57 protein-coding genes, 1 rRNA gene and 2 riboswitches (1 of these 60 running past the window's edge) are annotated in these 57,671 nt (G+C 44.8%); of the genes, 50 read left to right on the top strand and 8 right to left on the bottom strand.

Going from position 1 to position 57,671, the window contains the following annotated elements; genetic code table 11:
• From yidD to rpmH, 3 genes are all read right to left on the bottom strand, one after another.
• On the bottom strand, positions 1 to 59 hold the start of the coding sequence (gene yidD / locus ACWI_RS06660) for a membrane protein insertion efficiency factor YidD (RefSeq protein ID WP_070370651.1). It extends 154 nt beyond the left edge of the window; 59 of the gene's 213 nt are visible here — the first part of the coding sequence; its start codon is at positions 57 to 59; its stop codon lies off the left edge, out of view.
• A gap of 1 nt (position 60) precedes the next feature.
• The gene (gene rnpA / locus ACWI_RS06655) at positions 61 to 402 is read right to left on the bottom strand and encodes a ribonuclease P protein component (RefSeq protein WP_070370650.1); all 342 of its coding nucleotides are present in this window, start codon (positions 400 to 402) and stop codon (positions 61 to 63) included.
• 61 nt (positions 403 to 463) lie between these two features.
• The gene (gene rpmH / locus ACWI_RS18465) at positions 464 to 598 is read right to left on the bottom strand and encodes a 50S ribosomal protein L34 (protein ID WP_041669680.1); all 135 of its coding nucleotides are present in this window, start codon (positions 596 to 598) and stop codon (positions 464 to 466) included.
• A 464-nt stretch (positions 599 to 1,062) separates the two neighbouring features.
• Between rpmH and dnaA the strand changes: the two genes are divergently transcribed.
• The 24 genes from dnaA to ACWI_RS06535 all read left to right on the top strand — a co-directional run bounded on the left by dnaA (position 1,063) and on the right by ACWI_RS06535 (position 28,234).
• Positions 1,063 to 2,418 (top strand): chromosomal replication initiator protein DnaA, encoded by a 1,356-nt coding sequence (gene dnaA / locus ACWI_RS06650; RefSeq protein ID WP_070370649.1) that lies wholly within the window; start codon positions 1,063 to 1,065, stop codon positions 2,416 to 2,418.
• Positions 2,419 to 2,614: 196 nt separating this feature from the next.
• Positions 2,615 to 3,727 (top strand): DNA polymerase III subunit beta, encoded by a 1,113-nt coding sequence (gene dnaN, locus ACWI_RS06645; RefSeq protein WP_070370648.1) that lies wholly within the window; start codon positions 2,615 to 2,617, stop codon positions 3,725 to 3,727.
• Between the two features lie 221 nt (positions 3,728 to 3,948).
• On the top strand, positions 3,949 to 4,188 hold the full coding sequence (locus ACWI_RS06640) for an RNA-binding S4 domain-containing protein (RefSeq protein WP_070370647.1): 240 nt from the start codon (positions 3,949 to 3,951) through the stop codon (positions 4,186 to 4,188).
• Positions 4,170 to 5,285 carry a DNA replication/repair protein RecF gene (gene recF, locus ACWI_RS06635; protein WP_070370646.1) on the top strand — a complete coding sequence of 372 codons (1,116 nt, stop codon included), beginning with the start codon at positions 4,170 to 4,172 and terminating at the stop codon, positions 5,283 to 5,285. The genes ACWI_RS06640 and recF overlap by 19 nt, the downstream gene beginning before the upstream one ends.
• A gap of 16 nt (positions 5,286 to 5,301) precedes the next feature.
• Positions 5,302 to 7,218 carry a DNA topoisomerase (ATP-hydrolyzing) subunit B gene (gyrB, locus tag ACWI_RS06630; protein WP_070370645.1) on the top strand — a complete coding sequence of 639 codons (1,917 nt, stop codon included), beginning with the start codon at positions 5,302 to 5,304 and terminating at the stop codon, positions 7,216 to 7,218.
• Between the two features lie 29 nt (positions 7,219 to 7,247).
• Entirely contained in the window at positions 7,248 to 9,749 is a 2,502-nt protein-coding gene (gyrA, locus tag ACWI_RS06625) for a DNA gyrase subunit A (RefSeq protein ID WP_175440913.1), read from the top strand.
• A 216-nt stretch (positions 9,750 to 9,965) separates the two neighbouring features.
• On the top strand, positions 9,966 to 10,418 hold the full coding sequence (locus tag ACWI_RS06620) for a PTS sugar transporter subunit IIA (RefSeq protein WP_070370643.1): 453 nt from the start codon (positions 9,966 to 9,968) through the stop codon (positions 10,416 to 10,418).
• 55 nt (positions 10,419 to 10,473) lie between these two features.
• Entirely contained in the window at positions 10,474 to 11,124 is a 651-nt protein-coding gene (gene rpe / locus ACWI_RS06615) for a ribulose-phosphate 3-epimerase (protein WP_070370642.1), read from the top strand.
• A 27-nt stretch (positions 11,125 to 11,151) separates the two neighbouring features.
• Complete coding sequence (locus ACWI_RS06610) at positions 11,152 to 11,436, top strand: PTS sugar transporter subunit IIB (protein WP_070370641.1); 285 nt, start codon at positions 11,152 to 11,154, stop codon at positions 11,434 to 11,436.
• A 126-nt stretch (positions 11,437 to 11,562) separates the two neighbouring features.
• Entirely contained in the window at positions 11,563 to 12,978 is a 1,416-nt protein-coding gene (locus tag ACWI_RS06605) for an MATE family efflux transporter (protein WP_070370640.1), read from the top strand.
• Between the two features lie 231 nt (positions 12,979 to 13,209).
• Complete coding sequence (locus ACWI_RS06600) at positions 13,210 to 13,968, top strand: class I SAM-dependent methyltransferase (protein WP_070370639.1); 759 nt, start codon at positions 13,210 to 13,212, stop codon at positions 13,966 to 13,968.
• A 132-nt stretch (positions 13,969 to 14,100) separates the two neighbouring features.
• On the top strand, positions 14,101 to 15,081 hold the full coding sequence (locus ACWI_RS06595) for a M14 family metallopeptidase (protein ID WP_070370638.1): 981 nt from the start codon (positions 14,101 to 14,103) through the stop codon (positions 15,079 to 15,081).
• Between the two features lie 49 nt (positions 15,082 to 15,130).
• On the top strand, positions 15,131 to 16,105 hold the full coding sequence (locus ACWI_RS06590; protein WP_084633542.1) for a LysR family transcriptional regulator: 975 nt from the start codon (positions 15,131 to 15,133) through the stop codon (positions 16,103 to 16,105).
• A gap of 114 nt (positions 16,106 to 16,219) precedes the next feature.
• Positions 16,220 to 17,158, top strand: coding sequence for a nickel ABC transporter permease (gene nikB / locus ACWI_RS06585; protein ID WP_070370637.1), 939 nt, complete (start codon positions 16,220 to 16,222; stop codon positions 17,156 to 17,158).
• Positions 17,158 to 19,590, top strand: a complete 2,433-nt coding sequence (gene nikC / locus ACWI_RS19520; RefSeq protein ID WP_084633541.1) for a nickel transporter permease — start codon at positions 17,158 to 17,160, stop codon at positions 19,588 to 19,590. The genes nikB and nikC overlap by 1 nt, the downstream gene beginning before the upstream one ends.
• Before the next feature lie 26 nt (positions 19,591 to 19,616).
• A complete protein-coding gene (locus ACWI_RS06575) occupies positions 19,617 to 20,399 on the top strand; it encodes an ABC transporter ATP-binding protein (RefSeq protein ID WP_070370636.1) in 783 nt (260 codons plus the stop codon).
• 6 nt (positions 20,400 to 20,405) lie between these two features.
• Positions 20,406 to 21,158, top strand: a complete 753-nt coding sequence (locus tag ACWI_RS06570) for an ABC transporter ATP-binding protein (protein ID WP_070370635.1) — start codon at positions 20,406 to 20,408, stop codon at positions 21,156 to 21,158.
• Between the two features lie 90 nt (positions 21,159 to 21,248).
• Positions 21,249 to 21,584 carry a metal-sensing transcriptional repressor gene (locus ACWI_RS06565; protein WP_070370634.1) on the top strand — a complete coding sequence of 112 codons (336 nt, stop codon included), beginning with the start codon at positions 21,249 to 21,251 and terminating at the stop codon, positions 21,582 to 21,584.
• A gap of 189 nt (positions 21,585 to 21,773) precedes the next feature.
• Positions 21,774 to 21,965, top strand: a riboswitch (cobalamin riboswitch).
• Between the two features lie 212 nt (positions 21,966 to 22,177).
• Positions 22,178 to 23,773: a nickel ABC transporter substrate-binding protein gene (gene nikA / locus ACWI_RS06560; RefSeq protein ID WP_070370633.1), complete on the top strand. Its 1,596-nt coding sequence runs from the start codon at positions 22,178 to 22,180 to the stop codon at positions 23,771 to 23,773.
• 40 nt (positions 23,774 to 23,813) lie between these two features.
• Positions 23,814 to 24,740 carry a nickel/cobalt ABC transporter permease gene (gene opp1B, locus ACWI_RS06555; RefSeq protein ID WP_070370632.1) on the top strand — a complete coding sequence of 309 codons (927 nt, stop codon included), beginning with the start codon at positions 23,814 to 23,816 and terminating at the stop codon, positions 24,738 to 24,740.
• Between the two features lies 1 nt (position 24,741).
• Positions 24,742 to 25,635: a nickel/cobalt ABC transporter permease gene (opp1C, locus tag ACWI_RS06550; RefSeq protein WP_070370631.1), complete on the top strand. Its 894-nt coding sequence runs from the start codon at positions 24,742 to 24,744 to the stop codon at positions 25,633 to 25,635.
• Entirely contained in the window at positions 25,632 to 26,465 is an 834-nt protein-coding gene (locus ACWI_RS06545; RefSeq protein WP_070370630.1) for an ABC transporter ATP-binding protein, read from the top strand. The genes opp1C and ACWI_RS06545 overlap by 4 nt, the downstream gene beginning before the upstream one ends.
• On the top strand, positions 26,458 to 27,222 hold the full coding sequence (locus tag ACWI_RS06540) for an ABC transporter ATP-binding protein (protein WP_070370629.1): 765 nt from the start codon (positions 26,458 to 26,460) through the stop codon (positions 27,220 to 27,222). The genes ACWI_RS06545 and ACWI_RS06540 overlap by 8 nt, the downstream gene beginning before the upstream one ends.
• Positions 27,223 to 27,487: 265 nt before the next feature.
• Positions 27,488 to 28,234, top strand: coding sequence for a TMEM165/GDT1 family protein (locus tag ACWI_RS06535; RefSeq protein ID WP_070370628.1), 747 nt, complete (start codon positions 27,488 to 27,490; stop codon positions 28,232 to 28,234).
• 94 nt (positions 28,235 to 28,328) lie between these two features.
• Here the strand turns inward: ACWI_RS06535 and ACWI_RS06530 are convergent, their stop codons facing one another.
• Positions 28,329 to 29,132, bottom strand: a complete 804-nt coding sequence (locus ACWI_RS06530) for an HAD-IIA family hydrolase (protein ID WP_070370627.1) — start codon at positions 29,130 to 29,132, stop codon at positions 28,329 to 28,331.
• A 230-nt stretch (positions 29,133 to 29,362) separates the two neighbouring features.
• Here ACWI_RS06530 and ACWI_RS06525 point away from each other — a divergent pair, with 230 nt between their 5' ends.
• The 5 genes from ACWI_RS06525 (at position 29,363) to ACWI_RS06505 (ending at position 32,655) form a co-directional block, all read left to right on the top strand.
• Complete coding sequence (locus ACWI_RS06525; protein ID WP_070370626.1) at positions 29,363 to 29,647, top strand: hypothetical protein; 285 nt, start codon at positions 29,363 to 29,365, stop codon at positions 29,645 to 29,647.
• Positions 29,648 to 29,801: 154 nt separating this feature from the next.
• The gene (gene thiS / locus ACWI_RS06520; RefSeq protein ID WP_070370625.1) at positions 29,802 to 29,996 is read left to right on the top strand and encodes a sulfur carrier protein ThiS; all 195 of its coding nucleotides are present in this window, start codon (positions 29,802 to 29,804) and stop codon (positions 29,994 to 29,996) included.
• A gap of 77 nt (positions 29,997 to 30,073) precedes the next feature.
• Positions 30,074 to 30,838 carry a thiazole synthase gene (locus ACWI_RS06515; RefSeq protein ID WP_070370624.1) on the top strand — a complete coding sequence of 255 codons (765 nt, stop codon included), beginning with the start codon at positions 30,074 to 30,076 and terminating at the stop codon, positions 30,836 to 30,838.
• A 1-nt stretch (position 30,839) separates the two neighbouring features.
• Positions 30,840 to 31,994, top strand: coding sequence for a 2-iminoacetate synthase ThiH (gene thiH, locus ACWI_RS06510; RefSeq protein WP_084633540.1), 1,155 nt, complete (start codon positions 30,840 to 30,842; stop codon positions 31,992 to 31,994).
• 76 nt (positions 31,995 to 32,070) lie between these two features.
• Positions 32,071 to 32,655: a thiamine phosphate synthase gene (locus ACWI_RS06505; protein ID WP_070370623.1), complete on the top strand. Its 585-nt coding sequence runs from the start codon at positions 32,071 to 32,073 to the stop codon at positions 32,653 to 32,655.
• A 230-nt stretch (positions 32,656 to 32,885) separates the two neighbouring features.
• Here the strand turns inward: ACWI_RS06505 and ACWI_RS06500 are convergent, their stop codons facing one another.
• A complete protein-coding gene (locus ACWI_RS06500; protein ID WP_070370622.1) occupies positions 32,886 to 35,723 on the bottom strand; it encodes a bifunctional diguanylate cyclase/phosphodiesterase in 2,838 nt (945 codons plus the stop codon).
• 165 nt (positions 35,724 to 35,888) lie between these two features.
• Positions 35,889 to 36,004: riboswitch (FMN riboswitch) on the top strand.
• A 164-nt stretch (positions 36,005 to 36,168) separates the two neighbouring features.
• Here ACWI_RS06500 and ribD point away from each other — a divergent pair.
• Genes ribD through ribH form a run of 4 tightly spaced genes read left to right on the top strand, consistent with a single transcriptional unit; the run spans position 36,169 to position 39,616 of the window.
• Positions 36,169 to 37,236, top strand: coding sequence for a bifunctional diaminohydroxyphosphoribosylaminopyrimidine deaminase/5-amino-6-(5-phosphoribosylamino)uracil reductase RibD (gene ribD / locus ACWI_RS06495; protein WP_070370687.1), 1,068 nt, complete (start codon positions 36,169 to 36,171; stop codon positions 37,234 to 37,236).
• Positions 37,237 to 37,239: 3 nt separating this feature from the next.
• Positions 37,240 to 37,902 carry a riboflavin synthase gene (locus ACWI_RS06490; protein ID WP_070370621.1) on the top strand — a complete coding sequence of 221 codons (663 nt, stop codon included), beginning with the start codon at positions 37,240 to 37,242 and terminating at the stop codon, positions 37,900 to 37,902.
• A 31-nt stretch (positions 37,903 to 37,933) separates the two neighbouring features.
• Positions 37,934 to 39,136, top strand: a complete 1,203-nt coding sequence (locus tag ACWI_RS06485) for a bifunctional 3,4-dihydroxy-2-butanone-4-phosphate synthase/GTP cyclohydrolase II (protein ID WP_070370620.1) — start codon at positions 37,934 to 37,936, stop codon at positions 39,134 to 39,136.
• 12 nt (positions 39,137 to 39,148) lie between these two features.
• Positions 39,149 to 39,616, top strand: a complete 468-nt coding sequence (ribH, locus tag ACWI_RS06480) for a 6,7-dimethyl-8-ribityllumazine synthase (RefSeq protein ID WP_070370619.1) — start codon at positions 39,149 to 39,151, stop codon at positions 39,614 to 39,616.
• A 44-nt stretch (positions 39,617 to 39,660) separates the two neighbouring features.
• Here the strand turns inward: ribH and ACWI_RS06475 are convergent, their stop codons facing one another.
• The gene (locus ACWI_RS06475; RefSeq protein WP_070370618.1) at positions 39,661 to 40,290 is read right to left on the bottom strand and encodes a DUF975 family protein; all 630 of its coding nucleotides are present in this window, start codon (positions 40,288 to 40,290) and stop codon (positions 39,661 to 39,663) included.
• A gap of 111 nt (positions 40,291 to 40,401) precedes the next feature.
• Here ACWI_RS06475 and ACWI_RS06470 point away from each other — a divergent pair, with 111 nt between their 5' ends.
• The 3 genes from ACWI_RS06470 to ACWI_RS06460 all read left to right on the top strand — a co-directional run bounded on the left by ACWI_RS06470 (position 40,402) and on the right by ACWI_RS06460 (position 43,572).
• Entirely contained in the window at positions 40,402 to 41,910 is a 1,509-nt protein-coding gene (locus ACWI_RS06470; protein WP_242871585.1) for a Sapep family Mn(2+)-dependent dipeptidase, read from the top strand.
• Positions 41,911 to 42,009: 99 nt separating this feature from the next.
• Complete coding sequence (locus tag ACWI_RS06465; protein WP_070370617.1) at positions 42,010 to 42,990, top strand: biotin--[acetyl-CoA-carboxylase] ligase; 981 nt, start codon at positions 42,010 to 42,012, stop codon at positions 42,988 to 42,990.
• 12 nt (positions 42,991 to 43,002) lie between these two features.
• Positions 43,003 to 43,572 carry a biotin transporter BioY gene (locus ACWI_RS06460; RefSeq protein WP_070370616.1) on the top strand — a complete coding sequence of 190 codons (570 nt, stop codon included), beginning with the start codon at positions 43,003 to 43,005 and terminating at the stop codon, positions 43,570 to 43,572.
• A gap of 53 nt (positions 43,573 to 43,625) precedes the next feature.
• On the opposite strand, the gene ACWI_RS06455 is transcribed toward ACWI_RS06460, so the two are convergent.
• Positions 43,626 to 44,984, bottom strand: a complete 1,359-nt coding sequence (locus tag ACWI_RS06455; RefSeq protein ID WP_070370615.1) for a sensor histidine kinase — start codon at positions 44,982 to 44,984, stop codon at positions 43,626 to 43,628.
• A complete protein-coding gene (locus ACWI_RS06450) occupies positions 44,981 to 45,700 on the bottom strand; it encodes a response regulator transcription factor (protein WP_070370614.1) in 720 nt (239 codons plus the stop codon). Before ACWI_RS06450 ends, ACWI_RS06455 begins: the two co-directional genes overlap by 4 nt.
• A gap of 146 nt (positions 45,701 to 45,846) precedes the next feature.
• On the opposite strand from ACWI_RS06450, the gene ACWI_RS06445 reads away from it, so the two are divergent.
• The 14 genes from ACWI_RS06445 to ACWI_RS06380 all read left to right on the top strand — a co-directional run bounded on the left by ACWI_RS06445 (position 45,847) and on the right by ACWI_RS06380 (position 57,200).
• A complete protein-coding gene (locus ACWI_RS06445; protein WP_070370613.1) occupies positions 45,847 to 46,761 on the top strand; it encodes an ABC transporter ATP-binding protein in 915 nt (304 codons plus the stop codon).
• Positions 46,758 to 47,510, top strand: coding sequence for an ABC transporter permease (locus ACWI_RS06440; RefSeq protein ID WP_070370612.1), 753 nt, complete (start codon positions 46,758 to 46,760; stop codon positions 47,508 to 47,510). The genes ACWI_RS06445 and ACWI_RS06440 overlap by 4 nt, the downstream gene beginning before the upstream one ends.
• 3 nt (positions 47,511 to 47,513) lie before the next feature.
• Positions 47,514 to 48,248, top strand: coding sequence for an ABC transporter permease (locus ACWI_RS06435; protein WP_070370611.1), 735 nt, complete (start codon positions 47,514 to 47,516; stop codon positions 48,246 to 48,248).
• 424 nt (positions 48,249 to 48,672) lie between these two features.
• Positions 48,673 to 48,912 (top strand): biotin/lipoyl-containing protein, encoded by a 240-nt coding sequence (locus ACWI_RS18770; RefSeq protein WP_070370610.1) that lies wholly within the window; start codon positions 48,673 to 48,675, stop codon positions 48,910 to 48,912.
• A gap of 12 nt (positions 48,913 to 48,924) precedes the next feature.
• Positions 48,925 to 49,791, top strand: coding sequence for a lipoyl synthase (gene lipA / locus ACWI_RS06425; protein WP_070370609.1), 867 nt, complete (start codon positions 48,925 to 48,927; stop codon positions 49,789 to 49,791).
• Complete coding sequence (lplA, locus tag ACWI_RS06420) at positions 49,778 to 50,758, top strand: lipoate--protein ligase (protein WP_070370608.1); 981 nt, start codon at positions 49,778 to 49,780, stop codon at positions 50,756 to 50,758. Before lipA ends, lplA begins: the two co-directional genes overlap by 14 nt.
• Before the next feature lie 269 nt (positions 50,759 to 51,027).
• On the top strand, positions 51,028 to 52,512 hold the full coding sequence (locus ACWI_RS06415) for an arylsulfotransferase family protein (protein ID WP_070370607.1): 1,485 nt from the start codon (positions 51,028 to 51,030) through the stop codon (positions 52,510 to 52,512).
• A gap of 26 nt (positions 52,513 to 52,538) precedes the next feature.
• Positions 52,539 to 52,910 (top strand): arsenate reductase family protein, encoded by a 372-nt coding sequence (locus tag ACWI_RS06410; RefSeq protein ID WP_070370606.1) that lies wholly within the window; start codon positions 52,539 to 52,541, stop codon positions 52,908 to 52,910.
• Positions 52,911 to 53,015: 105 nt separating this feature from the next.
• Positions 53,016 to 53,216 carry a hypothetical protein gene (locus ACWI_RS06405; protein WP_070370605.1) on the top strand — a complete coding sequence of 67 codons (201 nt, stop codon included), beginning with the start codon at positions 53,016 to 53,018 and terminating at the stop codon, positions 53,214 to 53,216.
• A 351-nt stretch (positions 53,217 to 53,567) separates the two neighbouring features.
• Positions 53,568 to 54,161: a TatD family nuclease-associated radical SAM protein gene (locus ACWI_RS06400; RefSeq protein ID WP_070370604.1), complete on the top strand. Its 594-nt coding sequence runs from the start codon at positions 53,568 to 53,570 to the stop codon at positions 54,159 to 54,161.
• Between the two features lie 7 nt (positions 54,162 to 54,168).
• Positions 54,169 to 54,921 carry a peptide arginase family protein gene (locus tag ACWI_RS06395; RefSeq protein ID WP_070370685.1) on the top strand — a complete coding sequence of 251 codons (753 nt, stop codon included), beginning with the start codon at positions 54,169 to 54,171 and terminating at the stop codon, positions 54,919 to 54,921.
• A gap of 58 nt (positions 54,922 to 54,979) precedes the next feature.
• Positions 54,980 to 55,780: a hypothetical protein gene (locus tag ACWI_RS06390; protein ID WP_070370603.1), complete on the top strand. Its 801-nt coding sequence runs from the start codon at positions 54,980 to 54,982 to the stop codon at positions 55,778 to 55,780.
• A gap of 50 nt (positions 55,781 to 55,830) precedes the next feature.
• Positions 55,831 to 55,947: ribosomal RNA gene (rrf, locus tag ACWI_RS06385) — 5S ribosomal RNA — on the top strand.
• 410 nt (positions 55,948 to 56,357) lie between these two features.
• Positions 56,358 to 57,200 carry a pirin family protein gene (locus ACWI_RS06380; protein ID WP_070370602.1) on the top strand — a complete coding sequence of 281 codons (843 nt, stop codon included), beginning with the start codon at positions 56,358 to 56,360 and terminating at the stop codon, positions 57,198 to 57,200.
• The last annotated feature ends 471 nt before the right edge of the window (positions 57,201 to 57,671 follow it).

Raw genomic sequence — 57,671 nt, 5'->3', positions numbered from 1 at the left:
AGAGGTGAAATAAATTTCTGATAACCTCTAATAATTAAAACCAGGAATTTCTTGAACATTCTATGGCCTCATGAGATTCTTCTTATAAAACAAATGGTTTAACGATTTTTCCAAACTACTATACGGCACTTCTTTAATGGATTCCTTAGCAATCAGAATAATATCATAACCTTTTGAAAAAGAATCTTCATTAAGACGATATGCCTCTTTTATTCGTCTTTTTACCTTATTTCTAATCACAGCTTTTTTAGAAACTTTTTTACTGACGATTATCCCCAAACGATTAAAATTCTCTTCATTCTTTAGATAATAGATCACAAAAACTTTGTTTCCGAATACATCCCCAACTTTAAAAACACGTTTGAATTCATTTTCCTTACTTAGGGATTTTATTTTTACCAAAGGAATTCTCCTTAATTTTTATTAAACAAAAGACCGCTTTTGAAAAACGGTCTACAAAGGATTATGCTGATAATTTTTCTCTTCCTTTTTGTCTTCTCTTCTTCAAAATAAGTCGACCGCTTTTTGCAGACATTCTTTTTCTGAAACCATGTTCTTTCTTACGTTGTCTAACTTTTGGTTGATAAGTTCTTTTCACTTCGACACCCCCTGACTAATACTTTATATTCATTTGTTTATAAGCTAATAAGACTTTTACCCTAGAATTATATAATCTCGCTTATTTTATGTCAAGTTATATTATCAAATCTAAAGCGTTTTCGCAAGTATTATGTTTATTTTAATTATATTGAATGCCACATAACAATTTGTTATACTAGGTTTATCAACGGAAATGTGGATAAGTTTTTGAATTTTATCCAAATAATCCACAAATTCCAGGATTGTGTGGATTATTTGGGGATAACTTGTCAGTATTTTTTATTTATCCCTTTCTTTTCGTCTTTTCTTGTTGGGATAATTTTTTTAAAGTTATCAACAATTTTTCGTAGATTTTGCTTGATTTATTTGGCTATTCACATTAAAATGAATTCTCTGTGCATAATTTAAAATTTTATCCACAATGACACGACTTAAATTTATTAGAAATTGGAGGTTCATTTAATGGACACTTCCTTTAAAAAAATATGGGATGCCGCCCTGGAAATTATCAAACCGGATATTAGTCCAACCAGTTTTAACACCTGGTTCTTAAAAATAAAGCCCATAAACTATGTCAATAACACCTATTATTTTTTATCGGAAAATGAATTCGAAAAAGGAATTCTGGAGAGTCGGCATATTCCCTTGATCACCAATGCCCTGGCTGAAGTTACCGGAAAAACCGGTCAGGTTAAAATCGTTTTAAAAGAAGAAGATGCGATGATTCCGCAAAACAATGCTTCCTCCCAGATATCCATCACCACTGTTGAAGATAAAATATCCAATTACCAGAATAACTCGATGAATCCGAAATATACCTTCGACAGTTTTGTTATTGGCGAAAATAACCGTTTTGCTCATGCCGCCTGTGTGGCCGTATCCGAAGCACCTTCTGAACGTTATAATCCACTCTTTATTTATGGTGGTGTTGGTTTGGGAAAAACCCACCTGATGCAGGCGATCGGACATTACATCTTATCCTATGCACCCCATAAAAAGGTTGTTTATGTATCCTGTGAAAAATTTACCAACGACTTTATCGATGCGATTCAGAATAAAACCAATATCTCTTTTCGCAACAAATACCGCAGCGCCGATATTTTGTTAATTGATGATATCCAGTTTTTAGCCAAAAAAGAAGGAACCCAGGAAGAATTTTTCCATACCTTTAATACTCTGCATCAGGAAAATAAACAGATTGTCATCAGCAGTGACCGACCACCAAAGGAAATACCAACCCTAGAAGAACGACTTCGTTCCCGTTTTGAAAGCGGTCTGATAACAGATATTTATGCCCCTAACTTTGAAACCCGGATTGCGATCATCCGAAAAAAAGCTGAATCCTTTAATGATGAGATCCCCAATGAGGTCTTAAGTTTTATTGCCGACAGCATCCATTCCAATATCCGGGAGCTTGAAGGCGCGTTAACAACCGTCTTTGCTTATTCAAAACTGCATAAGGTGCCGATTAATTTAGAATCATCCAAAAATGCCCTCAAAGATATCTTTAGAAAAAAAGAAGACATTGTCATCACTGGTGAGTACATTAAAGAGGTCACCGCTAAATACTTTAATATTACAGTTGAAGACATGAATTCTAAAAAAAGAACCCGCTCGATTGCATTGCCCCGTCAGGTTGCCATGTACATTACCCGGGAAATTACCGATCTTTCACTCCCGCGAATTGGCGAAGAATTCGGCGGACGTGATCATTCCACAGTGATTCATGCCTGTCAGAAAATCGCCGAAGAAATGGATACCAATACCGATTTTAAAAACCTGATTCTGCGAATTGAACGGGAAATAAATGGTAATTAACAACCCACAGGCTCTGTCGGATCAATAACGAGGTTATCCACAAGTTATCCCCTGTTATTTTTGCTGATTTTTTGTACGATCAACCGATTTGCCGAGTTATTAACAAAATCCACACCCCCTACTATTAATACTATTATTTTATTTAATATTATTAATATATAAAAGGGGTTTTTTAAAAAAATAGGAGGGATTATTTATGAAATTCAATTGTTCAAAAGAAAGTTTAATAGCTGCGATATCCATTGCTCAAAAGGCAGTTTCATCAAAAACAACCATGAAAATATTGGAGGGAATTCTTTTTAGTGCCTCTGATAATAAATTATTATTAAGAAGTACCGATATGGAAATTGGTGTTGAAGTTACGATTCCAGCTGAAGTAGAAAGAAGCGGTGAAATTGTTTTAACTGCCAACATCATTAGTGAATTGATTCGTAAAATGTCCGGTTCTGATATTTTCTTTGAAAGTGATGAGCACCATCAGATAAAAATAGAATGCCTGTTATCAAACTTTACCCTTAAAGGATTGTCAGATGAAGAATTCCCGGAATTCCCCGAAGTGATCGATGATCATATTTTTACCATCGAAGCAAGTGTTTTAAAAGAACTGATCAAAGGTACCTTATTTTCGGTGGCTACCAATGAGAATATTCCGGTTTTAACCGGTGTAAAAATAGAACTGCATGATGATGACATTCATTTGATTGCGCTTGATGGCTATCGTCTGGCACTCAGAGCCGGGAAAATAAAAAATCCGGTGGCAGAAGACCTTAGTGTCATTATCCCGTCTAAATCGCTTTCTGAAATCAATAAGGTTCTGGTCAATTATAGTGGCGATGTGGTCGTTAAATTTTCAAAAAATCAGATATTTTTTGAAATGGACAATACTCAATTTACCTCCCGACTGCTGGAAGGGGACTTTATTAATTACAAGCAGATTATACCTGGCGAAAAAACGACTCAAGTTAAAGTCAATCGCCGATTATTACTCGAAAGCAGTGAACGGGCAGCGCTACTCGCTCGGGAAGGTAAAAACAACTTAATCAAAATGGATTTTAATCAAGACCAGCTGATTTTAACATCCAATGCGGAAATCGGGGATGTGTTTGAAGTGATTCCCATCGAAAATCGGGGTGAATCTTTAAAAATTGCCTTTAACTCCAAATTTCTCATTGAAGCTTTGCGGGTGATTGAAGGTGAAGAACTGATGATTGATATGACCACTTCGGTTGGTCCGGGGGTTTTACTGCCGATGACAGGGAATGACTTTATTTATTTGATTCTTCCGGTTCGGATTGCAGAAGAGAATTAAATTATCAATAAGATAAAAATAAATAGTAGTATTAAAAGTAGTTTAAAAAATCAGAATTATGTAAATGATTCATTGAATTTTTAGACTATTTTTTATTTTTATGTTATAATAGCTTGGTTCATAGATAAACATATAAAAATTTAATCAATTTTGGTATAAATAAAGGGGATTCGTGTAATGCTCTTTCATTTTTGTCAAAAATGTAATGGGCGGGGAAAAATATGCAAATAATTGAAATTAACACGGAGTTCATAAAAATTGATCAACTGATCAAATATGCTGGCATTGTCGGTAATGGCAGTGATGTCAAATTGATGATTTTAGACGGCTTGATTCGGGTGAATGGGGAGTTGTGTACCCAGAGAAATAAAAAGATCAGAGATGGTGATCTGGTCGAAATAAAAGATTATGATACCCTGCAGGTAAAAGGGATCGGAAAACCATGTTTATCGAAGAATTAAAACTGATTCATTATCGTAATTATGAAAATGAATTAATTATTCCGAAGCGAGGAATCAATATTATTATGGGCAAAAATGCCCAGGGAAAAACAAATCTTATTGAAGCTATGTTTTTTTTATCCCGGGGTTACAGTCATCGTGCTTCAAATGTGGCAGAACTTGCCCAATGGGATCATGATGATTTTTTTATGAATGCCCGGGTTGTCAGCAAAGAGGTCAAACATACCCTTTCTGCTAAGAGTCACCAGGGAAAACGACAATTTTTACTGGATGGCAAGATCAAGAAAAGAGATAAGATCAATGGGATTTTTAATACCATTCTTTTTGAACCGGATGATTTAAAAATTGTCAAAGAAGGACCGGACAAAAGACGGCGGTTTCTTAATCAGGAAATATCCGGTTTCCGGCCAGAATATCATTATATTTTAAGAGATTATGAAAAAATATTAAATCAGCGTAATTCCCTGTTAAAAAACATTCATTACGAGCCCAGTTTGAGAACAACGCTGGATGTTTGGGATGAACAGCTGGTTCAAACTGGAGTCAGGTTAATGAATCATCGGATTCGCTATCTTCATCGGCTCAATCGGGAAGCAAATAATCTTCATCAAGTACTCAGTCATGGAAAAGAAACGCTTTCATTATCCTATCTGAATAATATTATTGATTCTCTGGAAGAACTGTCTGAAATAAAAAACCTTTATAAAAAAAAATTAGCAGCCAGCCGGGAAGAAGAAATTTCACGGGGGGCTACGATTTTTGGACCTCATGTGGATGACATGCTGATTCAAATTAATGGTAAAGATGCCAGACGCTTTGGATCGCAGGGCCAGCAGCGTTCTGCCGCCATTTCCCTTAAGCTATCTCAAATTGAGATATACTATGACAATACCGGGGAATATCCGGTGATCCTTTTGGATGATATCTTTTCAGAATTGGATGAACATCGTCGCAAAAGCATTCTCTCACTTTTAAATAAAACCCAGGCCTTTATCACCTGTACCGAAGATATTGTCAATGAAGGTGATGTTAGACCAGAAAATCAACACATCATCGAGATTGTAAAGGGCCAAGTAAGAAAAATTAATAAACCATAAAAATCAGGAGGAAAACATGCCAGAAAACAAAGCAGATAACTATACCGCTGATCAGATCCAGGTCCTCGAAGGCTTGGAAGCTGTTCAGAAAAGACCGGGGATGTATATCGGCAGTACCGGATCCCGGGGCTTACACCATTTAGTCTATGAGGTGGTCGATAACAGTATTGACGAAGCCCTGGCCGGTTATTGTAAAAATATCAGTGTCACCATCCATCCGGATGATTCCATCACCGTTGTTGATGATGGTCGGGGGATTCCCACCGGGATGAACCATGCCCAGGGTAAAACGGGGGTCGAGCTGGCCTTAACGGTTCTTCATGCCGGCGGAAAATTTGGCGGTGGCGGCTATAAGGTATCCGGCGGTCTGCATGGGGTCGGGGTCTCAGTCGTTAATGCGCTATCGGAAAAACTGACCATTGAAGTCAAACAAAAAGGTCAGATCTTTTTTCAAAGCTATGAAAAAGGGAAACCAACTTGTGACCTGACCGTGACTGGAACCACCAATCGCACTGGAACCACCGTTTATTTTAAACCGGATAAGGATATCTTTGATGAAACCGTCTATGACTTTGATATTCTGGAGCATCGTTTAAGAGAGCTGGCATTTCTTAATAAAGGGGTATCGATCACTTTAATCAATGAAAAAGAGTCACCCAAACGGAAAGAAAATTATTGTTATACCGGCGGGATATATTCCTATGTCGAATATATGAATCGCAATAAAGATCCGCTGTATGATAAGATCACCTATTTTGAAAAAGAGCAGGACGATTATGCCCTGGAAATAGCCTTTCAATATACCACCGGTTACTCGGAAAATATTTTTTCCTATGCCAATAATATTAATACCCCAGAAGGCGGCACCCATCTCAATGGATTTAAAAGTGCCCTGACCCGGACCGTCAATACCTATGCCCGTAAAAATGGCTTTTTAAAAGGGAATGACAAAAATCTCACCGGTGAAGATGCCAGAGAAGGCTTAACGGCGATTGTCAGCATCAAGCTACTGGATCCGCAATTTGAGGGTCAGACCAAATCAAAATTGGGGAATACCGAAGTGAAGGGAATTGTTGAAACCATTGTTGGCGATCAGTTATCAGCCCTGATGGAAGAAAACCCCGGAATTGCCAAAAGCATCATTGAAAAAACGCTATCGGCCGCCCGAGCTCGGGAAGCCGCTAAAAAAGCCCGGGAATTCACCCGGCGAAAAAGTGCTTTGGATTCCACAGCCCTACCTGGGAAACTGGCTGATTGCCGGGAAAAAGATCCGGCCCTTTCAGAAATTTATATTGTCGAAGGGGACTCGGCCGGTGGTTCGGCTAAATCTGGCCGGGACTCTAAAACTCAGGCGATTCTGCCGCTGCGGGGAAAGATCCTGAATGTGGAAAAAGCCCGATTGGATCGGATTTTAACGACGGATTCCTTAAAATCGATGATCATTGCCTTTGGCACCGGGGTGGGCGATGAATTTAATGTCGAAAAGGCCCGTTATCATAAAATCATCATCATGACCGATGCTGATGTGGATGGGGCCCACATCCGAACCCTGCTGTTAACCTTCTTTTATCGCTACATGCCTGGTCTGATCGAAGCCGGCTATGTCTATATTGCCCAACCACCACTTTATAAGATTACCCGGGGGAAACAGGTTGATTATGCCTATACGGACCGGGATCTGGAGAAGAAACTGGAAGGCGTGGAAGATCGTTCCCGGATCGGTCTGCAACGCTACAAAGGTCTTGGAGAAATGGATGCCCATCAGCTATGGGAAACCACCATGGATCCCAGCGTTCGAACCCTGCTTCAGGTTAATATTGAGGAAGCCTCCTATGCTGATGAAATTTTTACCATTTTAATGGGCGATAAAGTTCAGCCCCGTAAAGAGTTTATCGAACGGAATGCAAAAAAAGTCAAGAATTTGGACATCTAGTCAAGAAGGAGTACTGTTAAATGCAAGAAATAATTGAATTTGATCGGGTAAAATCGATTAATATTGAAGAAGAAATGAAAACTTCCTATATTGACTACGCCATGAGTGTCATCATAGGTCGAGCCTTACCGGATGTTCGGGATGGCTTAAAACCAGTGCATCGCCGGATTATCTTTGCCATGAGTGAGCTGGGTCTGACGCCGGACAAACCCTTTCGAAAATCAGCCCGTATTGTCGGGGATGTTTTAGGTAAGTATCACCCCCATGGTGATTCATCGGTTTATGATGCGATGGTGCGGATGGCCCAGGATTGGTCGACCCGTTATTTGCTGGTCAATGGTCAGGGAAACTTTGGTTCAGTGGATGGTGACAGCCCGGCAGCAATGCGTTATACTGAAGCCAAAATGGGCAAAATTACGGTGGAAATGCTGCGGGATATCAACAAAGAAACGGTGGATTTTGGTCCTAACTTTGATGAATCAGAAAAAGAACCGATGGTTTTACCCTCAAAGTTTCCAAATTTGCTGGTTAATGGTTCCTCCGGGATTGCCGTCGGGATGGCCACCAATATTCCGCCCCATAATCTGGGTGAAATCATCGATGGTACCATGGCCTTTATTGATGACCCGGATATTAGTATTGATGAGCTGATGAAATATGTCAAAGGGCCCGATTTTCCCACTGCCGGAATTGTCCTTGGAAAATCTGGGATTAAAAGCGCTTATCGCACCGGTCGCGGCCGAATCAAAGTACGTGGCAAGGTCGACGTTGTTACCACTAAAAAAGGTAAGAAACAGATTATCATTACCGAAATTCCTTATATGGTCAATAAATCCAAGCTGGTTGAAAAAATTGCCGAGTTGGTTAAAGAGAAAAAAATTGAAGGGATTTCCGATTTAAGAGATGAGTCTGATCTTAAAAAAGGGATGTCGATCATCATTGATTTAAAACGGGATGCCAACGAAACGATCATTTTAAATCAATTATATAAACATACCCAACTCCAGGAAACCTTTGGGGTGATTATGCTGGCGTTGGTCAATAATGAGCCGAAGGTGCTGAATCTAAAAGAGATCCTCTTTCACTATATTGAGCATCAGAAAGAAATCATCACCAGACGAACGATTTTTGAACTTAAAAAAGCCGAAGCCCGAGCTCATATTTTAGAAGGTTTAAAAATTGCGCTCGATCATATTGACGAGGTGATTAAATTAATCCGAGCCGCTGCCGATGGCAAGGCTGCCAAAGAGCAATTGATTGAGCGATTTAAGCTTTCGGAAATTCAGGCTCAGGCGATTCTGGACATGCGTCTCCAGCGTTTAACCGGTCTGGAACGGGAAAAAATTGAAGAAGAATATAAAGAAATCATGTTAACCATTGCCAAATTAAAAGCCATTTTGGCCGATGGTCAACTGGTTCTTAATATTATCAAAGAAGAACTGATTGAAATCAAAGAAAAATATGGCGACAAACGACGCACATCCTTTGATATTGACGTCGAAGATTTTGAAATCGAAGATTTAATCAAAGAAGAAGAAGTGGTCATCACCATGACCCATATCGGTTATGTGAAGCGCATTACGGCTGACAATTACCGGTCACAAAAACGAGGTGGTAAAGGGATCACGGCGCTGAGCACCCGAGAAAATGATTTTGTCGAACATCTCTTTACGACCACCACCCATCATTATCTGATGTTCTTTACCAACCTGGGTAAGGTCTATCGCTTAAAAGCCTTCGAAATTCCTGAAGGCGGACGAACCGCCCGAGGCACCGCCATTGTCAACCTGCTGCCATTAGAGGAAGGTGAACAGATTGCGACGATGATTCCGGTTAAAGAGTTTACCGCTGATAAATATCTGATTATGGCCACCAAACAGGGGATTATTAAGAAAACCGATCTGACCGAATATGACACCTCCCGTAAAAATGGGATCATTGCCATTAACCTGCGCGAAGGGGATGAGCTGATTAATGTGCGTCTGGTTGAACAGGACGAAGAAATCGTCATGGGAACCCAATGTGGCTATGCGATCCGCTTTAATTCCGAAGAAGTGCGACCAATTAGTCGAACCTCCATTGGGGTTCGGGGGATTGAGCTTCGGGAAGATGACGTGGTGGTTGGTATGGATATTGTCAAAGAAGAACTCTTTGTTCTTTGTGTCAGCGAAAACGGCTATGGCAAGCTGAGTGCATCGGATCTGTATCGTCCTCAGAAACGGGGCGGCAAAGGCGTTCAAACCTACAAGGTCACCAAAAAAACCGGGGAACTGGTGGGCTTTTGCGTGATCAGTCGGGATGGCGAGATTATGATGATTAATAATCAGGGCGTTGTGATCAAACTGGAAGGTAATGATATCAGTGCCGTGGGCCGTAATACCCAGGGCGTTCGTCTGATGAAATTAAGTCCGGATGAATCCATTGCGACGATTTCCAAAGTCTACAAAGAAGATCCGGTTGATGATCTTGAAGAAGATGGAGAAAATGGAGAAAACCAGATGACACTTGTCAATTCAACTGAAAAAGAATAAATTACTCAACACCCTGTTTTGATATTAATTTAAGTAAACAGGGTGTGTTTTTTATGAATTTGAGGTTAAAAAATTGCAAACGTTGTCCAGTGTTAATGGATCGAAAAAAGTGACAAAACGTGGATGGCATGATAAAATAGATCAAAAAAAGGAGAGAACTACGGTGAAAACCATTTTGAATAAAGAAAAAAAGACCGTGCCAGTTGAAAAAGAATAATGGGCTCATTAATCCAAGTCGATCGCATTCAGGTCAGTTGTCTGGTTAAGGATCAATTTGATGCCATTGCCTTAGCAGCCAAACCACTCTTGGAAAAGGGCTGTATTACGGAGGAATTTATTGATGCCGCAATCGAAAGAGAACGGATTTTTCCAACGGGATTACCAACAAAAATCGGCGTGGCGTTGCCTCATACTGAAGCGAAATATGTATTAAAAGAAAGTATTTCAATCTTAACGCTTAAAAACACCATTGTTTTTGCAGGTATGGGTAACCCGAAAGAAAGCATCCCGGTTCAGATTGTTTTTTTACTGGCCATCAGTAATCCTGAAAAACAACTGCGTATATTACAGACAATTATTACCATCATTCAAAATGAAAAAATGCTCAAAAAAATCAGGGATGCCAAAGAACCACGGGATATCTACAATTTAATTAATACATTTTTATAAAAATGTTGTGTGATGATTTATTGTGAAAATAACCAAACAGAGAAAGAGAAACTAAATGAATATAAAAATAGCACCATCGATGCTCAGTGCAGATTTTGCCAATCTGGAACGGGATCTTAAAGAAGTTGAGAAGAGTGGCGCCGACTACCTCCATGTGGATATTATGGATGGTCACTTTGTTCCCAATATTACCATTGGGCCGGATCAGGTGGCGCAGCTGCGAAAAACGGTAGACATTCCTTTTGATGTCCATTTGATGATTAGCGAACCGCTTAAGTATATTGACCGTTTTGCTGATGCAGGAGCAGATATCATTACGGTTCACGTGGAATCGGATGGAGAGATTCAGGCGTGTATTGACGCCATTGTCAATAAGGGTATCAAACCGGGCCTGGTGGTGTCGCCCGATACCCCTTTAGAGGTGATTGAACCCTACCTTGATCAGGTCAGGATGATTCTGATTATGTGTGTTTATCCTGGTTTTGGCGGACAACGTTATCTTCCAGCCAGTACCGAAAAAATAAGAGCGTGTCGCCAAATGATTGGTGAACGAGATATAAAACTTCAGGTTGACGGCGGGATTAATTTTGATACCTTAAAAGAAGTGGTAACAGCTGGAGCCGATGTCATTGTTTCTGGATCGTGTTTATTTAAAGGCGATATGAAAGAGAATATGCGACAATTTAGAAAAATCATTCAGGGATAAATTCTAAAATTGAAAGAGGGAAGTATAATGAAACTTGTTTTAGTTGCGTGTGGAACGGCCCTGGCAACATCAACTGTAGTTGCCAAAAAAATTGAACAAATTGCTCAGGAAAATGGGATTGAATGTCAAACCGTTCAAGCCAAAGCGGTTGATGCTTTTACAAAGTATCAGGAACTGCATCCGGATGCGATTGTCTGTACTTGTCAATTAGAAGGGGACATTGATATTCCAGTGATTAATGGCCGGGCTTTTTTAACGGGAATTAATTTACAAAGTACCATTGATCAATTGATTGAGATATTAAAAAAATAGAATTGACAATTGATAATAATTTAACGTATAATATTTCTGGTTGGATCTAAAAACGAAGAGGATAACATTTTTATTGATCTGAACATCAATAGAAAAAGCCATGAAGGTTAAGTGTGATTAACTTTCATGGCTTTTTTTATTAACAGTTTAAATGGATCAGCAAATAAGGAGGGTAAAGGTATAAAAAACAATAGTTTAACCAAAGGAGTCATTTGGAAGAAGTTACTATTTTTTGCCCTGCCGCTATTGGGAACCAGCTTTATTCAGCAACTTTACAATACCGTTGATCTGATCTACGTGGGTAATTTTTTGGGTAAGGAAGCAGCCGCTGCAGTCGGTGCCAGTACCTTATTTGTCACCTGTCTGGTTGGCTTTTTTTCGGGTATGTCGGTCGGTTCCAGTGCGGTGACCGCTTATGTATTTGGTAGTGGCAAGAGACGTGAATTAAAAAAGGTGATTCATACAACCGTAGGGTTGGCTTTTATCTGTGGTCTGATCATGATGGTGATCGGACTGATTGGGGCACCCTATTTTCTTAAGATGATTAATACGCCAGATGAGATCATGGGTATGGCGGTTTCCTATGTCCGGGTATACTTTATCAGCATTATTACATTAGTCACCTATAATATGGCCGCTGGGATTATCCGGGCCCTGGGCGATTCAAAAACCACCATGCATATCCAACTGATTGGCGGTTTGGTCAATGTAGTGATGGATGCAATTTTTATTTTCCTTTTTAAAAACGGTGTAGTCGGCGTTGCCCTGGCGACTTTATTTTCGCAATCAGTGGCTGCCGGATTGGCGCTTCTTTACCTGATGCGTCTGGAGCCGGAATCCCGGCTGGAGTGGAAAAAGATTCGGATGGATGTCCAGTTGTTAAGCAAGATTTTAAAAATTGGTGTCCCCAGTGGTCTGCAAGCGTTAGTTATTACGGTGTCCAATGTTTTTGTCCAATTTCATGTCAATAGCTTGGGGATTGATTCAATTGCGGCTTTTACGGCCTATTTTAAAGTCGAACTACTAATTTATCTGCCAATTCTGGCTTTTGGTCAGGCGATTTCAACCTTTACCAGTCAAAATCTGGGAGCCAGTGAATATGAACGGGTTAAAAAAGGCACCCGGGTCTGTTTGGCCATGGGGATCGGGGTCACTGCCCTTATGAGCGCCCTGGTACTGGCTTTTGGCCGTCAGGCCTTCAGTGCCATCAACAGTGATCCGGGGGTCCTTGATTTGGGGGTTCAGATTATTTCGGTGACGGTACCGTTTTATTTTGTTTACCTGATTCTGGAAGTGCTGGGTGGCACCATTCGCGGAGCCGGTAAAGCGGTGCCCCCGATGGTGATTATTTTAACCAATATCTGTGTATTACGGACCGTGCTGCTGTTTATGATTATGGCATCCAATCAGAGTATTACCGGGATTGCCATGACCTATCCGATTACCTGGGCATCCACGGCATTGGGAATGGCGATCTATTATTTTAAAGGCGACTGGATGGGTGAATTTAAACGACTTAATGCCCTGGAGGGTTTCGAATAAACCATAAAATACAAATTTTTTCTTTCTAAAATTACTATTCTGTAAAATTTGAAGAGGTTTGTCTTAGTTCCCAAAAGAATAGTCCTTGACAGAACAAGAAGATTATGAGAAAATACGGCTAAATTAAATACACGTATATACAAGAAAGTCATGAAGACTCATTTCGATCAGAAGATCGGCTTGTTTCTTTATGGCTTTTTTTATTGTATCAGGCAAAAAAGGGGAATAATAATGGAAAACATTCTTGAAAAAGTGGAAAATTATTGGGATAAACGTTCAGAAGGTTATTCTGAGGTCAATGTGGCGGAGCTGAACAGCTACAAAATGGATGTCTGGAAAGAACTGATCAATCGTTATAAGCCAGCCGTGATTGGCCGTAAGCTTAAAGTTTTGGATATTGGCACCGGCCCGGGTTTCTTTGCCATTACAATGGCCTCCTGTGGCTATGATGTAACCGCGGTAGACTACACCGATGCCATGCTCCATAAGGCTAAACAAAATGCCGGTTATTACCGGAATCAAATCAATTTTATGCAGATGGATGCTCATCATTTAAGCTTTGCAGATAACAGTTTTGATCTGATTGTTACCCGGAACCTGACCTGGAATCTGGAACGTCCGGATGAAGCCTATAAAGAATGGCATCGGGTACTGGCGCCAGGCGGTAGGATCCTGAATTTTGATGCCAACTGGTATCTCCATCTTTATGATGGAGAAAAACGACAGGAATACTTTAACGATCGGATTAAATCGGAAGAAGCAGGGGTTAATGACCACTATATCAAGACCGATACTAAAGCGATGGAAGAAATTGCCATGAATCTGCCGCTGAGCCGAACCATGCGGCCCCAGTGGGATGCAGCAATTCTGATTAATACCGGTTTTAATAAGGTCATGGTTGAACAGGGGATTGGTGCGGTAGTCTGGGATCAGGAAGAACAGATCAATTATGCGTCCACCCCGATGTTTATGATTTTTGCCGAAAAATAAATTGCGCTAAAATAAACTGGTGAGACCGTAATTCCCAGAACGGAATTACGGTCTCGTTTTTAGATTAGATATTTTAAAAAGCTAAAAATGAGTTTATAAAGTATTTTTTATTTGACAAAAGGAGGAAGACACTTGGAAATAGTAATTGATAATCTGGTGGCAAAAAAAGGAACAAAGGTTTCCGGCTACGTGGCGGTGCCCAAAACGGAGCTTAAAATGCCGGTGACCATTATTAATGGCCAAAGTGCCGGAAAAACCGTGCTGATTACCGGCGGAGTCCATAACGCCGAATATACCGGAATCGAAACAGCGATTCGTCTGGCTCAGGAAATCACGCCAGAAACAGTAGCCGGCTGCCTGATCATCATTCATCCGGTCAATATCAGCGGATTTGAAAACCGGACGATGAGTGTGGTGGCTGAGGATGGAAAAAACCTCAACCGGATTTTTCCGGGTGATCCGGACGGCACAACCGGCGATAAGCTGGCGGCTTTTTTAACAGAAATGTTTTTTAAAAAAGCCGATCGCTTGATTGACCTTCATGCCGGGGATGGTTATGAGTCGCTGACCCCTTACGTTTATTATGTCGGTGCGGCCAAAGAGGTAGTCGTCAGTGAGTCTGAGGCCATGGCCGCGGCGGTATTGGTGCCCTATCGGGTTAAATCCTATCTGGCTACCAGTGGCGCCTATAATTATGCCGGTTCGATGGGGATTCCCGGCATTTTGATTGAACGGGGCGGCGAAGCCCGTTGGTCTGAAGATGAGATAAAAAAATACCAGGAAGATGTTAAAAATGTCTTGCGCTATCTAAAGGTTTTGGCTGAGCCGATGCGGACATCCGCAGGTAAACAGCAAGAGGTGGTGGATGCCGTTTATGAAGATGCCCAAGTCACCGGATGCTGGTACCCCAATAAAAAAGCCGGTGAGCCGTTTTTAAAAGGCGAGAACCTGGGTGTAATCAAAGATTATTTTGGCAAGGTTCTACAAACCTGCATCGCCAAATATGATGGGATCGTTCTTTATCAGGTCAGTTCGCTGACCATTCTAAAAAAGAGCCCAATGATTGCCTATGGAAAAATAAAAAATGACGAGTATCATGTAAATGGGAAATAAAAAAAGTAAAATGTAATGACAATTGATTTTAGCAGAAGGATGGTTTTAAATGAAGGATAATCACTTCAAAAAGGTGTGTGATATGATTGAACTTAAGCAACTGAAATATTTTGTGGTCTGTGCCGATGTGGGATCATTCAGTAAAGCTGCGGAAATCCTTTATACGACCCAACCCAATGTCAGCAAGGCAATCAAGGCGCTGGAAGAACATCTCGGATTTAGCCTCTTTCATCGCAAAAGTCGGGGGATTCTATTGTCATCCCGGGGGAAACACGTCTATGAGTATGCCTGCAAAGCCATTGAGAACATCGAAATGCTGTCTTCTTTTTCGCAGACGGACCGGATTGAGCAATTGCAGATCGCCAGTAATCCCAGTGCCTGGATGGCTAAGGTATTTGCCGATTTTTATAATCGCTTTCACGTCAAACAATTGCATTTTCAGCTTTATAGCGCCTCGGTGGCAGAAATCATCAAGCGTGTGGCCGGTTATCAGGATGAGCTGGGCTTTGTCTATGTGATGGACAGTCAGAATACCGCCTTTCAGTATATCTTGACCAGAAACCATTTAGAATTTGTGGAGCTTAAAAAAACCCAGGTGGTTTTGTATTTGGGTCAGAAACACCCGCTCTATCAGGCCCGCGAGATCAGTGAAGCAGAACTGAAAAAGCTTAAGCTGGTGCAGTGCTATGAAGACGAATTTGATCTCAACAATTACTGGAAAATAACCAATCCGCAAGGAAAAGATATGCCCGCTCTGGAGAGTGTGGTGGTGACCAACAGTGACTGTGTGATGATGCAGCTACTGCAAACCACTGATCTGGCTAATATCGGCAGTGGTTATATCACTGCTGATGTGGACGAGAAGGAAATCAACGGTATTCCTCTGTTCGAAAAGGAGAATGTGGTGATGTTTGGCTATATCCACAGGCGGCAAGAAGAACACAGTGAATGGGGCAAGCGGTTTCTGGAATTTATTATGGCAAATCTGGAATCGGGAGATCCCGTGAAAGGCCAAATGGAATAAGAAGGTATGCTAAATTGGAATGGCGGAATAACCCCCCATGGAGGTTGTAACACCATTTTTTAAGTGATAAAATCTTACCGGTAAATGCGCTAATGCGAGAAAGGTTATGCGTCAATGAAAAAATACGTTGGAAAACGTCTGTTACAGTTAATCCCAATCATTCTGGGCATTACCCTCTTATCCTTCACCCTGATGCAGTCAGCCGCCGGGGATGCCGTGGATGCCTTATACGACAACGCCAGTGGCGGCGTATCCGAAGAAGTCAAGGCCGAGAAAAGGCATGAACTGGGGCTCGATCAGCCCTTTCTTATTCAGTATACCAACTGGCTGGGCGGGGTATTAACCGGCGATATGGGTGTTTCTTATATTTCCAATAAACCGGTTTTTGAAACCTTTGTGTCAAAATTGCCAGCGACAATTTTTCTGACACTGACTTCGATTTTACTTACCGTCCTGATTTCGATTCCCTTTGGCGTTTTAGCGGCCGTCCGGCATAATCGTTTCACCGATTATCTGATCCGTTTTTTCAGTTTTATTGGCAATGCCTTGCCGGGTTTTTTTGTCTCGCTGCTGCTGATCTATTTTCTGGCCTTACAGCTAAAGCTGTTCCCGGTTATGGGCAATGGCAGTTTAAAGAGCATCGTTTTGCCGACGCTGACTCTGGCGATAGCCATGTCGGCCAAATACACCCGCCAGGTTCGCACCACGGTACTGGATGAGCTTAATAAGGACTATGTCATTGGGGCCCGGGCCAGGGGGATCAGGGAGCCGGTGGTGCTTTTTGCCAGTGTGTTAAAGACTGCGATGCTGACCATTGTCACCCTGCTGGCGCTGTCAATTGGGTCGTTACTGGGTGGAACGGCAATTGTTGAATCCATCTTTATGTGGGATGGGGTCGGGAAGCTGGCGGTGGATTCGATTATGATGCGGGATTACCCGATGATCCAGGCCTATGTCATCTGGATGGCGATTATTTATGTGGGTGTTAATCTGGTGACCGATATCATCTATCATTATCTGGATCCCCGGATTCGATTGGAACAGGAGGGCTGATGGAAGGAATAGAGCGTACAGCGGTTCGTGTCAGAACCCGGAAGATAAAAAAAGAGCGTACGATGACAAAGTTCTATCTTTTTCTGACATTGGTGATAATTTTATTACTGGTGGCGGCCCTGGCACCCCAGATTGTTCCCTATGATCCCTATGCTCAGGATCTGATGAAGGCCCTGCAGCCCCCCAGTCCGGAACACCCGCTGGGGACTGATCGGTATGGTCGGGATGAGTTGTCCCGGGTGATGATGGGGGGACAAACCACTATTTATTCGGCGCTTCTGCTGGTGGGGGTCATTACCGGATTTGGTACTTTAGTCGGGTTATTGTGTGGTTATCAGGGTGGTAAAATTGATTCGTTTATCATGCGGGTATCGGATGTTTTTCTGGCTTTTCCGGGAATGGTTTTTGCCATAGCTGTGGCCGGCATTTTAGGTGGCGGACTGATCAATGCGGTGGTGGCGCTGGCCTGTATTTCCTGGCCTAAATTTGCCCGATTGGCCAGAGGGCAGGTGCTGGCCATTAAAAACATGCCTTATATCGCCGCCGCCAGGCTTAGTGGTTCCGGTTCGGTCAAAATTGTTTTTAAGCATATTCTGCCCAATATAATTGGCCCGATTCTGGTCACCGCCACCTTGGATATTGGCACCATGATGATGGAGCTGGCGGGATTGTCTTTTCTGGGTCTCGGAGCGATGCCGCCGATTGCAGAGTGGGGTTCAATGATGAGCGAAGGGCGTAGCATGCTGCAGACCGCACCATGGGTAATTCTAGCACCTGGTTGTGCTATTTTTATATCAGTAACATTATTTAATTTACTGGGGGATACCGTCAGAGATGTTCTGGATCCCAAAACTAAAAGAAAAAAAGGAGTAGAAATGAAAGTAAAAAGTAAGATTCTGGCATTATTGCTGTCAACCGTACTGGTTGGCGGGATGCTGACCGGCTGTGCCGGTTCAACCAGCACGAAAAGTGCGGAAGAAAAGGTGTTTAACTACGGCACTATGGCCTATAGTGTGAGTAATTCGAATGTGGGAATGAACCCCCATGAATCCTACATTGGTTGGTCAGCCCTGCGTTATGGGGTCGGTGAAACCCTCTTTAAATTCAATGAAAAGATGGAGCTGGAGCCCTGGCTGGCCAAAGATTATGAACAGATCGATGACAACACCGTCAAAATCAATTTACGGGATGATATTACCTTCTCCAATGGCAAGAAAGTGACTGGCGAAGCCGTTAAAGCCTGTTTTGAAGATCTGATTGCTAAACATGACCGGGCGCCCAAAGATTTGCAGATTAAATCAATTAGCGCCGATGGCCAGAGTGTTACCATTGTCTCAGAAAACAAGGTGCCGGCCCTGATTAACTACCTCTGTGATCCTTATGGCTGTATTATCGATATGGAAGCTGGCGTCACCGCTGACAAAAATGTTGTTGGAACGGGTCCTTATGTGGCTAAAACCATCACTGAGACTGAAGTCAACCTGGAAGCCAATATGGACTACTGGGGCGGCAAGCCAAAGGTTGGAAAGGTTAATGTAAAAAGCATCATCGATGGCGATACTCTGACGATGGCGCTGCAAAGCGGCGAAATTGATGCGGCTCAGGGCCTGCCCTATGCCAGTCTGGAACTTTTCCAGGAAAACAAGGATTATACCATCAGTTCAACCAATACCTCCCGGGTATATCAGGCAGCTTTAAATTATAATTCAGCAGTGATTAAAGACGATGCCGTTCGTAAAGCCATGGCTATGAGTATGGATAAAGACGGCTTTACGACCGTTTTACTTCATGGCAATGGGACTCCGGCGATTGGTCCATTCCCGGCTAACCTGCCTTATGGTGGCGACAAGGTAAAGGACGCTGCTTATGACATTGAAGGTGCAAAAAAGGTGCTGGAAGCAGCAGGCTGGGTTGATACCGATGGTGATGGCATCCGCGAAAAAGATGGCCAGAAATTATCGATCAAGTGGCTGACCTACACCTCCCGTCAGGAGTTGCCGCTACTGGCCGAATCGGTTCAGGCCACCTATAAACAAGCCGGGATTGATGTACAGGTCAACGCCACCGATTCCTACAAGGATTTCCTGAAAGCCGGCGATTATGATGTTTTTGCCAACGCCTTTGTAACTGCGCCCACCGGAGATCCCCAGTATTATTTCACCACCCATGTGGTTGATAATTCTGACTACAACCGGGGACATTACCATAGCGACAAGGTGGAAGCCCTGGTTGCCCAGCTGCGAAGCGAATTTGACACCGAAAAACGGGCAACGCTGGCGGTTTCAATTGCCCAGCAAGTTCTTGATGACAATGCTTATATCTACGCCTCTCATTTAAAAATGTCTTTTGTGATGAAAAAGGGGGTAACCGGCTTTACCGCTCACCCATCAGACTATTATGAAATCACAGCCGATCTGGACATTAACGAATAAGTCGTCCCGATCAGAAGAGAGGGTTTATGCAACAACCATTACTGGAATTTAAAAATGTTGAAATATCCTATGATGGGGAGCCGATGGTTCGGGGGATCAACTTAACCATGCAACCGGGTGAAATCCTCGGGATTGTCGGCGAGTCCGGCAGTGGCAAAAGCACCCTGATCAAGGCGGCCATGGGTCTTCTGGGCCCGGATGGATTGGTCAATCGGGGCGAGATCGTATATAAGGGGAAGCCGGTTCTTGATCTTGATGATGAAGCATTGCGGATGCTGCGGGGACCAGAAATGGGGATGATTTTTCAGAACTGTGGCAGTGCCCTGTGTCCAATCCGGACCATTGGCGAGCAGCTTTATGAAACCATGGCCCAGCATGGCATCAGTGACCGCCGGCTGGTTCGGGAAAAAGCCACAGCTCTGTTTAAGAAGATTCATTTATATGACACTGAGCGGATTTTAAAGAGCTATCCCTTTGAATTATCCGGCGGGATGAATCAACGGGTCGGGATTGTCATGGCAATGCTGCTGGAACCGGAGCTGCTCTTTGCCGATGAGCCGACCTCGGCGCTGGACGTCACCGTCCAGGCCCAGGTGGTCCGGGAACTGATGGCGATGCGGGAAGCATTTGGAACCGGAATTGTGGTGGTGACCCATAATATTGGGGTGGTGTCATTTATGGCCGATACCGTGGCGGTGATGTGCAAGGGTAAGCTGGTTGAATATGGCAAAGCCCGGGAGGTCATTGATCATCCTCAGCAGGATTACACCCGCCAGCTGATTGCGGCCATGCCCCGGATAAAAAGGTGAAATGTGATGACGATTTTAGCAGTCAACAATTTAAAAAAAACCTATACCAAAGGAAAAACCACCATTTGTGCGGTTGATGAGATTAGCTTCCATGTCGAAAAAGGCGAATGTCTGGCCCTGGTGGGCGAAAGCGGCAGCGGTAAAAGCACGGTTGCCAAGCTGATCACCGGACTGGAATCGTTGGATGGCGGTGAGATTGTTCTGGATGGCAAAACACTTAAAAACCCTAAGGGAAAAGAACTGAAACGGCTTTACCATCTGGTTCAGATGGTCTTTCAGATGCCGGTGGATTCCTTTAATCCCCGGATTCGGCTGGGGGAAAGTGTCATGGAAGGGCTGATCAATCAGGGTATGGGGCGTCGGGAGGCTAAAAATAAAGCCATTGACTATCTGGAAATCTGCGGCCTTGGCCCGGAATTTGTTAGCCGTTATCCCAGTGAGGTCAGCGGTGGCGAGTGTCAGCGGGCCTCAATTGCCCGGGCACTTGCCCGGCAACCCCAACTGCTCATCTGTGATGAAGCGACCAGCGCCCTGGATGTAACCGTGCAGTCTCAGATTATGGCACTCCTAACACAATTGCGAAAAGATCAGGGGATGTCGCAACTGATGATCTGTCATGATCTGGCCCTGGTGCAGCAATGCTGCGACCGGGTGCTGGTAATGCATCAGGGGCGGGTGGTGGAAGCCGGTACCCCGGATGAGGTGATTGCCAATCCCCGGGAAGCCTATACAAAAAAACTGATCGATTCGATTCTGTAAAATATGAAAGGGCATCTCCCCTTGGGTGGTGTCCTTTTTCTATATCTGTTATAATGGGTTAAACAGATATAGAAAATGAGGTGAACGGAGATGCATAAACATCAGGAAGAATGGAATGATGCCGGACATGATAGTAGCCACGGCGGAGATCACCATCATCATCATGAACATACCCAAACCAAATCCGTGTTGAATCGCCTTTCCCGGGCTGCGGGTCATCTTGAATCGGTGAAAAAAATGGTCGAATCGGGAAGAGACTGTAGCGAGGTGCTGATCCAGTTGTCAGCGGTGAAATCGGCCATTAATAACGTTGGCAAAATTATTTTACAGGATCATATTGAGCATTGTATCGTTGATGCGGTGGAAAATAACGACGAAAAGGCTTTGGCAGAACTCAGAAAAGCAATTGACCGCTTTATGAAATAATGGCTGTGGCTAAAAACCGGGTAAAACGCGATTGGCATGGAACGATATTCCAAAACAGAATATCATTTCCACAAAAGAGACTTGCATAGGTGGTTTAAGCATGTTAAAATGGCAAACAGAAACAATGAAAGACACCTGATTGTGGCATTGTTTCTGTTTTTTAGTGTTTTTTAAAACACCGACAACGAATTAAATATTAATAAAACAGGTGCCGGCAGTAACGAAGGGTTACAGGCCGGTGAAAAGGGAAGAGGGGTGAAAGTCCCCCGCGGTCCCGCCGCTGTAAAAGAAGAGTTCCTCCAGGAATGCCACCAGAAATGGGAAGGCAGGAGGTAATGTTGACGCTTGAGCCAGAAGACCTGCCTGCTTTAATTACTCAGACTCTACGTGCGATAGAGGAGGTGTTTTTTTTGCAGGCTTTTTGCGACCTCACTATCTTTTTGGAGATGGTGAGGTTTTTTTATGGAAAAAAGCATCAATATTGCCACAGTGAAGTCTTACATTGTGATAGAGCGGGGTTTCTTTACCAGAATGTGCAATGGTAAAAGCCGAGCAAATCAAATAAATAAGTATTTTTTGAGGAGAAAAAGAAAATGAAATTGAAAAAGGGTTTAGCGGTGGTAATGACCGCCGTGTTGTGTGCCGGAATGTTTGCCGGTTGCTCAGGAGCATCAGCTAAAAGTGATGTGTCGACTAAAGAAGCTTTAAATTACGCCTGCACCAAGGATATTCGGGATATCAACCCGCATTTGTATTCGGGTGAAATGTCAGCTCAGAACATGGTGTTTGAAGGCCTGACCAAGAATGAAGGCGGAGAAGTGAAGCCAGCTCTGGCCGAAAGCTGGGAAATTTCAGCAGATGGTCTGGAATACACCTTTCATTTAAGAGAAGGGGTCACCTTTACCGATGGTGCGCCGTTTAATGCCGCCGCAGTCAAGCTGAATATGGATGCCATTCTTGGTAATGCTGAACGCCATTCCTGGTTGGATATGGTTAATGAGATCAAGGAAAATGTGGTGGTCGATGAACACACCTTCAAATTGGTGTTAAAGCATCCCTACTATCCAACCCTGGTGGAATTGGGACTGACTCGACCCTTCCGCTTTATTTCCCCCAACTGTTTTGTCAATGGCACCACCAAAGAAGGGGTTAGCGGCTATATCGGAACCGGCCCCTGGGTGTTATCGGAGCATGTCGACAATCAGTATGCCACCTTTACGCAGAATGAAACTTATTGGGGTGACAAAACTAAAATTAAAACCATTAACTGGAAGGTCATGCCAGATTCCCAGACGATCCTGTTAGCTTTGCAAAACGGCGAGGTCGATTTACTTTTCGGAGCCGATGGTGATCAGGTTGATCTAGATTCCTATAAGAAGTTGGAAGATGAAGGAGCCTACAAAACCTATATAAGTGAGCCGGTCGCTTCACGAGCGATTCTTATCAATAGTAATTCACCGATTACCAAAGATATTAAAGTTCGAGAAGCCATTGAATATGCCGTAAACAAGGAAAACATCATTCAGGGAATTTTAAATAACTCGGAGGATCAGGCCGATACGCTACTGTCTAAAGATGTTCCCTACTGTGATATCGATTTTAAAACCATCGCCTATAATCAGGAAAAAGCCCAACAGCTGCTCGATGAAGCCGGTTGGAAACCAGGAAGTGATGGGGTTCGGGAAAAGGATGGTCAGAAATGTGAGATTATCCTTTCCTATAATTCCAAGAACGCCCAGGAAGGTACCATTGCCACCTCCATTCAGGCCGATCTGGCAGCCGTAGGCATCAAGATGAATATTCTTGGGGAAGAAAAACAGGCCTTCCTGGATCGTCAGAAAACCGGGGATTTTGATCTGCAGTATTCGCTGTCATGGGGAACCCCTTATGATCCCCAATCCTATGTTTCATCCTGGAGAATTCCGGCGCACGGGGATTATCAGGCTCAGGTTGGATTGGAAAAAAAGCAGTGGCTGGATGAAACCATCACGAAGATTATGATCGAATCAGACGACAGCAAGCGGGCCGATATGTATAAAGAGGTACTGACCTATATTAATGATCAATATGTCTATGTCCCGATCTCCTATTCAAAAACCAAGGCAGTGGGAATCAAGGGACTTGAAGGGGTAAGCTTTAACGATTCGCAATATGAAATCCCCTTCGAAAAAATGTACTTTTCCAATTAATCACCAATTTTGATTATCGAAAACAAAAGGGAGTAAGACCATGAAGCAATACTTCGTCAAAAGGCTCCTGTGGATGATTCCGATTTTGATCGGAATCTCCTTTTTTGCCTTTATACTGATTAATTTAAGCCCCAGTGATCCCGCTGAGGTGGCAATCCGGGTCAATGAGATCACCCCAACGGCTGAAAATGTCGCCCAGATGCGGGAGCAACTCGGTCTCGATGATCCCTTCTTAACCCGCTACGCTACCTGGCTGGGCAATGCCCTGCAGGGTGATTTTGGTCACAGTTATGTCAATAATAAACCGGTAGCACAGGAAATTGCCAAGGCTCTGCCGCCAACGCTCTATCTGGCTGGGGTATCCTTAATGATCATTGTGGTTGTTTCAGTGGGGGTTGGGGTTTTATGTGCGGTAAAGGAAGATAGCCTGACAGATAAGGCCTTACGGGGAATTGTCTTTGTGGGAACCGCCATCCCCGGTTTTTGGGCCGGGATCCTCTTGATGTGGCTTTTTGCCGTTAAGCTCAAATGGCTGCCAACCAGCGGGATGACGGCTCCGGGCGCTGTCATTTTACCGGCGGTAACCCTGGCGCTGGGGTATATTTCCACCTATGTCCGGCTGATCCGCAACACTATGATTCAGAACAAGCGGGAAAATTATGTGCTGTATGGCCGGGTTCGGGGTCTATCAGAGAAGACCATCACCCGGCATGTTTTTAAAAACTCACTGCAAACTTCGCTAACCGCTTTGGGGATGTCAATTCCGAAGTTGATTGCTGGAACCGTGGTGATTGAAAATATTTTTGCCTGGCCGGGTATCGGTAGGCTTTGTGTGACCGCTATTTTTAATCGGGACTTTCCGATGATTCAAGCCTATGTCCTGATTATGGCGGTGTTGTTTGTTTTTTGTAATTTACTGGTCGATATGGGATCGGTCTGGATTGATCCCCGCAGAAGGGAGGCCTGAGATGGTCGGTTTTTTTAAACGTTTCCGAAACGATACCCTGGCAATGTCCGTCAGCTTTTTTCTGGGGACGGTGATTCTGCTAGCTGTTCTGGCACCCCTGGTTGCGCCCTATGATCCGACTGCCCAGAACATTATCAATAAATTTCAGGGGCCGTCGCTGGCTCATTGGTTTGGAACCGATCAACTGGGTCGGGACGTCTTTTCCCGGATTTTATATGGTGGCCGGGTCACCATTCTGGTCTCGCTCATGACCATGGCGGTAACGATTTTAATCGGCACGGTGCTGGGGGTGCTTGCCGGTTATTTCCGGGGCCGGCTTGATGATGTGATAATGCGGATTTGTGATATCATGCTGTCTTTTCCCAGTGAGGTGCTGATTCTGGCCATTGTGGGAATCCTCGGAACCGGAATCGCCAATATTGTTCTGGCCACGGTGATTGCCAAATGGGCCTGGTATGTGCGGATGATCCGGGCAATCATCATTCAGTTTATGGATAGTAACTATATCCGATTTGCCAAGGTATCCGGCTGTTCAACCGGACACATCATCAGAAAACATCTGTTGGTTGGAGCGCTGGGGGAGATTGCGGTGCTGGCGACACTGGATACCGCAGGAACAATTCTCAATATATCAGCCCTGTCCTTTCTGGGACTGGGGGTGCAGCCGCCCACCGCCGAGTGGGGGATGATGCTCAACGAAGCCAAAAATGTGATGACCACCAATCCTGGCCAGATGCTGGCGCCGGGCGTGGCGATTTTTATGGTGGTGGCAGCCTTTAATTTTTTGGGTGACAGTATTCAGGAAGCGATGAATCCCAAGATCGACAAGGTCTTTAAAACCAGGCGATCATTGTTTGGGGCGATGTTTGGGCGCAAAAAGGCGGTGATCGAATGAGTGTAATTCTTGAGGTGAATAATTTGCGGGTAACTGATTCGCGGGATCAGGATGAAATCATTCATGATATCAGTTTTTCAGTGGCCAAAAACTCTTGTCTGGGAATTGTCGGGGAAAGTGGCAGTGGTAAATCGATGATCACCCGGGCCCTGTTGGGAATCACCAACCCCTGGTTAAAACACCAGGGAAAGGCCGTTTTTAAAACGTCCGGTGAAGCCATTGATTTGCTCAGACAAAACGAAGATACCCTGCGGGAAATCCGCGGAAAACAGATTGCCATGATTCTCCAGGATGCCATGTCGGCCTTTGATCCGATCACCAGAATCGGCGATCAGATGGCCGAAACCTTTGTCGAGAATAAGGGGCTAACAAAAAAGCAGAGTATGAACCTGGCGAAAGAGGCCCTGGCGGTGATGAATATTCGGGAACCGGATCAGGTAATAAAAAAGTATTCCCACCAATTATCCGGCGGGATGCTGCAGCGTTGCATGATTGCCACCGCCCTGGCAATGGAGCCGGAGTTGATTATTGCCGATGAGCCGACCACCGCCCTGGATTCGATTAATCAGGGACAGGTTGTGGAGGAGTTTTTAATCATCCGCCAGAAAATTGGCACCGCCCTGATTTTTATTTCCCATGATCTGGGGGTGGTTAAGCATCTTTCCGATCAACTACTGGTGATGAAAGATGGGGTAGCGGTGGAATATGGCGACGCTGTTGACATTTTTAAAAATCCCCGGCATGCTTACACCCGATATCTGATTGATACCCGACTGGAATTGACACACGCTTTTCAGAGGGCGATGAAAAAAGGAGACCACCATGGCTAATCTGCTGGAAATAAAGGATTTGGAAAAAAGCTATCTGCAGGTAGGAACAAATTTTAAGGGAGCCCGGAATAAAATCCTCAATGGTGTTAATTTAAGCATCACTGCTGGCTCCTGTGTTGGCCTGATTGGTGAAAGCGGCAGTGGCAAAAGCACCCTGGCCCGGCTGGTGATGGGGCTGGAAAAGCCGGAGAAAGGCAGTATTTTATTTGAAGGGCTGCCAGTCAGACAGTGGCTTAAAAATAATAAGGGAAAAATGTCGGTGGTATTCCAGGATTATACCGCTTCGGTCAATCCCCGCTACACCGTAACAGAAGCAATAGCTGAACCGCTTTGTGCCAGTGGTGCAGAAAAATATTTGGATTGGCACATTGAGCAACTGCTGGTGAGGGTAGGGCTGGAGCCAGAGGTCAAAAACCGATACCCCCATGAACTCAGCGGTGGGCAGCTGCAACGGGTCTGTATTGCCCGAGCCATTGCCACGAAACCCCGCTTTATTGTGCTGGATGAAGCCATCAGTTCACTGGATGTATCGGTTCAGGCCCAGATTTTAAAGCTGCTTCATCAACTGCGGGTAGAGATGAACATCACCTATCTCTTTGTGGCCCACGATCTGCAGGCGGTGGCCCATCTTTGTGATACGATTGCTTTTTTGTATCAGGGGCAAATTGTCGAAGAAGTAGAAAGTGGGGAATTGGCCCGGGTCAACAATCACTATGCCAGAGCTTTGCTGGCATCGGATATTCCGTTTGAGGTTTAGATAAAACCGGAACGCCTGCGTAAAAAATAGCATTAAAAAGGCGTTCCGGTTTATATATTGACAAAAGCAGGGATATTGTTGTAAAATAACACTGTTAAAAGGGAGTAGTTGTTATACAAAGTCAACATACTGGTGACGATGGTCGCCTGGCTTTGTAGCCGATTCCGGTAACGAGACTTTTAGCATAGTCCATTTTGTGGTGGGTTATGCTAGGAGTCTTTTTATTTTGGGATGCTTTCAAATTACAAAACAGGAAGGAATACAAATGTACACAGGATTTATTGCTTTTTTAGTAGCGGTAGGAGCCGTGGTGCTGGCTGAAATGGGAGATAAAACCCAGTTGTTGGCGATGGCCTTTGCTACCAAGTATCAGGCCGGGAAGGTGATGCTCGGAGTCTTTATTGCCACCGTCTTTAACCACGCCCTGGCGGTAGCCGTGGGAAACTATATCACCCGCTTTGATGGTGCCCAGATCTGGATTCAGGGGATTGCGTCATTGTCCTTTATCTTTTTTGGACTCTGGACGATTCGGGGGGATAAACTGGATGGCGAAGAGAACCGGACCACCCGCTTTGGTCCGGTGATTACCGTGGCGGTGGCTTTCTTTATCGCCGAAATGGGCGATAAAACTCAGCTGGCAACCATTGCCCTGGCCACCAAATTTCCCGAAAATGCTCTTGGCGTGTTGATCGGAACCACCACCGGAATGCTGATTGCCGATGCCATCGGGATTATCATCGGGGTGGTACTCTGTAAAAAAATACCCGAGCGGACGGTCAAACTGGTATCCGCCGGAGCTTTTATGCTGTTCGGTTTTATTGGTACCTATCAGGTAGCCACCCAGCAGTTGCAGTTAGGGATGACAACAGTGCTGCTCTTGATGTTGGTCTTGATTATTCTAACAGCCGGGGCATCCTATTATCTAATTAAAAAGGAAAAGGAAGCAGGGCATTCGGATACGTATCCGTCATGTCCAGTGGATCAGACAAAAAAACGATCAGACGACAAATAAAAAGCAGGTAAGACTGTAGCGGTCTTACCTGCTTTTTATTATTGTTGAATGACATAAGCGCAAATACCCGGGGCTAAAGCCAACACAATTATTTTTATTGAAGTCCCAGACCGGCGACAATCTCATCAATACCGGTGAGAATATAGTTGGGACGGTAGGGGAATTGCTTAACCGTGTCCCGGGTTGACACGCCACTAAGGACCAGGAAGGTCGTCAAACCCGATTCAATACCAGCAATAATATCGGTATCCATCCGGTCACCGATAATCAGGGCATCATCACTGTGAACGCCCAGCCGTTTGATACCGGTACGCATCATCAGTGGATTGGGTTTACCGACGTAGTAGGCTTCTTTACCGGTGGCCAGTTCAATCGGTGCCACCAAGGCCCGACAGGCTGGTACAATGCCTTCTTCGGTGGGGCCAGTTAAGTCCGGATTGGTGGCGATTAGTTTGGCACCTTTTTGAATCAATTTGACTGCCCGCATCACGGATTCGTAATTATATGAGCGGGTTTCGCCGAAAACGACATAGTCCGGATCGACATCATTCATGGTAATTTCGACATCATATAGGGCATTAACCAGACCCGGTTCACCAATGACATAAGCCGAACAGCCGGGGGACTGATCTTTAAGGAATTTAGCAGTGGCCAGGGCACTGGTATAAAAATGGCTTTCATCAATTTCCAGACCCAGTCGGGCTAGTTTTTCTTTTAGTTCAATGGGTGAACGTTCGCTGGAATTTGTTAAAAAGAGGAAGTTCTTATCTTCAGCATAAAGCCAGTTGACAAACTCCTTGACTCCCGGCAATAGTCTGTTACCATGGTAGATGACACCATCCATATCGCAAATAAAGCCTTTTTTATCTTTAATTAATGCTAATAACTCTTCATTCATTTTATTACCTCCGATTAATTTTCACTTATTTACAATATTATACCCCAACAAAACCGGGTTCGTCTTAAAAATTTGGCAATTTTATGTAAAAAACTGAAAATATATGTAAAAAGATCATTAAAAATAAGCATGGCAAAATTTTTTCGTCTTCGCATAGGTATTTGCACGATCAGCTGTGATAAACTGCAATAAAAGAAAAATACGATACCAGAGAAGCGAGGGGATATAAAATGGAGACAATCTTAAATAATTATGATGATATGCGGGTGATGCGAATGATTAAAAAACAGTTGATCTCTTGTGAGTCAAACCTGGAACTGCTCCGTAAAGAGTACGAGGAAAAAGACGATCAGCTGTTAGCCTTGGGAATTAAGAAAGAAGTGACCAATCGTCCGGTTGACGAAGCAGAAGTAGCGGAATTAACAGTTCGGCTGGAAGCCTTAAAAAAAGAAATTCAGGAAATTGAAGAAGATAAGAGTAAAATGGCGGCCTACAACGCCTATACCCGCCGTTAGACAGAAGCGGTTAAAAAACAGATCTTGACTTTAGTGGGCTGATGTAATAAAATCAAAACAGAATAAATAAAGCACAAAATGGGGTACACCACCGAAAGGGTGTAATCGCATTTTGTGCTTTTTTTGCGTCTGCAACAGCAAAGGAGGAAGTGAGATGCGTGTCAATGGAAAAGAAATGACCCTGGTTAACAATCAGAGTCTGTTACAGTTTTTAGAAATCAATGGATTTGATGTGGCTACTCTGGCTGTCGCCAGAAATGGTGAAATCGTTCCGAAATCGAGCTATGATGCGGTGCTGCTTTGTGAAACGGATACCCTGGAAGTGGTACGTTTCGTTGGCGGTGGGTGATGGTAAGTAGCCGACTAAAGATCACCATGAACGAACAGGGCTTAAAAAACAAGAAATAAAAAACAAAAGGAGAAAAGATGACAGATCAATTAGTAATTGGCGGACACACGTTTAATTCCCGGTTTATCCTGGGATCAGGAAAGTTTTCACTGGAAATTGTCAAGGCGGTGGTTGAAAACGGCGGGGCAGAAATCGTCACGCTGGCCCTACGGCGGGCGAATCACGGTGGGGAAGAAAATATTCTGGATTATATCCCAAAAAACATTACCCTGCTGCCCAATACCTCCGGTGCCAGAACGGCTGAGGAAGCGGTCAAAATCGCCCGGCTGGCCCGGGAAATCAATTGTGGGAATTTTATCAAGGTGGAAGTGATCAGGGATTCCAAATATCTGTTTCCCGATAATTATGAAACCATCAAGGCCACCGAGATTCTGGCCAAGGACGGCTTTGTGGTGATGCCCTATATGTATCCGGACTTAAATGTAGCCCGGGATTTAGTCAGTGCCGGGGCAGCGGCAGTGATGCCCCTGGCATCCCCGATTGGCAGCAACAAGGGCCTTTGTACCCGGGACTTTATTGAGATTCTAGTTAGTGAAATCCCAGTTCCGATTATTGTCGATGCGGGGATCGGGCGGCCGTCCCAGGCCTGTGAGGCGATGGAAATGGGCGTGGCAGCGGTGATGTGCAATACCGCAGTGGCCACAGCTAAAAACATTCCGCTGATGGCCAAAGCTTTTGGTCAGGCGATTGCGTCGGGCCGTAATGCCTATCTGGCCGGTCTCGGCCGGGTCTTAACCCATGGCGAAGCGTCCAGCCCCTTAACCGGATTTTTGGAGGATTAGAATGATAAAAAAACGCACTGATCCAATGGTCTATCAACCTGAGATGGAGAAAATAGACTCCGATATTCGGGATAAAGTCTTAAAAAATGTGGATAAGTATGATGATCAGAAAATTACCGACAGTGATGTGGAAGAAGCCCTAAAAAAAGAACGATTATCCATAAGCGATTATGGAGCCTTATTATCACCGGCAGCGACGCCATATTTAGAAGAAATGGCAAAAAAAGCGATGATCGAAACAAACAAACACTTTGGTAACAGCATCGGTCTGTTTACCCCGCTTTACATTGCCAATTATTGTGAAAATAATTGTGTATACTGTGGATTTAATTGTAAAAATAAAATCCGCCGGGGTAAGCTTAGTCTGGCGGAAATGGAGACGGAACTGAAAGCCATCGCCAAAACCGGATTAAAAGAGATCTTGATCTTAACCGGCGAATCCCGGCATCATTCGGGAGTGGAATATATCGGCGAAGGGGTTAAGCTGGCAGCAGAATATTTTGCCACTGTGGGGATAGAAATCTATCCGCTGAATACCAATGAATATGCGTATCTGCATAACTGCGGAGCCGATTTTGTTTCGGTTTATCAGGAAACCTATGATTTGAGCAGATATGAACAGGTTCATTTAAGTGGGCCCAAGCGGGTTTTTCCCTATCGCTTTGAGGCTCAGGAGCGGGCCTTGCTGGGGGGGATGCGGGGCGTTTCTTTTGGGGCTCTGTTGGGGTTGGGTAACTTCCGGAAGGATGCCTTTGCCACCGGACTCCACGCCTATTTTATTTTGCAGAAATACCCCCATGCCGAAATCAGCTTTTCCACGCCCCGGCTTCGCCCCTTTATTAACAAAGCCGATAACAACCCTAACGACGTCCATGAGAAACAGCTGCTGCAGGTGATGCTGGCCTACCGGTTGCTGATGCCTTTTGCCGGGATAACCATTTCCACCCGGGAACGGCCGGGCTTTCGGGACCATGTCATCGGGATGGTGGCAACAAAAATTTCGGCCGGTGTCAGTGTTGGGGTTGGTGGACATGAGCAGGAAGAAAAAGGCGATGAACAATTTGAGATATCTGATCCCCGCAGCGTTCCCGAGGTCCATCAGATGATTTTAAACCGGGGCCTTCAGCCGGTTTATTGCGACTATATCCGGGTATAATACCTTCACTAAAATGGGTGGTGTTTTTTAGTCGGGATATGATAGACTATAGACAAGAAAAATAAAGGAGCCAAGTATGCTGATTTGTATAACGAACCAGAAACTGTGCCAGGATGATTTTCTCGGTCGAATTGAAGAAATCGCCAAGGGGCAGCCCCATGCCATCATGCTGCGGGAAAAAGAACTCAGCGAGGCAGACTATAGGGAACTGGCCATCAAAGTAAAGGAAATCTGTGATCGGCACCTGATTAAACTAATTATCAATCATAATCTTGAGATTGCCGAGAAACTGAAGGTGGAAGCGGTACAGGTGTCAATTCATGACATTCGGAGAACCTGCGAAGCGATCCGGAACTTTAAGCAGGTCGGGGTCTCGATTCACTCAGTGGAACAGGCCCGGGAAGCCGAAGCCTGGGGGGCCAATTATTTAATCGCCGGTCATATTTTTCCCACTGATTGCAAAAAAGGTCTGCCAGCCCGGGGACTGATTTTTCTTAAAGAGATCTGCAGTTCCGTCTCAATCCCGGTTTTTGCCATCGGCGGGATCAGTCAGGCCAACTATAAAATTGCGATGATGGCTGGCGCTAAAGGCGTTTGCATCATGAGCGAAGCGATGACTACCGATCATCCTGAAACCCTGGCGCAACGATTTATCGTTTAATGAGTGGTTCTTTTATAGCACAACAACAATTGAAGCGGATCGGAGATAAATAAATAAAGGGATAAGGCTATGTGCCATATCCCTGAGGTTGTCGTAAACTATCGTACCGACCAATTGTTAATCTGTTGTACGCTGCGGAATCGGACAGGCGATGCCGTGTCCGCTCCGATGCGTACAACATGATGTAACAATTGTCGGTACTAGGTTATCTTTTTTGACGAGGGATAAGGCTATGCCATGTCCCTTTTTGTTTTTGCCATAAAAGTCAGTAGTCGGTCCTCGTCAAGCGGTTTGGCATAGTAAAAGCCCTGGGCAATATGACAATTATTTTTCAGTAAAAAGTCAATCTGTTCGGGGGTTTCCACTCCTTCGGCAATGACCTGGAGATTAAAATTTGAGGCCAGTTCAATGATAACTTTGGCAATGGTGCCATTATCATAATGGGGAATCCCTTTAATAAAGGAACGGTCGATTTTGATCTTATCCACGGCAAATTTCTTGAGATAACTCAAAGAAGAGTAGCCGGTGCCAAAATCATCGATGGAAACCTGGATCCCCATCCGGTGGAATTCGCTCAGGATGGCTTCGCATTCGTCTTCATTATCCATCAGAATCCCCTCGGTGATTTCCAGTTCCAGCAACTCTGGTGGTAACTGGGTGCGGGTTAAAATGGATTGAATCAGTTCCCCGATATAGGGGGCCTTAAACTGAAGCATCGAAAGATTAACCGCAATCGGTATTTGATAACCCAGCGATTGAAGCTTTTTCCCAAACTCACAGGCATTTTCCAGCACCCATTCGCCCAGAGGGATAATCAGATTCGATTCTTCGGCTATGGGAATAAAACTTGCGGGAGGAACCATCCCATTGCTGCTGTTCCAACGAATTAAAGCCTCCAGGCCGAGAATCTGATTGGTGGCCATATCCACCTGGGGCTGGTAGTAAAGAACAAATTCCTGATTGCTTAGGGCATTGCGCAGCTTGTTTTGCATTTCGTATTTTTGAATCGAGAGGCTGTTGATGTCCTTATCATAGAACTCAAAGCGCCGTCCCTTGTTGGCTTTGACATTATTGAGGGCAGAAGCGGCAGTCTTTAAAAGCTTGCCATAGTGGTTGGCATCGTTGGGGTAGAGACTGATTCCGATACTGACATCAACAATCAGTTCTTCATCATGGATGGAAATCTGTTTTTCCAGTTCCTTGCTTAAATCCATGATGTATTCATATAAATCTTCGTTGGAAGAAACATACGCTTTCAGTATACCAAACTCGTCATTACCCAAACGGGCCAGCACATCCTGATCGCTGACCAGGGTCTTCAGGCGATTGGCCAGGGCAATCAATACCTTGTTGCCAAAATCAAACCCTTTAGCCTCATTGATAATTCGGAAATCATCGATATTGATCAGGATCAGGGCATGGTTTCCGGCAGCGCTGCCGTCTCCACTGATTAATTCCATTCCCGATTCATCCAGAAAGACCTTATTGTTGAGTTTGGTCAGATGGTCAAAATACTTCAGATAATAAATATCTTTTTCGATTTGCTTATGGGCCGTGAGATTGGTGATGTTGCCGATATAATAATCGGTATCGTCGTTTTTCACCTTACTGATCCGCAAAAACAGAAACAGCGTTTCGGAGGAATTTTGAGCATATTCAATTTCGCCGGACCAGACCGGATTCATCTCGAGGCTGTCAATCAGGGGTTGATTGATCAGGATGCCCTTTTCAGAAAGGTTCAGCGCCGGGATTTCAGTTTCCGGAATCCCAATCATTCGGGAAAAGGCGGTATTTTGATAGATACAGAAGAATTCTGCGTTTAAAATAAAAATACCTTCATCGGTACCGGATAAAAGCTCCAGAATCATTTCCAGCTGGGATTGAACAGCCTGGCGTTTGTCAATTTCCTGGTTCAACGCCTGATTGTTGGTTTGAACTTCTTCGATGTATTGGATGATCCGATGGCTCATCATTTTGAGCCCCCGGGATAAAATACCAAGCTCATCTTCCCGGTCATAAAGGGTGCTCGGCAGATTAATTTCCTGATCACCCTGGCTGAAGGTTTCAACGGCACCGGAAATGGTTATAATCGGTTCGGAAATAAGCCGGGTCATCCGCCGGATAAACAGCGCAATCATAAACAGCAGTACCAGGGAAATAAAGAACAGACTAAAAATAAACTGATTCAGCGGGGCCAAAACTTCCGACCGGGGGATGACCGTGACCACAATCCAGTTGGATGACTGGGTGGGCACATAGGCGATGTATTTGGCGTTATTTTCCATTTGGTATTCAATGACACCACTATCACCGGAGGTGATTTGGCTCATATAAAGGTCAAGATAGGCGAAGGGATTAACCCCTCCCGCAGCAAAAACTTCAGGATCATCAGGATGATAAAAAATACTGCCGTCTTTATTGATTAATAGGGTATAGCCGTTTTTGCCGACTTTGTAGGTGCTCATCAATTTGGAAATATCAGTCACCTGCAGGTCAATGCCCATGGCGCCGATCACATTGTTGTTTTTCAGGATCGGGGTCGTAATGGAGACCACCATTTTTTCGGTAACAATGTCAATATAGGGACTGGTGACGGTCACACCCCGGGATTGTAAGGTTTCCATGTACCAGAGTCGTTTATTCAGATCATAGTCTGGTTTGGGATCAAATTCGGGGGTCGAGGAAATCAGATCGTTGGATTTGGTAACCCCGATGTAAGCCAGAGAAATATTGGGATCAGAAGCCTTGATGGCCTGGAGTTCCTGGGTTATCACATTAAACAATGGATGTTGGCGCTTTTCCTCCCGGGTATTGAGCGCTTCAGTGATAGCCTGATAATCCTGATTGGTTTTCATCTGTTCGACAATAATAATATTCTTCTCGATAAACTTGTCAATTTCAGTGGCAATTTGCTGGGCGTCTTTGGAAATTTGTTCTTTACTGTTGGTTTCAAAAAAACCACTTAACATTTGGACGGAAATAATCCCATAAACGGCAAAGGCAACAATAATAAATCCGATAACAATTGTTCCCACCCGTCGGATCAGGCTTTTCTTAAACCAGTGCACAATGGGGCCATCCTTTCTCTGAAGGGTCAGTCAATAGTAGATATATGTTAGTTTTATCTTGCTTTTTCATGTTCCTATTATAAACGAAAAAGCGCTGAAAGAAAAATAAATTTTATTCTATTGACAGGAATATTGCGATTATGTTAAAGTTTAATCAATTAAATATGAAGTCTTCAGGGCAGGGATAGTTTCCCTACCGGTGGTATAGCCCACGAGCCGCAAGGTATGATTCGGTGTAATTCCGAGGCCGACAGTTAAAGTCTGGATGAAAGAAGATAATAAAGATTTGCATATATCTTTGTTTAGTTAGCTCTGAAATGGTAATCATTTCAGAGCTTTTTTTATACAAGGATCAGTAAATCTATGAACAAAAGTGCCCTGGATGTTTATTCAGGGCACTTTTATTTTTGAGGGAGGAATACTGGTGGAAAAACAGGATCATTACATGGAAATAGCCATCGATTTGGCTAAAAGAGGTCGAGGTTGGGTAAATCCCAATCCTCTTGTGGGAGCAGTCATTGTTAAAGATGATGTGATTATTGGCAGTGGTTATCACGAAAAGTATGGAGGACTGCATGCTGAGCGTAATGCGCTGGCGGCCTGCAATGAGTCACCGGTCGGGGCGACCCTATATGTGACGCTCGAGCCCTGCTGTCATTATGGCAACACACCACCATGTACCGAGGCCATTATCGAAAGCGGGATTAACCAGGTAATAATCGGTGCGACTGATCCCAATCCGTTAGTTGGTGGCAAGGGAATTGAGATTCTCAGACAGCAGGGGATCACAGTGATAACCGGAGCGCAGGAAGAGGCGTGTCAGGAGCTAAACACAATTTTTTTTCACTATATCAAAACGAAAACCCCTTATGTGTTAATGAAATACGCCATGACTCTGGATGGCAAAATTGCCACCCGTACCGGGAAATCGAAATGGATTACCGGAGAGGCGGCCAGGAACGCCGTTCATCAGACCCGCAATGAAGTGATGGGAATCATGGTGGGGGTCAACACCATTTTACAGGATGATCCCCAACTGACCTGTCGGATTGAAGGCGGCAGAAACCCCATCCGGATTATCTGTGATACCTATTTGCGCACTCCGCTGACAGCACAGGTGGTGACATCGGCCCGGAAAATACCGACCTATCTGGCCACCTGCTCTCAGGATCAGCAAAAAATAAAACGGTTTGAAATCATGGGCTGCAGAATTTTAAAAAGTGCAAAAGTTGGGGAACATCTTGATCTCCGGGAACTGATGGTGCGTTTGGGGCAGGAAGGAATCGACAGTATTCTGCTGGAAGGGGGCGGTACCCTGAATTTCAGCGCTTTAAAAAGCGGTATTGTGAGTAAGCTCCAGGTTTATCTGGCCCCCAAAATATTTGGTGGTGCGGCCGCCAAAACTCCGGTGGAAGGCCTGGGGCTGGCAGATCCAGCCCAGGCCTTCCAGTTCACGGATCGAAAAATAAAAATATTCGGGGATGATATCTGCCTCGAATACACAAAGAGGTAAGACATGTTTACAGGAATTATTGAAGAAGTTGGCAAAATCACTGCGGTCATTAAGGGACAACGATCTTCCCAACTGTGGGTTCAGGGTGCGGTCACGATGGATGATTTAAAACTGGGCGACAGCGTGGCGGTGAATGGAGTGTGCCTGACGGTATCCCAGTTAAGCGGAAATAAGTGGATGGCCGATGTCATGAGTGAAACGCTGAACCGCAGCAATCTGGGCGATCTAAAAGGCGGATCAGCCGTCAACCTGGAACGGGCAATGCCCGCCAATGGCCGTTTTGGCGGGCATATGGTAGCTGGTCATATTGACGGAACCGGTCACATTGTGCAAATCACCAAAGATGATAATGCCGTGATCTTTGAGATTGGTGCACCGCCAAAAATACTCCGCTACATCATCGAAAAAGGGTCCATTGCCATTGATGGCATCAGCTTAACGGTCATCGAAATGACTTCCGTCAGCTTTAAGGTGTCCATCATTCCCCATACGGTGAAGCAGACGATCCTGGGCATTAAGAAACCTGGCGATCCGGTCAATCTGGAAAACGACCTGGTCGGCAAATATATCGAAAAGCTGTTGATGAATCCAGCCCCCAAAACAGACCGCCACCAGGAAAAATCCGCTGGTGTGACCATTGATTTTCTGACTAAGGCCGGGTTTTAATAAAAAAATAATCAAAATAAGTGAGGGTACTATGTTTAAATTTAATACCATTGAAGAAGCACTGGAAGATTTACGAGCCGGTAAAATTATCATCGTGACCGATGATGATGATCGGGAAAACGAGGGCGATTTTGTCTGTGCGGCTGAATTTGCCACCACCGAAAACGTTAATTTTATGGCTGTCTATGGCAAAGGGCTGATCTGTATGCCGATGAGCGAAAAACTGGTCAAGAAATTGGCCATTCCCCAAATGGTGACGGATAATACCGATAATCATTGCACCGCCTTTACCGTGTCCATTGACCATGTCGATACCACCACCGGTATTTCGGCGGCAGAGCGCTCAGTTACTGCCATCAAGTGCGTCGACGAGAACGTTCGACCAGAAGATTTTAGGCGGCCTGGCCACATGTTTCCGCTGGTAGCTAAAGAAAATGGGGTATTGGAACGAAACGGCCATACTGAGGCCACCGTCGATCTGGTCAAACTGGCGGGGTTGAAAGAATGCGGTCTGTGCTGCGAAATTATGAAAGAAGACGGCACGATGATGCGGACTCCGGAACTGATCGAATTGGCTCAGACCCATCAACTGAAATTTATTACCATCAAAGATCTGCAAAACTACCGCAAACAAAATGAAAAACTGGTGGAGTGTGTGACAATCACCAAAATGCCTACCAAATACGGTGAGTTTATGGCTTATGGTTATGTCAACCGGTTAAACGGGGAGCATCATGTGGCGCTGGTTAAGGGGGATTTAAGTGGTGACAGCCCGGTGTTGTGTCGGGTTCATTCGGAATGTTTAACCGGTGATGCCTTTGGTTCGATCCGGTGTGATTGCGGCGATCAGTTTGGGGCGGCGATGACCGCCATCGAAAAAGAAGGTCGGGGGGTACTGCTCTACATGCGTCAGGAAGGCCGGGGCATTGGGCTGATCAATAAATTAAAAGCCTATGCATTGCAGGATATGGGGATGGATACGGTTCAGGCCAATCTTGAACTGGGCTTTCCGGAAGACCTGCGGGAATACTACATCGGGGCTCAGATTTTAAGGGATCTGGGGATCAAACAGCTGCGGCTGCTAACCAACAATCCGCTTAAAATGGAAGGGTTGTCGGAATTCGGGCTGGAAATGGTGGAGCGGGTACCGATCCAAATGGAAGCATCCAGCCACGATCTGTTTTATTTGAAAACCAAACAGGAAAAAATGGGTCATATTTTAAATTATAACTAAAAGGAGAATGTTATGAACGTATATGAAGGACAATTAGTATCAAAGGGAATTAAAGTGGGGATTGTGGTAGCCCGGTTCAATGAGTTTATTGGCTCAAAGCTGCTTGGCGGTGCGATTGATGGCTTGAAGCGTCACGATGTGAAGGAAGAAGACATTGATGTGGCCTGGGTGCCGGGTGCCTTTGAAATCCCCTTGATTGCGGCTAAAATGGCCAAGCTGAAAAAATATGATGCCATCATTTGTTTGGGGGCCGTGATACGCGGTTCCACCACCCATTATGATTATGTCTGCAGCGAGGTGTCAAAGGGAGTGGCTCATGTCTCTCTGCAGTCAGAAATACCGGTGATCTTTGGTGTGTTGACAACTGAAAACATTGAACAGGCCATCGAACGGGCTGGCACCAAGGCCGGCAATAAAGGCTATGACTGTGCCTTGACGGCCATTGAAATGGTCAATCTGATCAACGAAATAACAAACTAAAAAAACAGGGAGCCGATTTTTGGGCTCCCTGTTTTAGATTAAACCTAAGCTAATTCGTCAAGGGTGACCACGCCATTTTGCAGGGCCAGTTCCTTGAGATCCTGATATTGTCCGGCGATGGCTACATAGAAGTAGGGATTTACATAAAAAATGCCAAGAATTCCAAAGGTTAATCCGTTTAGTAAAAACCAGCCCAGGAAGCTTAGTGACATCATAAAAATTTCGCCTTTGTGGCCCTGGGTTATCCGCATGGAAATTTTAACGGCTTCGGTGGCTGGGACATTAGGGTATTCGGCTAAAATATAAGGGGTGAATGAATAGGCAATTGCCTTGATAATACCGGGTACCACAAAAAGCAGGGACCAGAGAAAAATAAATAATTCCATCCACAGCATTCCCCCCAGTTTTCGACCAAAATCCGAAAAGCCGGTTTTAAACATGTCTTCAATGGTGGGAGCGGGGAGTTCGCCACGGTAAATCCACAGTGAGAAAAATTGCAGACCAACCATCATCGGCGCCCAGACAATCAGACCACCCAGGCCGCCAACAAAGGATGTGACCCCGGAAGCAGCACCAATCACCACAAATGCCAGTACAGTTGCGCCGACGCAGACCCAATAATTTTCGGAAAAGCTCTGCTTGGCCAGGGCTTTTATTTCCTGTCTCGTTTTCATAATAATCTCCTTTTCGTTTATGATTTTAAAGAGAAAGCTTAAGAAAAACATCACTTTCTTAAGCTTCCTTGTATATAATAGCACGACTGATGAAAAGAAGGAAGAATAAAAATGAGTAAAATACTAACGAAAAAAAAGATCCCTCTGGGCCGTTATCGGCATTACAAGGGCAATGAATATGAGGTTATCGGTCTGGCTACCCATAGCGAAACGCAAGAAGCCATGGTGGTTTACCGGCCATTATATGGTGAAGGCGGTTTGTGGGTGCGTCCGGCAGCGATGTGGAACGAAATCCTGGAAAAGGATGGAAAAATCGTCCGGCGCTTTGAATATCTGACTGAGAAAAAAGTGGCGACAGAACCAGAATTGGATACCGTGGACTTATTGCAGGATCTGAAAACGCTGCTGCAGATTAAGACGGTTAATGGCGATGCCGGTGAAATAACCGCCGAAGCCCCCCTGGGAACTGGCATCAACGAAGCGCTGAACTTTGTCCTTTTACGGGGCCAAAGCTTTGGCATGCGCACCAAAAACTGCGATGGCTACTGTGGTTACGTAGAGTTTGGCGAAGGCCCGGAACTGGTGGCCGTGACCACCCACATCGATACGGTGGCGGTAGGTGAAGACTGGACCGTCCCCCCTTTTGACTTGACCATTGACGGCGACACTATTTATGGTCGGGGGGTGCTGGATGACAAGGGCCTGACGATGGTTTCGCTTTATGCGCTGAAAGCGTTAAAAGAAGCCAAGGTTTCGCTTGGTAAACGGGTGCGCCTGATTATCGGTGGTGATGAAGAAGGCGGCAATTGGGCCTGTATGAACCGCTATAAACAGACTGAAGAAGTCCCGGCCTGCTCGTTTTCACCGGATTCCGGCTATCCGGCCATCTTTGCCGAAAAAGGCATCATGAATATTATTCTGGAAAAAGAGCTGGGTCATCAGACCCCGGCCCTTGTCTTTAGCGGTGGTGGTCAGATCAATTCGGTGCCGGATGCGGCCCAGGCCGTTTTTAATGGCCAGACTTTTGAAGCCAAAGGAAAATCGGCCCATGCCATGGAGCCGGAAAAAGGGGATAACGCCATCCTGAAACTGGCAGCAATATTGACGGCAGAAGGGATCACCCATCCAATCCTTACGCTCTTGGAGCGGGCTACCACAACCGGGTTTGGGATTGATCTATCGGATTCAGTATCGGGAGCGCTGACCTTAAACCCCGCCATTGTTCAAGTCGACGAAAACAAGGCCGTGTTGCGCTGTGATATCCGCTATCCGGTGACGCTAAAAAGCAGTGATGTTGTTGCGCCGATAAAAAAAGCGACAGCTGATCTGGGCTTTTGTTTGGAAATGGATCACGATGTCAAACCCCTCCATGTCGATAAAGACAGCTTTCTGGTAACCACCCTGCAGCAGGTCTATCAGGACTGTACCGGGGATATGGCCGAACCGATGGTTTCCGGCGGCGGTACCTATGCCCGGGCCTTTGAAAACTCCGTGGCATTTGGCGGTGGCTTTCCCGGCGAGGTCAATACCTGCCATCAAACCGATGAGTTCTGGAGCATTGAGAGTCTGGAAAAAAACTTTGAGATTATTGTCAAGGCCCTGGCAGTATTGGCTCAGTAAAATAGAAAAAAGCAATGGCGAGAGTTATTGTCAACCAATCGATTAAAAATGGTTGACAATAACTTTTTTTTTGTTTAGAATAACCCCAGAGGTGAAGAAATGTCGACAAAATTAAAACTATTAAAAACCTTGGAAGAAAATAGAGAAAACTATTTATCTGGAGAAGTGCTGGCCAGCACCATGAACGTCTCCCGATCAGCCATCTGGAAGGCCATTAAAGCGTTAAAAGAAGAAGGCTACGAGATTGAATCCACCACCAACAAGGGCTACCGGTTAAAAAGTGAGTCGGATCTGATGTCGGCGGAAGGAATCCAGCCCTGGCTGTCTCCAACCAATCAGGAGCTTGAGCTGATAGTCTACAAAACCATTGGTTCCACCAATCAGGAAGCCAAGAAATTGGCTCTGGAAGGGGCGAAAACGGGAACTGTTATTATCGCTGAAGAGCAAACCCAGGGGCGGGGCCGAATGGGCCGTTCTTTTTACTCACCGCCAAAAAGCGGGGTTTATTTAAGTCTGGTGCTGCGCCCCGAGGTGGCCGCCCGGGATGCCGTGCTGTTAACTACCGGGGCATCGGTAGGGGTTTGCCGGGCCATTAAAAAAGTGACGGGGATCGAGACCCAGATTAAGTGGGTCAATGATATTTACCGGGACGACCGGAAAATTGTTGGGATTCTCACTGAGGCAGTGACCAACTTTGAGAACGGACAGTTCGAGTTTGTGATCATCGGCATCGGCCTGAATTTCAAGCAGCCGGAAGCGGCTCTGCCTAAGGAACTGGAAGACATTGTCGGGACACTATTTAATGAAAAACCCGATGCCCTGACCCGTAACCGGCTGGCAGCGGAAATTATCAATGAGGTGCTGAGTATCTGTGAAGATTTAACAAACCGGGATTTCCTGGCAGAATATAAAACCCATTCCATGGTTTTAGGAAAACAGATTAAGGTTTTCCGGAACAATGAGTGGGAAGTGGCAACTGCCCTGGATATCAGCGACGAAGGTGGATTAATGATTAAAAATCAATTTGGACAGACAGAAACCCTGAACACCGGGGAAATCAGTATCAGAAAATTAGAATAAAGGATGGAATAAATGCTAGAAAAAAATACAATTAATGTAAGAATGTTAGTACTTTGCGGATTGTTTTCCGCTTTGATCGTGGTCGGGGCGATGATTAAAGTGCCGCTGCCGGGAATCCCCTTTACGCTGCAGACTTTGTTTGTGATTCTGGCGGGATTGCTGCTGGGCTCCCGGGGCGGCCTGATTGCCGTGCTGGTTTATATTTTTCTAGGCCTGGTTGGTCTGCCGGTATTTTCCGGCGGCGGTGGGCTGATGTATGTCTTAAAACCAAGCTTTGGCTATATTGTCGGTTTTGCCCTGGGGGCCTTTGTCACCGGCTGGCTGGCAGAAAAGAACACCAACAACGAAACCCTGCCGATGGTCATTGCTGCCTTGGCCGGAACTGCTGTGATCTACGCCCTGGGGCTAACCTGGTATTATTTCATTGCCAATTACTACCTCAACACTCCGGTGGGGGCCGCCACGCTGATGATGACCGGCTTTGTGATGACCCTGCCAGGCGATCTGATTAAGATTGCCATTAGTGTGCTGCTGGCTAAACGTCTGGCCCCGGTGATTGCGCAAGGGATGCTCACAAAGTAATTTGTGTAAAAGCCGCTGGATTGAGTAGCATAGTCATAAAGACAGGATCGGGATTAAGTGCTAAAAAGAAGAGAAGTCGCACAGCCCTGTTGGGGCAAATTCTCAAAAACAATGTTCCCACCATGGATTTTCATGATTCGGCGAACAATGATCAGTCCCAAGCCGTGGTTTCCGAGTAACGGCGATTCATCCAATCCCCCTGAATTTTTAATAAGCTCAGGGGGATAGCCTTTGCCGTTGTCACTGACTTTAAGCACTAACCCATCTGTTGATTTGGTCACCGACAGTTTAATCGCACAGCCCCTGGGATTGTGACGGATGCTGTTGTCAATCAGGTTGGTCAGAGCCCGACGAATCAGGGCCTGGTCACACAGTAAGATGGGGCCGTTGGCTTCCTCGGGCACATCGACGGAAAGTGAATAGGGCTCGGGGAGACCGTCATTGATGAAATCCACTGCCACCCCCCGGATTAGGGCAGCGGGTGAAATCGGAGCCAGTTCCATCGGTTGGGCATGGTACTCCAGTTTGGAGGCCAGGTTTAAATCGCTGATCAGGGACTTGATCCGTTGACTCTGTTGACGGATAATCCGGGCCTGATTTTGTTCGGTGGTGGGGAGGCTGGGGTTGTTTTCCAGTTCGCTGGCGTAGCCCATCACCATCGACAGCGGAGTCCGGATATCATGGGAAACCCCGGCAATCCATTCCGTTCGGGCCTGATCCCGTTGAGCCAGTTGTTGTTCCTGCTGGCTGAGAATGACTGAAGTTTCATTAAGAATCCTTGACACTTCCCCGGTGACACCGCCGGTAGGCAGTGACAGGGGTTCTTTTTTTGGTAGGGCGGTAATGCCGTTATACAATGGTTTTAGCTTGTGGTAGAGCCACAGTCCCAGAAACAAGGCCAGCACCAGGGCCGACAACACGTTTAGGATCAAAAAACCGGTCAGCAAACCAGGGACATGGGCAATGGTATCTTCGGTGGAGGTAATATTATATTTCCAGATGCTGTTTTTGGGGTCGCCTAAAACCAGTAAACCGTCGGGATGCTCCCAAACCGAGACCGGATAGTCGTTAAGATACCAACGGCTGAAGGAGGCCACATCGGTAAGGGTGTAGTGCCGGGGAATATCTCCGGGCAGGTTTTTATCCCAGATCACCTGACCATCCCGGCTAATCAGCATCGCCCAGGCATATTGTTCTTCCATCATCGTGGTGGCAGCGGCATTAAGGGTATAAGTTCCATCGACGCTTGAGAGGCCATCGGAAATATCGGCAATGGCGTATTTAAGGGGCTGACTGCCGGAGTATTTAAACATCCAGTTGGTGGTAAAAGCCATATTGATGGCCACCAGAAGCAACGCAATGGCAGCGGTCAGCAGTATCGAACGGGTGATGATTTTTCGCAGACTCTTCATTGCTTGGTTTCCTTGGCCAGTTTATAACCCATACCCCGAACGGTCAGCAGGTATTGGGGTTGGGAGGGATCCACCTCGATTTTTTCCCGGAGCCTTCGGATGTGAACCATCAGAGTATTTTCGTAGCCATAGAGATCATCATCCCAGGCGCTGCGACAGAGGCTGTCAGCCGTGACGATATGGCCCTGATTTTCCCAGAGCTTTTTCAGTAGGGCATGCTCTTTGGCGGTCAGGTTTTTTTCACCAGCATCGGTCTTAACAATGCCGCTTTTAAAATTGACGGTCACCGTTCCCAGTACCAGACATTCCTCAGCCGTTGGCTGAGCCTGTCGCGGCTGGTAAACCCGCCGCAGGATTCCGTTTAAACGCAGCACCAGCTCCCGGGGCAGAAAGGGCTTGGTGATGTAGTCGTCAGCACCCAGTCCCAGCCCCAGCAGCCGGTTTTCGTCCTCATCCCGGGCCGACAAAAAAAGCATTGGCACATTTGATTGCTGCCGCAACTCCTGCATCAGCGAAAACCCGTCGCCATCTGGCAGGGTCACATCGAGAATCGCCCCATCGGGCTTTTCCAAAGCAAAAAGTGCCCGTGCCTGCTGGCAGTTTTCGGCGCTGAGCACCCGAGCAAAGCCCGCCTGATGGAGGATTGTATTTAATAGAATAATAATTTCCGGTTCGTCATCGACAACCAGAAGTTTTGCGTCAAAGATTGTTTTCATCCGAATCACCTCTTCGTTATTATACCTGAAAAAATAGTTGCTGTTAGTGGATGACCTTAAAATTAAGGTAAACGTAAGGCCGGGGACAATCCGCCGTAAGGTTCATCGGCTATCATAACGGTATACAAAAAGAAGGAGTGCATATTATGAACAATATTATCGAGACGGAGGGGCTCAGCAAACAATATGGCAATGTTTATCGGGTCAAAGATGTGGATCTGTCGGTTCCGGAAGGGGCGATTTATGGGTTTCTGGGGCCCAATGGCGCCGGGAAATCAACGACGCTTAAAATGATTCTGGGCTTGACCAAGCCCACGGCGGGGGCGATCACCGTTTTTGGAAAACGGGTCAACAGCAAAAACCGGCTGGAAAATCTTAAGCATGTCGGTTCGTTGATTGAATCGCCCAGCTATTACGGTCATTTAACCGGAGCAGAAAACCTGCGGATCTTTCAAACCCTGCGGGGGGTACCCAAACAGAACATTGTTGACGTTTTAAAAATTGTCCGGCTGGAGAACCAGCAGCACAAAAAAGTCAGCCAGTATTCGCTGGGAATGAAACAGCGCCTGGGGTTGGCCAGTGCCCTGTTGGGTTATCCCAAACTGCTGATTCTGGATGAACCCACCAATGGGTTGGACCCGGCCGGGATTTCGGAAATGCGGGAGCTGATTCAGTCGCTGCCGCAAAAATTCGGGATGACGGTGGTGGTCTCCAGCCACCTCTTAAGTGAAGTTGATCAGCTGGCCACCCGGGTGGGAATCATTCGGGAAGGCGAGCTGGTTTATCAGGACAGCCTGACCAAACTCCATCAGTACAGCAAACAGCATTTGGCAGTGCGCACCTTAAATAATGAGGTAACCAAAGCATTCCTCAGTCAAAACGGCGTGACCTGGGAAGCCGAGGACGATTATCTGATTATCCCGCAGATGAGAGATACGCGGATGGCTGAAATCAGCAAAGCACTGGGACAGAATAATATTGGTTTAGTTCGGATTGAAGAACGTAAAAAAAGCCTGGAGGATATTTTCCTGGAGTTGACTGGAACGGCGGTGAGCTTATGAGCGCCGCAATTTGGATGGAGGTTTTAAAAGCAAAGGGCCGCAAGATCTGGCTGGTGGTGGCGATAATGATGGCGGTTCAGCTGCTCTGGGCGGGCTGGGCTATTTCCAACAAGGATGCCAATGATCTGGCCCAGGGCTGGCTATTTTTTCTCTACCAGTTTCCGATGCTTAACTGCATCATCATGCCGGTGATCGCCGCAGTGGTGGCTTCTCGTCTTAGCGATGTGGAGCATAAGGGTCAAACCTTTAAGCTGTTGGAAACCATTATTCCGACCAAGCGGATCTTTGCGGCTAAGTTTATTTGGGGCAGTATCTATATGCTGGGTGCCGCCTTGGGCCAGCTGGCGATTATGATCGGCATGGGCGTCGTTCTGCATTTTGGTGGGCCAGTGCCTTGGGGGGCGCTGGTTGGGTATCTGTTGTTTACCCTGATGGTGAGTCTGACTATCTATGTCTTTCAACAGGGGATCTCAATGCTCGTTGCCAATCAGATGGTGCCGATGACATTGGGACTAATTGGTGGATTTATTGGTCTGTTTAGCATGTTTTTCCCCCAGGGATTTCAAAAACTGGTTCTGTGGAGCTATTACGGGGTGTTGATGCAGGTTGGCATGAATTGGGATCCGATCACCCGAGCCACTGATTTTTATTGGAAGGCCATTGATTGGCCGGGGCTCGGCCTGATTTTGGTTTTCTTTGGGCTGATTTATGGCGTCGGCCAGATCTTATTTGTCAGAAGGGAGGTCTGAGCGATGTTGATACGGGCTTTACAAGCAGAAATGATCAAGATGCGACACAGTCCGATGTGGCTGGCTTTTTTACTGATTCCCATTATTCCGGCCTTTATGGGAACCTTCAATTATCTCAACAACCTGAGCATGCTGGAAAATAAGTGGTACAGCCTGTGGACCCAGCATACCCTGTTTGCCTGTTATTTTTTCTTACCGGTATTGATTGGGATTTATGCGTCCTATCTGTTTCGGCTGGAGCATGCCAATCATAACTGGAATACGGTATTGACTGCCCCGGTTCCGATAACACAGCTATTTATGGCAAAACTGATAATGGGTTGGTTAATGGTGATTTTGACCCAGATCTGGATGGGACTCTTGTTTATCTTTTCGGGATTATTAGCGGGGCTTTCGGATCCGATTCCCCCGGAATTACCGCTCTGGCTGTTATTTGGTGCCTTGGGTGGCATGGTGGTATGCGCTTTACAGCTGAGTTTATCATTGGTGATTCGCAGCTTTGCGGTGCCGGTGGGAATTGCTCTGATGGGCGGGATCGCCGGGTTGGCACTACTATCGCAAGGCTATGGGCTCTACTTTCCCTATGCGCTGATCACCCTAGGGATGCGGGCCAATGATCCGGCGGCACCGATGGCGGTGGGTGAAATTGCCTTTCTGGTTGCCTGCGCTATTTTTACATCGGGGTTTTGTCTATTTGCCATCACTTGGTTAAAACGGCGGGATGTGGTGACGGGTTAATCAATTGAATCCAAGCATAAAGCAAAAATAGGCCTGTGTTGAGCGGTGACGATTATTGCCAAACACTGGCCTTATTGATTTTAGGTTATTTTAAATTGGCGGCGGGGTTTCTTAAAAGGTCAGAAAGATGAATAAATTAAAGTAGACGATCAGGCAAACCTCAGGTAAAATTAAGTCAATCCGGGATGTCAGATATGCGGCAAGCCTGAAATTAAGTAATCGACACGAACAGGCCGGTTTTTGACAGCGTCCATACCGACAGCGATGATCGCTTTGCCGGGAAGAAACGAGGTGGGCGGGCAATCCAAAGAAAGATAGATAATCTAACTAAATATTTTGCAAAATTGCGGTCATTGCAAAACTGAGCACAAAGCTCACGGCAGTTTCGCAATGATCTGGAACAAATAATAAAAGGAGAAATGGTGTGAAGAAAAATATTCAAATGCCAAAATTAAGTGAACAAATGGAATCGGGAGTCTTGGCGTCCTGGAACAAAGAAGTGGGAGAGGTGGTCGAAAAGGGTGAGGTGCTTTTCGAAATTGAAATGGACAAGGTTGTCAGCGAGGTTGAAAGCATGGAATCCGGTGTTCTGGAAGCAGTTTTTTTTGAAGAGGGCGATGAAATTAAAGCCGATGAAATAATTGCGGTTATCAATTGCGATTGATCAGGGGATAAAATGAAAAAGAAACCAGAATGGTTAAAGGTCAGCTATAATAAAGCGGCTGTCGAAGAAGTGAATAGGCTGATGGCTAAACTGAAACTCAATACCGTTTGTAAGGAAGCCAATTGTCCGAATCTGGGAGAATGTTATAAAAAAAAGACGGCTACCTTTATGATCCTGGGGAGAACCTGCACCCGCAACTGCCGGTTCTGTAATGTAACCAGTGGAGCGGTGGAACCGGTTGATCCCAAAGAGCCTCAGCATTTGGCTGAAGCAGTTAAGGAACTCGACTTAAATCATGTGGTGATCACCAGTGTCACCCGGGATGATCTTAAAGATGGTGGCGCCGGACATTTTGCCGATACCATCAGGGCGGTTCGGGAGCTTAACCCCGGGGTTTCGATTGAGGTGCTGATCCCCGACCTCCAAGGCGTACAGAGGGACCTGGATCGTATTATTGCCGCCAATCCGGATGTGATTAACCATAATGTGGAGACGGTCCGGGAACTTTATTCGGTGGTTCGGCCGGAAGCGGACTATGACCGATCGATGGCGGTGCTTGAGTATGTCAAAAAACAGGCGCCTCATATCAAAACAAAAACGGGGATTATGGTGGGCCTGGGTGAGACCGACGAACAGGTTTACCAGGTCATGGATGACAGCCTGAAAGTCGGCTGCGATATTTTTACCATTGGTCAATATCTGCAGCCATCGCCGCAACATCTTGAGGTTAAGGCTTATGTAATTCCGGAAAAGTTTGCGCAGTACAAGAAAATTGGCGAAGCCAAGGGCTTCCACTATGTTGCCAGCAGTCCTCTGGTGCGCAGTTCCTATCGGGCAGAAGAGGCACTTAAGGAAGGGAAAAACAATGATTTATATTGAAAATGATTCCACGGATCCTTTTTTTAATTTTGCATTGGAGTATTACCTGATTACCGAGAAAAATCTGCCGGAGGATCAGATTTTTATTTTCTGGCGAACCGAACCAACCCTGATGGTTGGTAAGTACCAGAATACCATCGAAGAAATCAACCAGAACTATGCCAAAGAAAATGGGATCAAGGTCGTGCGTCGCATTACTGGCGGCGGAACCATTTATACAGATATGGGAGGTTGGCAGTTTAGTTTTATCACCCGTGGTCAGTCTGACACGATCGATTTTAGCAAATATATCAGCCCGGTAATTGAGGGCTTAAAAAAACTGGATGTTCCGGCTGAATTCAATAGTCGCAACGATCTGGTTATTCAGGGTAAAAAGTTTTCTGGCAATGCTCAGTGCATGTTAAATGGTTATACCCTACATCATGGCTCACTGCTATTCAGTACCGATTTTGAACAGATGGTCAAATGTTTGACGGTAGATGATTATAAAATTATCTCCAAAGGGATCAAGTCGGTGAAGGAGCGGGTAACGAATATCTCCGATCATTTAACAAAACCGATTGATACGGATACCTTCAAAAAATTGATGGTCGACAGCATTATGCAAGGATCAAAAGAACACTATCAACTGACGGATACCGATCTGGCCCGAATCAAGGCCATTGCCAAAGAAAAGTTTGCCAGCTGGGAATGGAACTATGGCAAATCCCCGAAGTTCAACATCACCAAGACCGGTCGATTTGATGGCGGAAAAATGGAATTTAAATTGGATGTCAATAAGGGAAAGATAACCGATTGTCATATCTATGGTGATTTTTTTGGAACCATGGACATTTCGGTTCTGAGTAATGCTCTGATTGGCGCTGATTATGAAAAAGAAAGCATTAAAAAAGCCATCGCACAAGGTGATATTAAGCAGGGGTTTTATAACATCAATGTGGATGAGCTGGCAGATATTATTTGTTGACCATATTAAAAAGGCAATCACCCCATCTTTTAATCAAGGTGGGGATTTTTTATGCCAGTACGATCACGAAACGACCAGGCCTTTACCTTTTTGTGGGAATGCGTTACAATAGTCTGATGAATGGATGGTGAGTCTATTTAAAATGTCAAACAAGATCACATGAAAATTTAAAATAGGTGTGATAGAATCATTCGCATGCTTATAATACAAAGGCGTATTTTAACAAAAACGGCATATGAAATGATTGGGGATCAGAAGGAGATGAATTTATGGATAATTCAAGTAAATTTCTTATTGCATCAGTAAGCGCAGCGGTGCTACTGATTATTTTAGTCAGCTTTACCCTGGCCTACGCAGGGCGGGATAATACTCTGATGTCAGACAAAACGCTGAGCTTTGAAATCAACGGTTTTAATGTGGAACTGCCCCTTTCCGAAAACGATGCAGTGTACGACGCGGTCAGCTTAAGTAGTGTCACTGAAAATAAAATAAAATTAATCAACGAGGTAGGTGCCACCGTTAAAATAGACGGAAAGGGCATCGGTGCGGGCACAACCATGGATTTAAAATTGGATCAGCTTTCTTCAGGCGACCTCATCAAGATTCAGGTGGGCAATGAAAAGGACGAGCGGGTGATTTATTTAAGAACCCTGTCATCCCAGCTACCCGAAATTATTCCCGCCGGAACAAGTAGTTATGAGGGAAATTACTTTGCTGCGGTCGCAACCGGGGGGGCAGCGCTATACGAACTGAATGAAAAGGGTGAGGTGGTTTTTTACATCGCCAAATCCCCGGAGCAAGCTAAGGGTGAATCCTATCGGGATTTCAAGAAACATGTTTTGGAAAATGGTACCATTCGCTACAGCTACCAACGGGTATATGGTGACAGCAATGGAATCGGTTATGCGGTGGGAGAACGGGTGATCCTGGATGATCGCTATCAGGAAATTGACACCATTACCCTGGCTCAAAGTGAATTGACAAATGAAGGCGACCCGGTGGATGGTCGGGATTTTATTCTGATTGCGGATAACCATTATATTGTGGAAGCATCTCAATTAGTATTGGTTCAAAATGTGCCAGATGGTCTGGGTGCCAATACCATGGGATCAAAGGTAGTGCGAAATCTGATTCAGGAAGTCAAAGATAATCAGGTCGTTTTTGAGTTTACCACGGATTCCCATCCGGAATTTTATGGTCTTAGTGTCAACGACCATGATTACAGCAATACCACCAGCCAGAGTCCGGATTATGCCGGGTTCAATCGGATGATTATAGATCCGGCGGATAACAATCTGATTGTTTCTTTTGGAAACATGAACACCATCATGAAAATTGATCGGGAAACCCGGGATGTAATCTGGAAGTTATCGGGAAATGGTGATGAATTTGGGATGTCGCCGGAACAAAAAACATCGGGTCAAACGGATATCGCCATCACCGCCGAAGATGAATTAACAGTGTTTGACAATGCGACAAGTACGGGTCAAACGAGAGTGCTCAAAATAAAACTGGATGAAGTCAACAAGAAGATTTTGAGCTATCAGGAATACAAGATACCAGGAAAAACGACCCTTGCTTATGGTAGTGCTCAAAAAATTGGTGATAATATTGAAGTATACACCATCGGATGGGGGTTGCTCAAAGATGGTAACGTGGCGATTTCGGAAATAGACTTCAACACCGGTAAAAAACTGCTGGAAGTTACCTTGCCGAATGGTGTTGCCAATGACCGGGTGCAGAAGTTTAAATAGACAGTTGATAAGAACGGAGATCAATGATGAAACCACTATTTTTATGCTATCCTAAATGTTCAACCTGCCAGAAGGCAAAAAAGTTTCTGGCCGAAAATCGGATTGATGTGGAAGAGCGGCACATTGTCGAGGAACATCCCCGAAAAGATGAACTGCTGGCATGGATGAAGTTATATCCGGGTGATGCCAAAAAGTTTTTTAATACCAGTGGCCTGGTTTATCGGGAACTGGGCTTAAAGGACAAGGTGAAAACCATGACGCCCGATCAGATGGCTGAAGTACTGGCTACTAATGGGATGCTGGTCAAGCGACCATTGGTTATTTTGGCCGATGCCGTCCTGATCGGCTTCAAAGAAGAACAATGGCAAACGGTATTATTAACCGATAAGCGGGATTAATCCTTAAAGTGGCCGTTATTTTTTCCTATAAATCATTTGTAAGGGCAGCAGGGATGGTCTATAATGAAAAAAGGATTATTAATCGAATACAAAGGAGAAAGTTAAATGTCACGAAAAACCATTGAGAAATTTAGAAAACAACCTGAGACTGATGTGGTGGAAATAGTTGAAATGGAACTGACTGAATATACCTACCCCAAAAGCGGTACGGGGATTTGTCCTCAATGCGGCGGTAAAATGAACGGCCTAGGGCTTGACTGGGAATGTGAAGGCTGTGACTTAAAACTGGTGGGACCGGTATTCTAAAGAAACGAAACCAAATAGAGACGCACAGGAAGCATGTTTACCAATTATGTTGATTGGAAAATGTGCTTTTTTACTGAGTAAGAAAAGTAGTTTGGGGTTGTATAAACATCAGGAAATCTTAAATATTTCCCAATGACAAGAGGAATAATTAGAGATATTCATAGAAAATCATGTTTTTACGTGACATCATGGTTAAATATGGTAAAATGTTGATAACTTTTTATAAGATTTGTTTGAAAGCAATATGTGGAAAAATAATTTACCCACCGATTCCAACGTCCCATAGGTGTTTATGACGAGGATGGATACGTGCGAAAACGAAAGATATACAAATCTCTGGAGGAAAATAAAATGACGATTACCTATGAATTAGGGAAATCTTTATATGTGAACATAACGAATCGATGTAGCAATGCCTGTACGTTTTGCGTAAGAAAAGATGAACCGACAATTAATGGCGTTGATGATCTCTGGTTGGAGATCGAACCGACGCAAGAAGAAATACAAGCAGATATCTTAAGGCGGGATCTGGATCAATATGATGAGCTGGTTTTTTGTGGATATGGTGAGCCAACCTATCGTCTCGATGAAATTTGTGCCATCGCCAAGGAAGTGAAAAAGGTTCATTCCATTCCTATTCGACTCAATACCAATGGCCATGGAAACCTGATCTATAAAAAAGATATGACACCGCTTTTAAAGGATGCAATTGACGTGGTATCGATCAGCTTAAATGCAAAGAATAAAAAAGAATATGATGAATTATGCCGTCCGGTTTTTGAAGATGCCTATGAAGAATTGTTGGAGTTTGCGCGACTAGCAGGAAGATATACCAAGGTGGTGTTAACCATTGTCGATATCCTTCCGATCGAGGATCAGGAAGCATGTCGTCGGATTAGTCAGTCGGTTGGGGCAGAATTGCGAATCCGTTCCTATATTGACTAATGACGAGATGATTAGCGACGGGACAGAAAACGCTGTTGATACAAGTCACTGCAATTTAAAGCCCCGGGGCCTGAACATCGGCGGCAAAGAGATTTGGGTGGTGGATGACCATCAATATGTGCTGCTGATCTGGGGGCGTTTATTTCAAATCCAAAAACAGCCGCTGGTTCTGGTTAGTATTGATTATCATCCCGATACCAACCCGCCGTTTTGGCTATGGGCTTATCAAAAAGCCATGGCCATTGATCCCGAGCGGGAAACCGAGCTGGTGAAAAAATTTCAGAATAGAATGTTGTCTGCCCTGGAGCCGCTTAATTTAAACAGTGTCGAAATGACGATGGATCAGATGCGTAATGATGAGCATATCAATACAGCCATGGAATTGGGCTATCTGAGCAATTACCATATGATCAATTGTATGGAAAAACATGTTTATTCACAGGGACATCACTATCTGGTTCCGGAAAACCAGTTTGGGAGCCTTAAAGATGACATGTTTAAAAATATTGGACTGCCGCTTAAAAAAATCAGTAACGAGGCGTTGATTCTTGATATTGATCTGGACTATTTTTTGAGTCCGGAAAATTTTGAGCTGGATCTTAATCAAAACCGCATTTTTGCAGATCTGGTCAAACAGGCTCAGATGATTACCGTGGCCCGTTCAAAAACGTATTTTGATTTTTTAAAAACAGATCCGTTTACAATTGGAAGCTGTGAAGAAAAGCTCATCGACCTGCTGGAAAAAATCATCGGCAAATAAATACTAAAAATGACACAACAAAGCAGAATCTGGAATATGATGATGGGAGAGAGACTTTATGGGAAAACACAGTGAAGAAACCCGAATCATTGAGCAATCTAAAGACCAGTGTGAAGAGCGTTTGTTAGCTTTTGACACCGGTAAATATGAATTGAAGAACCATATCGTAGACAAAGAAGAAAGCCTGCTTGTTCTCCACACAAAAATCGTTTTTGCTGCCAATGGCCAGCGGATTACCATTAAGCTGCAATCGGCGGGTGACCAGATGACCGAAGTGTGCGTCCGGTCAGAACTGATTTCAAATGTGGTGATGAATGATCGTGGTGCAAATAAAAAAAATATCAACTCCATGTTCGGCTATCTTAATGAAGAGAACATAGCGAATCAGCATCGGAAGCCGGATAGCACCAGAAACGATCAGCGCTCCAAACCGAAAAGCAAGCTTTTTTTCTGGGATAAAAACGCCACAGCTTTAAAAATGTCGATGATGGCCAGTTATCTGGGGGGCTACCAGGAATTTGAAAAGCCTCTGAAAGGAACCCTTGAAATTCACCAAGCTGGCATTGACTTTGCCGTAATGGGTCCCAAATTTAGTATTCCGTTTTTGGAGATAAAATCCGTCACCATTGCTTCGACATGGGATATTGTAAAAAATCAGGCCTGGCGGGAGACCTGCTTCAAAGATGAACTCAAAAAAGATAAAACGGATCATGAAAAAGCATCGAAAAACAAACTGGTGGTTACCTATCAGAATGATTCGGGGCTAACGCAGTGTATTTTTAGAGCTGACACTTCCTATGAGGTGGAAAAGAGTGTTGTAAAAGCGCAAATGTTGATCCAGGAATTGATGGAAGATTAAAATTTAAAAAGGGCTTGACAAACCATGATACATGATGTAAACTGATATAGTATCGTAACGATGGCGGAAGGGCCACACCTGTTCCCATACCGAACACAGAAGTAAAGTCTTCCAGCGCCGAAAGTACTTGGTGGGTAACTGCCTGGGAGGATAGGACGTTGCGGGACTTTTGAATTTTTTGCCCAAATTTTGTAAAAATTTGGTATGCAGCTGAGCAGAGCGAAGCAAAGGTGCAAAAAAGAACGCAGTTGACGAGGGTTTGATCCGATAAGGATTAAACAAACCCGAGGAAACTACGATCATTTAAAATGAAGCCGTGCAAAAAAATAGATATATAATCATTGATTTAAGTTTACTTAAAAATCAATGGTTATATATCTATTTTTTTATGGGGCGAAGCCCCTAACGGAGGCGCAGCGTGAGCTGCGACGGAGTTGCACGGCTTCATTTAGTGGCAGTAATGTTAAGAGCAGCCATCTGGCGACAAATAATTATTTCCCAAACAGGTTTAAATAAAGCTGCATACGGTATAATCCTAATCATAAGTTCAAAAAAGAAGAAGAAAGAAGGCGTTCATATGAAAGAAAGAAAAGTCATGCAAGTCGTTCAGGGTATAAGTGCAGTGGATGGGGCCGGAGTTCATCTGACGAGGGTCTTGTCCCATTCAACCGTAAAAGCATTTGACCCCTTCCTGATGCTGGATTCCTTTGATTCGAAAAATCCTTCAGATTACATCAAAGGTTTTCCAATGCACCCTCACCGGGGTATTGAAACGGTCACCTATCTGGTCGAAGGGTTGATCGAACATCAGGACAGCCTGGGAAACAAGGGTGCCATCGAATCTGGCTGCTCGCAATGGATGACCGGGGGTAGCGGGATTCTCCACCAGGAAATGCCTCAAGCTTGTGAAAGAATGCTGGGCTTCCAGTTATGGTTGAATCTGCCCAGATCCGAAAAAATGACGGAGCCCAAGTATTTTGAAATCAGAAAAGAAAATATTCCTCTGTATAAAGGGGATGGTTTTAATGTTGGGGTTATCTCTGGAATCTACGAAGGTGTAAAAGGTGCAGAACCCCATCACATCCAGGCGATGATTTTAGATGTGGTCGTTGAGCCGGAAAAATCAGTTAGGATTCCAACGCCCAAAGGTGAAACCGCATTCGCGTTTTTAATTGAAGGACAAGGTTTGGTGGCAGGAACCTTATATAAAGAGAAATCGGCGCTGTTGTTTAGCGAGGGCGAATATATTGAAATAACAGCCGATGACAAGCCCCTTCGTTTCGCAGTATTTTCGGCACCGCCGCTAAATGAACCAGTAGCCTGGGGCGGTCCCATCGTGATGAATACCGAAGAAGAATTAAAACAAGCCTTTGCCGATTTGGAAGATGGCAGTTTTATAAAAACACGTCCCCAACTCTAGGGGATGTGTTTTTATTAATTGGGAATGCAAGCGCAGAATGAACACGATGCGGTAGTGTCAAAAAGAAATGAAAAAACTTTCAAAAACCAGTTGACAGGATGGTGAAAAGAGCGTATACTAATGAAGTTGTCTCGAGTGAGGCAGCGGACACAGCTGAAACATTGAAATGAACTTAAAAGAATTTCAAAAAACAGCTTGACAATCACAAGAAACGACGATATAATAGAAAAGCTTCTTCAGTCGGAAACACTGAAAAAACGACGGAGCGGCAACGGTCATAGAAAAGAGAATAGTACCATAAAACCTGTAAAACAGCCAAAACATCCGCGAGGGTGAATGCGGCTAAATAGAAACAGAGAGATGAACTCTATAAAACATTAACTCGGTAGAGTATAAAATACGCTTTATTCAAAATGAGACAGCATTTAAAAGCCTAACGGCTTTAAATACAAACTTTTTATTGAGAGTTTG

It is taken from the genome of Acetobacterium wieringae (assembly GCF_001766835.1).
GTDB classification, from domain to species: Bacteria; Bacillota; Clostridia; order Eubacteriales; family Eubacteriaceae; genus Acetobacterium; species Acetobacterium wieringae.
This window is presented reverse-complemented; position numbering and strand designations above follow the sequence as displayed.

Coding starts and splice junctions, on each gene's coding strand:
- nikA (WP_070370633.1), top strand. CDS start 22,178: ATGAAATTGAAAAAGGGTTTAGCGGTGGTAATGACCGCCGTGTTGTGT.
- ACWI_RS06540 (WP_070370629.1), top strand. CDS start 26,458: ATGGCTAATCTGCTGGAAATAAAGGATTTGGAAAAAAGCTATCTGCAG.
- ACWI_RS06405 (WP_070370605.1), top strand. CDS start 53,016: ATGTCACGAAAAACCATTGAGAAATTTAGAAAACAACCTGAGACTGAT.
- ACWI_RS06390 (WP_070370603.1), top strand. CDS start 54,980: ATGGGAAAACACAGTGAAGAAACCCGAATCATTGAGCAATCTAAAGAC.
- ACWI_RS06515 (WP_070370624.1), top strand. CDS start 30,074: ATGACAGATCAATTAGTAATTGGCGGACACACGTTTAATTCCCGGTTT.
- ACWI_RS06455 (WP_070370615.1), bottom strand. CDS start 44,984: ATGAAGAGTCTGCGAAAAATCATCACCCGTTCGATACTGCTGACCGCT.
- ACWI_RS06400 (WP_070370604.1), top strand. CDS start 53,568: ATGACGATTACCTATGAATTAGGGAAATCTTTATATGTGAACATAACG.
- ACWI_RS06590 (WP_084633542.1), top strand. CDS start 15,131: ATGAAGGATAATCACTTCAAAAAGGTGTGTGATATGATTGAACTTAAG.
- ACWI_RS06445 (WP_070370613.1), top strand. CDS start 45,847: ATGAACAATATTATCGAGACGGAGGGGCTCAGCAAACAATATGGCAAT.
- ACWI_RS06640 (WP_070370647.1), top strand. CDS start 3,949: ATGCAAATAATTGAAATTAACACGGAGTTCATAAAAATTGATCAACTG.
- dnaA (WP_070370649.1), top strand. CDS start 1,063: ATGGACACTTCCTTTAAAAAAATATGGGATGCCGCCCTGGAAATTATC.
- lipA (WP_070370609.1), top strand. CDS start 48,925: ATGAAAAAGAAACCAGAATGGTTAAAGGTCAGCTATAATAAAGCGGCT.
- ribH (WP_070370619.1), top strand. CDS start 39,149: ATGAACGTATATGAAGGACAATTAGTATCAAAGGGAATTAAAGTGGGG.
- ACWI_RS06465 (WP_070370617.1), top strand. CDS start 42,010: ATGTCGACAAAATTAAAACTATTAAAAACCTTGGAAGAAAATAGAGAA.
- ACWI_RS06410 (WP_070370606.1), top strand. CDS start 52,539: ATGAAACCACTATTTTTATGCTATCCTAAATGTTCAACCTGCCAGAAG.
- opp1B (WP_070370632.1), top strand. CDS start 23,814: ATGAAGCAATACTTCGTCAAAAGGCTCCTGTGGATGATTCCGATTTTG.
- ACWI_RS06440 (WP_070370612.1), top strand. CDS start 46,758: ATGAGCGCCGCAATTTGGATGGAGGTTTTAAAAGCAAAGGGCCGCAAG.
- lplA (WP_070370608.1), top strand. CDS start 49,778: ATGATTTATATTGAAAATGATTCCACGGATCCTTTTTTTAATTTTGCA.
- ACWI_RS06450 (WP_070370614.1), bottom strand. CDS start 45,700: ATGAAAACAATCTTTGACGCAAAACTTCTGGTTGTCGATGACGAACCG.
- ACWI_RS06570 (WP_070370635.1), top strand. CDS start 20,406: ATGACGATTTTAGCAGTCAACAATTTAAAAAAAACCTATACCAAAGGA.
- ACWI_RS06485 (WP_070370620.1), top strand. CDS start 37,934: ATGTTTAAATTTAATACCATTGAAGAAGCACTGGAAGATTTACGAGCC.
- ACWI_RS06545 (WP_070370630.1), top strand. CDS start 25,632: ATGAGTGTAATTCTTGAGGTGAATAATTTGCGGGTAACTGATTCGCGG.
- ACWI_RS06605 (WP_070370640.1), top strand. CDS start 11,563: ATGGCTTTTTTTATTAACAGTTTAAATGGATCAGCAAATAAGGAGGGT.
- ACWI_RS06565 (WP_070370634.1), top strand. CDS start 21,249: ATGCATAAACATCAGGAAGAATGGAATGATGCCGGACATGATAGTAGC.
- gyrB (WP_070370645.1), top strand. CDS start 5,302: ATGCCAGAAAACAAAGCAGATAACTATACCGCTGATCAGATCCAGGTC.
- thiH (WP_084633540.1), top strand. CDS start 30,840: ATGATAAAAAAACGCACTGATCCAATGGTCTATCAACCTGAGATGGAG.
- ACWI_RS06460 (WP_070370616.1), top strand. CDS start 43,003: ATGCTAGAAAAAAATACAATTAATGTAAGAATGTTAGTACTTTGCGGA.
- ACWI_RS06575 (WP_070370636.1), top strand. CDS start 19,617: ATGCAACAACCATTACTGGAATTTAAAAATGTTGAAATATCCTATGAT.
- ACWI_RS06620 (WP_070370643.1), top strand. CDS start 9,966: ATGGGCTCATTAATCCAAGTCGATCGCATTCAGGTCAGTTGTCTGGTT.
- ribD (WP_070370687.1), top strand. CDS start 36,169: ATGGAAATAGCCATCGATTTGGCTAAAAGAGGTCGAGGTTGGGTAAAT.
- rpe (WP_070370642.1), top strand. CDS start 10,474: ATGAATATAAAAATAGCACCATCGATGCTCAGTGCAGATTTTGCCAAT.
- ACWI_RS06470 (WP_242871585.1), top strand. CDS start 40,402: ATGAGTAAAATACTAACGAAAAAAAAGATCCCTCTGGGCCGTTATCGG.
- recF (WP_070370646.1), top strand. CDS start 4,170: ATGTTTATCGAAGAATTAAAACTGATTCATTATCGTAATTATGAAAAT.
- ACWI_RS06490 (WP_070370621.1), top strand. CDS start 37,240: ATGTTTACAGGAATTATTGAAGAAGTTGGCAAAATCACTGCGGTCATT.
- ACWI_RS06535 (WP_070370628.1), top strand. CDS start 27,488: ATGTACACAGGATTTATTGCTTTTTTAGTAGCGGTAGGAGCCGTGGTG.
- nikB (WP_070370637.1), top strand. CDS start 16,220: ATGAAAAAATACGTTGGAAAACGTCTGTTACAGTTAATCCCAATCATT.
- ACWI_RS06530 (WP_070370627.1), bottom strand. CDS start 29,132: ATGAATGAAGAGTTATTAGCATTAATTAAAGATAAAAAAGGCTTTATT.
- ACWI_RS06435 (WP_070370611.1), top strand. CDS start 47,514: ATGTTGATACGGGCTTTACAAGCAGAAATGATCAAGATGCGACACAGT.
- thiS (WP_070370625.1), top strand. CDS start 29,802: ATGCGTGTCAATGGAAAAGAAATGACCCTGGTTAACAATCAGAGTCTG.
- ACWI_RS06610 (WP_070370641.1), top strand. CDS start 11,152: ATGAAACTTGTTTTAGTTGCGTGTGGAACGGCCCTGGCAACATCAACT.
- ACWI_RS06525 (WP_070370626.1), top strand. CDS start 29,363: ATGGAGACAATCTTAAATAATTATGATGATATGCGGGTGATGCGAATG.
- ACWI_RS06475 (WP_070370618.1), bottom strand. CDS start 40,290: ATGAAAACGAGACAGGAAATAAAAGCCCTGGCCAAGCAGAGCTTTTCC.
- ACWI_RS06600 (WP_070370639.1), top strand. CDS start 13,210: ATGGAAAACATTCTTGAAAAAGTGGAAAATTATTGGGATAAACGTTCA.
- ACWI_RS06415 (WP_070370607.1), top strand. CDS start 51,028: ATGGATAATTCAAGTAAATTTCTTATTGCATCAGTAAGCGCAGCGGTG.
- dnaN (WP_070370648.1), top strand. CDS start 2,615: ATGAAATTCAATTGTTCAAAAGAAAGTTTAATAGCTGCGATATCCATT.
- opp1C (WP_070370631.1), top strand. CDS start 24,742: ATGGTCGGTTTTTTTAAACGTTTCCGAAACGATACCCTGGCAATGTCC.
- ACWI_RS06395 (WP_070370685.1), top strand. CDS start 54,169: ATGATTAGCGACGGGACAGAAAACGCTGTTGATACAAGTCACTGCAAT.
- nikC (WP_084633541.1), top strand. CDS start 17,158: ATGGAAGGAATAGAGCGTACAGCGGTTCGTGTCAGAACCCGGAAGATA.
- ACWI_RS06505 (WP_070370623.1), top strand. CDS start 32,071: ATGCTGATTTGTATAACGAACCAGAAACTGTGCCAGGATGATTTTCTC.
- ACWI_RS06380 (WP_070370602.1), top strand. CDS start 56,358: ATGAAAGAAAGAAAAGTCATGCAAGTCGTTCAGGGTATAAGTGCAGTG.